56 protein-coding genes (1 of these 56 only partly in view) are annotated in these 55,670 nt (G+C 63.3%); 27 read left to right on the forward strand and 29 right to left on the reverse strand.

Annotated elements, in window-relative coordinates; all coding sequences use genetic code 11:
* The 6 genes from IG197_RS05840 to IG197_RS05865 all read left to right on the forward strand — a co-directional run.
* Positions 1-748: the 3' portion of a LysR family transcriptional regulator gene (locus IG197_RS05840; RefSeq protein WP_246765318.1), read on the forward strand. Its footprint begins 209 nt before the window's first position; the window shows 748 of its 957 coding nt (coding positions 210-957); its start codon lies off the left edge, out of view; its stop codon occupies positions 746-748.
* A 268-nt stretch (positions 749-1,016) separates the two neighbouring features.
* Positions 1,017-1,748, forward strand: a complete 732-nt coding sequence (locus tag IG197_RS05845; RefSeq protein ID WP_246765421.1) for an ABC transporter substrate-binding protein — start codon at positions 1,017-1,019, stop codon at positions 1,746-1,748.
* Positions 1,749-1,823: 75 nt separating this feature from the next.
* Positions 1,824-2,747 (forward strand): amino acid ABC transporter permease, encoded by a 924-nt coding sequence (locus IG197_RS05850; protein ID WP_067963970.1) that lies wholly within the window; start codon positions 1,824-1,826, stop codon positions 2,745-2,747.
* Between the two features lie 47 nt (positions 2,748-2,794).
* The gene (locus IG197_RS05855) at positions 2,795-3,547 is read left to right on the forward strand and encodes an amino acid ABC transporter ATP-binding protein (RefSeq protein WP_154385201.1); all 753 of its coding nucleotides are present in this window, start codon (positions 2,795-2,797) and stop codon (positions 3,545-3,547) included.
* A 58-nt stretch (positions 3,548-3,605) separates the two neighbouring features.
* Positions 3,606-4,847 (forward strand): MalY/PatB family protein, encoded by a 1,242-nt coding sequence (locus IG197_RS05860; protein WP_246765319.1) that lies wholly within the window; start codon positions 3,606-3,608, stop codon positions 4,845-4,847.
* Positions 4,847-5,314: a RidA family protein gene (locus tag IG197_RS05865; RefSeq protein WP_192317617.1), complete on the forward strand. Its 468-nt coding sequence runs from the start codon at positions 4,847-4,849 to the stop codon at positions 5,312-5,314. The genes IG197_RS05860 and IG197_RS05865 overlap by 1 nt, the downstream gene beginning before the upstream one ends.
* Positions 5,315-5,524: 210 nt before the next feature.
* On the opposite strand, the gene IG197_RS05870 is transcribed toward IG197_RS05865, so the two are convergent.
* The 5 genes from IG197_RS05870 to IG197_RS05890 form a co-directional block, all read right to left on the reverse strand.
* A complete protein-coding gene (locus IG197_RS05870; RefSeq protein WP_192317619.1) occupies positions 5,525-7,630 on the reverse strand; it encodes a molybdopterin-dependent oxidoreductase in 2,106 nt (701 codons plus the stop codon).
* Between the two features lie 204 nt (positions 7,631-7,834).
* The gene (locus tag IG197_RS05875; protein ID WP_154385110.1) at positions 7,835-9,712 is read right to left on the reverse strand and encodes an ABC-F family ATP-binding cassette domain-containing protein; all 1,878 of its coding nucleotides are present in this window, start codon (positions 9,710-9,712) and stop codon (positions 7,835-7,837) included.
* 94 nt (positions 9,713-9,806) lie between these two features.
* A complete protein-coding gene (locus tag IG197_RS05880; RefSeq protein ID WP_192317620.1) occupies positions 9,807-11,075 on the reverse strand; it encodes an MFS transporter in 1,269 nt (422 codons plus the stop codon).
* 278 nt (positions 11,076-11,353) lie between these two features.
* Positions 11,354-11,956 carry a hypothetical protein gene (locus IG197_RS05885; RefSeq protein ID WP_246765434.1) on the reverse strand — a complete coding sequence of 201 codons (603 nt, stop codon included), beginning with the start codon at positions 11,954-11,956 and terminating at the stop codon, positions 11,354-11,356.
* 205 nt (positions 11,957-12,161) lie between these two features.
* Positions 12,162-12,674 carry a DinB family protein gene (locus tag IG197_RS05890; protein WP_192317622.1) on the reverse strand — a complete coding sequence of 171 codons (513 nt, stop codon included), beginning with the start codon at positions 12,672-12,674 and terminating at the stop codon, positions 12,162-12,164.
* A gap of 63 nt (positions 12,675-12,737) precedes the next feature.
* Between IG197_RS05890 and IG197_RS05895 the strand changes: the two genes are divergently transcribed.
* The gene (locus tag IG197_RS05895) at positions 12,738-13,430 is read left to right on the forward strand and encodes a glutathione S-transferase family protein (protein ID WP_192317624.1); all 693 of its coding nucleotides are present in this window, start codon (positions 12,738-12,740) and stop codon (positions 13,428-13,430) included.
* A gap of 74 nt (positions 13,431-13,504) precedes the next feature.
* The gene (ndk, locus tag IG197_RS05900; RefSeq protein WP_067964005.1) at positions 13,505-13,927 is read left to right on the forward strand and encodes a nucleoside-diphosphate kinase; all 423 of its coding nucleotides are present in this window, start codon (positions 13,505-13,507) and stop codon (positions 13,925-13,927) included.
* Between the two features lie 185 nt (positions 13,928-14,112).
* Here the strand turns inward: ndk and IG197_RS05905 are convergent, their stop codons facing one another.
* The 7 genes from IG197_RS05905 to IG197_RS05935 all read right to left on the reverse strand — a co-directional run bounded on the left by IG197_RS05905 (position 14,113) and on the right by IG197_RS05935 (position 19,792).
* Positions 14,113-14,496, reverse strand: coding sequence for a hypothetical protein (locus IG197_RS05905; RefSeq protein ID WP_192317626.1), 384 nt, complete (start codon positions 14,494-14,496; stop codon positions 14,113-14,115).
* Between the two features lie 99 nt (positions 14,497-14,595).
* A complete protein-coding gene (locus tag IG197_RS05910) occupies positions 14,596-15,363 on the reverse strand; it encodes an META domain-containing protein (RefSeq protein WP_192317628.1) in 768 nt (255 codons plus the stop codon).
* 150 nt (positions 15,364-15,513) lie between these two features.
* Positions 15,514-15,981 (reverse strand): molybdenum cofactor biosynthesis protein MoaE, encoded by a 468-nt coding sequence (locus IG197_RS05915; protein ID WP_192317630.1) that lies wholly within the window; start codon positions 15,979-15,981, stop codon positions 15,514-15,516.
* A 4-nt stretch (positions 15,982-15,985) separates the two neighbouring features.
* Positions 15,986-16,240 (reverse strand): molybdopterin converting factor subunit 1, encoded by a 255-nt coding sequence (gene moaD, locus IG197_RS05920; RefSeq protein ID WP_192317632.1) that lies wholly within the window; start codon positions 16,238-16,240, stop codon positions 15,986-15,988.
* Between the two features lie 4 nt (positions 16,241-16,244).
* The gene (gene pgsA, locus IG197_RS05925; protein WP_154385104.1) at positions 16,245-16,841 is read right to left on the reverse strand and encodes a CDP-diacylglycerol--glycerol-3-phosphate 3-phosphatidyltransferase; all 597 of its coding nucleotides are present in this window, start codon (positions 16,839-16,841) and stop codon (positions 16,245-16,247) included.
* A 105-nt stretch (positions 16,842-16,946) separates the two neighbouring features.
* Positions 16,947-19,031 (reverse strand): excinuclease ABC subunit UvrC, encoded by a 2,085-nt coding sequence (gene uvrC, locus IG197_RS05930; protein ID WP_192317634.1) that lies wholly within the window; start codon positions 19,029-19,031, stop codon positions 16,947-16,949.
* Positions 19,028-19,792: an SDR family oxidoreductase gene (locus tag IG197_RS05935; protein WP_192317636.1), complete on the reverse strand. Its 765-nt coding sequence runs from the start codon at positions 19,790-19,792 to the stop codon at positions 19,028-19,030. The genes uvrC and IG197_RS05935 overlap by 4 nt, the downstream gene beginning before the upstream one ends.
* 416 nt (positions 19,793-20,208) lie before the next feature.
* On the opposite strand from IG197_RS05935, the gene IG197_RS05940 reads away from it, so the two are divergent.
* Both IG197_RS05940 and IG197_RS05945 read left to right on the forward strand, forming a co-directional pair.
* Entirely contained in the window at positions 20,209-20,868 is a 660-nt protein-coding gene (locus IG197_RS05940; protein ID WP_067964021.1) for an outer membrane protein, read from the forward strand.
* A 389-nt stretch (positions 20,869-21,257) separates the two neighbouring features.
* A complete protein-coding gene (locus IG197_RS05945) occupies positions 21,258-22,091 on the forward strand; it encodes a hypothetical protein (protein ID WP_192317638.1) in 834 nt (277 codons plus the stop codon).
* Positions 22,092-22,486: 395 nt separating this feature from the next.
* Here the strand turns inward: IG197_RS05945 and IG197_RS05950 are convergent, their stop codons facing one another.
* Positions 22,487-22,837 (reverse strand): hypothetical protein, encoded by a 351-nt coding sequence (locus IG197_RS05950; RefSeq protein WP_192317640.1) that lies wholly within the window; start codon positions 22,835-22,837, stop codon positions 22,487-22,489.
* A 256-nt stretch (positions 22,838-23,093) separates the two neighbouring features.
* On the opposite strand from IG197_RS05950, the gene IG197_RS05955 reads away from it, so the two are divergent.
* Both IG197_RS05955 and IG197_RS05960 read left to right on the forward strand, forming a co-directional pair.
* On the forward strand, positions 23,094-23,396 hold the full coding sequence (locus IG197_RS05955) for a hypothetical protein (RefSeq protein WP_192317642.1): 303 nt from the start codon (positions 23,094-23,096) through the stop codon (positions 23,394-23,396).
* Positions 23,397-23,887: 491 nt separating this feature from the next.
* Positions 23,888-24,136: a hypothetical protein gene (locus IG197_RS05960; protein ID WP_192317644.1), complete on the forward strand. Its 249-nt coding sequence runs from the start codon at positions 23,888-23,890 to the stop codon at positions 24,134-24,136.
* 103 nt (positions 24,137-24,239) lie between these two features.
* Here the strand turns inward: IG197_RS05960 and IG197_RS05965 are convergent, their stop codons facing one another.
* Entirely contained in the window at positions 24,240-24,974 is a 735-nt protein-coding gene (locus IG197_RS05965; protein ID WP_192317647.1) for an FkbM family methyltransferase, read from the reverse strand.
* A 388-nt stretch (positions 24,975-25,362) separates the two neighbouring features.
* Here IG197_RS05965 and IG197_RS05970 point away from each other — a divergent pair, with 388 nt between their 5' ends.
* The 3 genes from IG197_RS05970 (at position 25,363) to IG197_RS05980 (ending at position 28,413) form a co-directional block, all read left to right on the forward strand.
* Positions 25,363-26,340, forward strand: a complete 978-nt coding sequence (locus IG197_RS05970) for a hypothetical protein (protein WP_192317649.1) — start codon at positions 25,363-25,365, stop codon at positions 26,338-26,340.
* 112 nt (positions 26,341-26,452) lie between these two features.
* A complete protein-coding gene (locus IG197_RS05975; RefSeq protein WP_192317652.1) occupies positions 26,453-27,385 on the forward strand; it encodes a hypothetical protein in 933 nt (310 codons plus the stop codon).
* 152 nt (positions 27,386-27,537) lie between these two features.
* The gene (locus tag IG197_RS05980; RefSeq protein ID WP_192317654.1) at positions 27,538-28,413 is read left to right on the forward strand and encodes an alpha-1,2-fucosyltransferase; all 876 of its coding nucleotides are present in this window, start codon (positions 27,538-27,540) and stop codon (positions 28,411-28,413) included.
* A gap of 50 nt (positions 28,414-28,463) precedes the next feature.
* On the opposite strand, the gene IG197_RS05985 is transcribed toward IG197_RS05980, so the two are convergent.
* The 6 genes from IG197_RS05985 to IG197_RS06010 form a co-directional block, all read right to left on the reverse strand.
* Positions 28,464-29,063, reverse strand: coding sequence for a glutathione S-transferase family protein (locus tag IG197_RS05985; protein ID WP_192317656.1), 600 nt, complete (start codon positions 29,061-29,063; stop codon positions 28,464-28,466).
* 110 nt (positions 29,064-29,173) lie between these two features.
* Positions 29,174-29,917, reverse strand: coding sequence for a ribonuclease T2 (locus IG197_RS05990; protein ID WP_192317658.1), 744 nt, complete (start codon positions 29,915-29,917; stop codon positions 29,174-29,176).
* Between the two features lie 16 nt (positions 29,918-29,933).
* A complete protein-coding gene (locus IG197_RS05995; protein WP_182574433.1) occupies positions 29,934-30,377 on the reverse strand; it encodes a hypothetical protein in 444 nt (147 codons plus the stop codon).
* A 53-nt stretch (positions 30,378-30,430) separates the two neighbouring features.
* Entirely contained in the window at positions 30,431-31,291 is an 861-nt protein-coding gene (locus tag IG197_RS06000; protein WP_192317660.1) for a 23S rRNA (adenine(2030)-N(6))-methyltransferase RlmJ, read from the reverse strand.
* Complete coding sequence (locus tag IG197_RS06005) at positions 31,288-31,923, reverse strand: hypothetical protein (protein WP_192317661.1); 636 nt, start codon at positions 31,921-31,923, stop codon at positions 31,288-31,290. The genes IG197_RS06000 and IG197_RS06005 overlap by 4 nt, the downstream gene beginning before the upstream one ends.
* A gap of 57 nt (positions 31,924-31,980) precedes the next feature.
* Positions 31,981-32,661 carry a TetR/AcrR family transcriptional regulator gene (locus IG197_RS06010; RefSeq protein ID WP_192317663.1) on the reverse strand — a complete coding sequence of 227 codons (681 nt, stop codon included), beginning with the start codon at positions 32,659-32,661 and terminating at the stop codon, positions 31,981-31,983.
* Between the two features lie 86 nt (positions 32,662-32,747).
* Between IG197_RS06010 and IG197_RS06015 the strand changes: the two genes are divergently transcribed.
* The gene (locus IG197_RS06015) at positions 32,748-33,236 is read left to right on the forward strand and encodes a carboxymuconolactone decarboxylase family protein (protein WP_192317665.1); all 489 of its coding nucleotides are present in this window, start codon (positions 32,748-32,750) and stop codon (positions 33,234-33,236) included.
* A gap of 75 nt (positions 33,237-33,311) precedes the next feature.
* Here the strand turns inward: IG197_RS06015 and IG197_RS06020 are convergent, their stop codons facing one another.
* Positions 33,312-33,761, reverse strand: coding sequence for a DNA polymerase III subunit chi (locus IG197_RS06020; protein ID WP_192317667.1), 450 nt, complete (start codon positions 33,759-33,761; stop codon positions 33,312-33,314).
* An 86-nt stretch (positions 33,762-33,847) separates the two neighbouring features.
* A complete protein-coding gene (locus IG197_RS06025) occupies positions 33,848-35,344 on the reverse strand; it encodes a leucyl aminopeptidase (protein ID WP_192317669.1) in 1,497 nt (498 codons plus the stop codon).
* A gap of 303 nt (positions 35,345-35,647) precedes the next feature.
* Between IG197_RS06025 and lptF the strand changes: the two genes are divergently transcribed.
* The 6 genes from lptF to rsmA all read left to right on the forward strand — a co-directional run bounded on the left by lptF (position 35,648) and on the right by rsmA (position 43,236).
* On the forward strand, positions 35,648-36,847 hold the full coding sequence (gene lptF, locus IG197_RS06030) for an LPS export ABC transporter permease LptF (protein WP_067964057.1): 1,200 nt from the start codon (positions 35,648-35,650) through the stop codon (positions 36,845-36,847).
* A complete protein-coding gene (gene lptG, locus IG197_RS06035; RefSeq protein ID WP_067964059.1) occupies positions 36,844-37,932 on the forward strand; it encodes an LPS export ABC transporter permease LptG in 1,089 nt (362 codons plus the stop codon). The genes lptF and lptG overlap by 4 nt, the downstream gene beginning before the upstream one ends.
* 12 nt (positions 37,933-37,944) lie before the next feature.
* Positions 37,945-40,320 (forward strand): LPS-assembly protein LptD, encoded by a 2,376-nt coding sequence (locus IG197_RS06040; protein ID WP_192317671.1) that lies wholly within the window; start codon positions 37,945-37,947, stop codon positions 40,318-40,320.
* A 127-nt stretch (positions 40,321-40,447) separates the two neighbouring features.
* Positions 40,448-41,383, forward strand: a complete 936-nt coding sequence (locus IG197_RS06045) for a peptidylprolyl isomerase (protein WP_192317672.1) — start codon at positions 40,448-40,450, stop codon at positions 41,381-41,383.
* Between the two features lie 3 nt (positions 41,384-41,386).
* Complete coding sequence (gene pdxA / locus IG197_RS06050) at positions 41,387-42,409, forward strand: 4-hydroxythreonine-4-phosphate dehydrogenase PdxA (protein ID WP_192317674.1); 1,023 nt, start codon at positions 41,387-41,389, stop codon at positions 42,407-42,409.
* Positions 42,406-43,236, forward strand: a complete 831-nt coding sequence (gene rsmA / locus IG197_RS06055) for a 16S rRNA (adenine(1518)-N(6)/adenine(1519)-N(6))-dimethyltransferase RsmA (RefSeq protein WP_154385084.1) — start codon at positions 42,406-42,408, stop codon at positions 43,234-43,236. The genes pdxA and rsmA overlap by 4 nt, the downstream gene beginning before the upstream one ends.
* Before the next feature lie 170 nt (positions 43,237-43,406).
* On the opposite strand, the gene gmk is transcribed toward rsmA, so the two are convergent.
* From gmk to fabD, 7 genes are all read right to left on the reverse strand, one after another.
* The gene (gene gmk, locus IG197_RS06060) at positions 43,407-44,060 is read right to left on the reverse strand and encodes a guanylate kinase (RefSeq protein ID WP_115732845.1); all 654 of its coding nucleotides are present in this window, start codon (positions 44,058-44,060) and stop codon (positions 43,407-43,409) included.
* A 3-nt stretch (positions 44,061-44,063) separates the two neighbouring features.
* Entirely contained in the window at positions 44,064-44,954 is an 891-nt protein-coding gene (locus IG197_RS06065) for a YicC/YloC family endoribonuclease (protein ID WP_067964071.1), read from the reverse strand.
* Positions 44,955-45,067: 113 nt separating this feature from the next.
* Positions 45,068-46,288, reverse strand: a complete 1,221-nt coding sequence (gene mltG, locus IG197_RS06070) for an endolytic transglycosylase MltG (RefSeq protein WP_067964073.1) — start codon at positions 46,286-46,288, stop codon at positions 45,068-45,070.
* 99 nt (positions 46,289-46,387) lie between these two features.
* Entirely contained in the window at positions 46,388-47,650 is a 1,263-nt protein-coding gene (fabF, locus tag IG197_RS06075; RefSeq protein WP_192317676.1) for a beta-ketoacyl-ACP synthase II, read from the reverse strand.
* Positions 47,651-47,679: 29 nt separating this feature from the next.
* Positions 47,680-47,916, reverse strand: a complete 237-nt coding sequence (locus IG197_RS06080) for an acyl carrier protein (protein WP_055978681.1) — start codon at positions 47,914-47,916, stop codon at positions 47,680-47,682.
* Positions 47,917-48,122: 206 nt separating this feature from the next.
* Positions 48,123-48,860: a 3-oxoacyl-[acyl-carrier-protein] reductase gene (fabG, locus tag IG197_RS06085; RefSeq protein ID WP_192317678.1), complete on the reverse strand. Its 738-nt coding sequence runs from the start codon at positions 48,858-48,860 to the stop codon at positions 48,123-48,125.
* A gap of 56 nt (positions 48,861-48,916) precedes the next feature.
* Complete coding sequence (gene fabD / locus IG197_RS06090) at positions 48,917-49,858, reverse strand: ACP S-malonyltransferase (protein WP_192317680.1); 942 nt, start codon at positions 49,856-49,858, stop codon at positions 48,917-48,919.
* Positions 49,859-50,286: 428 nt separating this feature from the next.
* Between fabD and IG197_RS06095 the strand changes: the two genes are divergently transcribed.
* The 5 genes from IG197_RS06095 (at position 50,287) to IG197_RS06115 (ending at position 55,621) form a co-directional block, all read left to right on the forward strand.
* Positions 50,287-52,143 (forward strand): LTA synthase family protein, encoded by a 1,857-nt coding sequence (locus tag IG197_RS06095; RefSeq protein ID WP_154385196.1) that lies wholly within the window; start codon positions 50,287-50,289, stop codon positions 52,141-52,143.
* A gap of 416 nt (positions 52,144-52,559) precedes the next feature.
* The gene (rpsF, locus tag IG197_RS06100) at positions 52,560-53,045 is read left to right on the forward strand and encodes a 30S ribosomal protein S6 (protein WP_067964080.1); all 486 of its coding nucleotides are present in this window, start codon (positions 52,560-52,562) and stop codon (positions 53,043-53,045) included.
* The gene (gene rpsR / locus IG197_RS06105; RefSeq protein ID WP_018427106.1) at positions 53,045-53,293 is read left to right on the forward strand and encodes a 30S ribosomal protein S18; all 249 of its coding nucleotides are present in this window, start codon (positions 53,045-53,047) and stop codon (positions 53,291-53,293) included. The genes rpsF and rpsR overlap by 1 nt, the downstream gene beginning before the upstream one ends.
* Positions 53,294-53,508: 215 nt before the next feature.
* A complete protein-coding gene (rplI, locus tag IG197_RS06110) occupies positions 53,509-54,084 on the forward strand; it encodes a 50S ribosomal protein L9 (protein ID WP_192317682.1) in 576 nt (191 codons plus the stop codon).
* Positions 54,085-54,253: 169 nt separating this feature from the next.
* Positions 54,254-55,621 (forward strand): cyclopropane-fatty-acyl-phospholipid synthase family protein, encoded by a 1,368-nt coding sequence (locus IG197_RS06115; protein ID WP_192317684.1) that lies wholly within the window; start codon positions 54,254-54,256, stop codon positions 55,619-55,621.
* The last annotated feature ends 49 nt before the right edge of the window (positions 55,622-55,670 follow it).

A 55,670-nucleotide genomic window follows, 5' to 3' on the forward strand; every position in this document is an offset into this window, starting at 1 on the left:
TCTTACTCGCGCGCTGGCTGACATTCGTCAGGTCGTCGAAAGGCATTTGAATTTCGAGCCGGCAAGCACATTCAGAAACTTCAGGATCGGCCTCTCGGATTCCTCGGCCGTTACGATCCTTCCGAGCCTCATCCAGAACTTCTCGGCTCAGGCGCCAAATGCCACACTCAACGTCTTGCACACCAGAGAGGCTGAAGTCCTCGACTTGTTGAAATCCAAGCAAATCGAGTGCGCGGTGCTCGGCAACTTTTCGCTCAAGAGTGACCAGATTACAGTCGTGCAACTGTCGACGCACAAGATGGTCTGTGCCGGCTGGAAAGGAAATGGCCTGCTGGATGATTTCACCCAAGAGCGCTACTTGTCTTCGCCTCATCTTCAGATCTCTGCAGACGGCAAGGCGGATGGCGTTGCCGATATCGTCCTGAGAGGACTTGGCCTCAAACGGAAGGTTGTCGCCACCATTCCGCACTATCTCGTGGCGCCTTGGATCATCAAGGACACGCCTCTCATAACGGTTTTTGGCGACAACTTCATTTTCGCGGTCTCCGAAGAAACCGAGACCAAGATCGTTCCGGCCCCGTTCCCTCTCCCGGACGTTCGGGTCTCCATGATTTACGAACGTGGTTTGGAGGCCGATGCGGGACATGCCTGGCTGCGAAGCCTGATCATCGCCACGACAGAGGTTCAGCGGGCATTGAAAGAAGCGGCGTATGGACGCCTAAACATCTCCGGCGGCCGTCAATCTTAGCAATAGGCGTGCGCCAGGCGTTGGCCCCTGATGGGCTGTTTCACGACGGCACTATGCATGGCATGCATAGTCTTATGTCACATTATCAATTTCACCGATCATGCAGGCGACTGCTATCCGTAGGCCACGGTTCAAACAGGGAGGAACCAATGAAGCGTAGCCTTACAACGAGTGGCGTGGTTCTTGCGCTCTCGGCATTTTCGACCATCAGCAGCTTTGCTGCCGACATTCCGTAACGGATGCCGTCAAGACCAGTGGCAAGCTCACAATCGCCAGTTCGCTCGCCTACGCCCCCTTCGAGTTCACTGACGCCTCCGGAAAGCCGGCTGGCCTGGACATTGAGATGGCTCAGGCCGCTGCCGACCTGATGGGGGTGAAGCTGGAAGTCGTCACAATTCCCTTCGCCTCGCAGATTCCGGCTCTCGCATCGGGGCGCGCAACGATGGCCTGGACCACCTTCACGGTGCTGCCTGAGCGTTTGAAGCAGGTGGACTTCATCTCCTTCATGGAAACCGGCTCCGTGGCAACGGTGAAGCCGGAGGACAAGGACAAATTCACAAAGAAGCTTGACCTTTGCGGGCACGCTGTCGCGGTTCAGACCGGCACTTCCGGCGATATCGCTGCCGACAGGATCTCGGCCGATTGCAAGGCCGCCAGCCTGCCCGAGATCAACAAACAGATCTATCCGGAGCCAAAGGACAGCATCGCTGCGGTGCTTTCAGGTCGCGCCGAGGCCTGGTTGGATGACTCGACGGCCACAGGCTATTTTGAGAAAACGAGCAAGGGGCAGCTCGTCGTTACCGGCGACAGCTACTATCCGTCACCGCTTGGGATCGCGGTCCCGAAGGGAGACAAGGCTACGGCAGCCATGGTGGATGCCGTCCTCAAGGAATTGATGGCGAACGGCACCTACAAAAAGCTGCTCGACAGTTACAACATGGGCAAGTCGTCGCTGGACGCGCCGGTCATCTATACCGACGTCTCTCAACTGAACCACTAACCGCCATATCTCATCCGAGATCGACTGAACGCCCGGTGGCCTCGACCGCCGGGCGGGGAGAGCTGTGCGACACCCATGAAAAACGATCAAAACTCTGCCGCAATTGCCAAGCTTAAAGTGGTTCCGCTGCCCCACCCGTTCCGCCTCGCGGCGATCATTCTTGTACTGTCGCTTCTCGCGCTGGCAGTTCGCAGCGCGGCAATGAACCCCAAGCTGCAATGGCCCATCGCCGGAAGCTATCTCTTCAATCCGCTGATCATGAATGGTCTCCTGGTGACCCTCATCGTGACCGCTCTGGTGATGGTGATCGCCGTTGTCCTGGGCACGATTGCGGCACTTATGATCTTGTCGCCGAGCCGGCTGCTTTCAACGCCGGCAAAAGTGTTCGTCTGGTTCTTCCGGGGAACACCGGCGCTGGTCCAGCTCATACTCTGGTACAATCTGGCGCTGATCGTTCCGCGCTTCGAGCTTTGGCTGCCTGGTCTTGGCACCATTTTTTCCATTTCGACCAACGACGTCATGACGCCTCTGGTCGCGGCCGTCGTCGGCCTTTCGCTCCACGAATCCGGCTACATGGCGGAAATCATCCGCAACGGCCTGCAGTCGGTCAACCAAGGCCAGCGGGAAGCGGCTCTGTGCCTCGGGATGAAGCCGAGCCTGTTGATGCGCCGCATCATCATCCCCCAAGCCATGCGAGTAATCATCCCTCCATCCGGCAACGAGACGATCAACCTGCTCAAGACCACTTCGCTGGTCAGCGTCGTTGCGGTGGGTGACCTGCTTTATTCGGCGCAATCCATCTACGCCCGTACGTTCGAGACCATACCGCTGTTGCTGGTTGTAACCTTTTGGTACCTCGTTGTCGTGGCGATCATGTCGATCGGCCAGTTTTACCTGGAACGCTATTTCTCTCGGGACAATGCCACCCGGCAAGGCAAGGGCATGCTGAAAGCAACATTCGGCAATGCCTTCTCCGTTCGCAGGAGGGTCACACAATGACTGTTTCAAGGACACATCACGGCCGCTTTGGTATCGACCAGAATGTCATGGTCTATGCCGAAGGCGTCCGAAAATCCTTCGGTTCCCTCGAAGTGCTCAAAGACGTCAGCCTGAGCGTCCCGACAGGCAGCGTCGCCTGCATCATCGGGCCTTCGGGTTCGGGCAAGAGCACGTTCTTGCGATGCATCAACCATCTGGAGAAGATCGATGGCGGCCTGCTCCTCGTGGATGGGGACTTCATAGGGTACGAGCTCAGGCAGGACCGGCTCCATGAACTGCCAGACAGCGCAATCTGCCGCCGTCGTGCCGAGGTCGGCATGGTGTTCCAGCAGTTCAACCTTTTCGGCCATCTGACCGTCCTGCAGAACGTCATCGAGGCACCAGTCCATGTCCGGGGTGAATCGGTCAAATCTGCCACGGAGCGGGCGGTCCATCTCCTTGGCAAGGTTGGTCTGGCCGAGAAGTGTGACGCTTATCCACGACAGCTCTCTGGTGGGCAGCAACAACGCGTGGCGATAGCTCGGGCGCTTGCCATGCGGCCCAAGGTCATTCTCTTCGACGAGCCGACTTCGGCGCTCGATCCCGAACTCGTTGGGGAGGTTCTTGCCGTCATGAAGGATTTGGCGCGGGACGGCATGACCATGGTGGTGGTTACCCACGAAATCGGCTTCGCGTCAGAAGTCGCCGACCAACTCGTTTTCATGGACGGTGGCGTGGTTGTCGAGCGTGGCGTTCCAAAGGAAATGATTGCAAATCCGCAATCACAACGCCTCCGCGAGTTCCTGGCGCGCGTCAAGTAGTCCGCTTCCATAAGCAACCAGATATCGACCCCGTGAAACCACGGGGCAAGGAGACCCCATGTCCGCAAAAACTGCTCGGTCTGCATCCGAGCAATCGCTCCATGACTTCAGCAAGGCGATAGATCGGTCAGCTCTCAGCACCCTCAAGTGGGAGATGGAAATCGACCGACTGGGCGACAAAGACCTTTTCTCGTTTGGAACCGCCGATCTGGATTTCCGGTCGCCACCGGCCGTCGTCGAAGCGCTGCATCGTGCGGTCGAAGCCGGCCATTTTGGTTATCCCCTGAGACGACCCAGCTACTACGACGCGGTCACGGGTTATCTGAGCAGACGTTTTGGATGGCAGGTGGAGAAGACGTGGATCGATTCCTGTGTCGCGATTTATCCATCGATGCACTCGATTATCATGGAACTGACCCAGGCCGGTGACGAGATCATCTACCAGCCACCCGTCCACCACGTTTTTGCGGAGATCGTGAAGGCCAACGACCGCGTGCCCGTCGCCAATCAACTGATCAATCGCGGCGGCACATACGAGATGGATTTTGCCGGGCTTGAGGCCTGCATTACTGACCGAACAAAGTTGTTGTTGCTCTGCAGCCCGCATAATCCGGTTGGTCGGGTCTGGACTCGCGACGAGCTGAAGGAACTGGCACGCATATGCTCCGAACGTGGAGTCATCGTGGTTTCCGACGAGGTCTACAGCGGGATGCTGTATGAGGGAACGGAATTCACACCCTTTGCTGCGGTTTCAGAATGGGCTGCGATGAATTCCTATTGCCTGTTCTCACCAAGCAAGCCCTTCAATCTTACCGGACTGAAGCATTCCATCGTTGTCGCCCCGAACCCGGTCCTGCGGGATGCCTTCCGGCGCGGCTTGCAGCGCGCCAATCTACAGTATGGTGGCAGCGCACTTGGATACGCCGCTGCCGAAGTGGCGTTCCGAGATTGTGACGACTGGAGCCACGCGCTGATGCACCATATTGCCGGCAATCACGCATACGTCACGGATTTGATCCGGTCATTCCTGCCCGAGGTCACGGTTCCGGTCGCCGAAGCAGCATACTTCGCCTGGCTGGATCTCTCCAGGCTCAACACGCCGAGGGCTGTCTATGAGCCGCTGATTGAAAGGCAGGCGAAGCTCGTCGTGACCTACGGCGAGCCGATGGGGCCTGGTGGAGAGAACCACATCCGCATCAACCTCGGCACTTCGAGAACGATCCTGGAGGCGGGCATGCGACGGCTGCTCTCCGTACTCGTTCCACTTACCGGACGTTCCTTTGATGAAAGCGCTCGCTGATGGCAAGCACGGCAGAGACGCGTCTCGCAGCCCTGGGCATTGAGTTGCCGGAACCTCCGACCGCAGTGGCGAATTACGTGGCGACGATGCGATCGTCGAATTTGCTGTTCGTGTCAGGGCAGCTTTGCCTTGACAGAGGCGCCCTCGTTGCCAGCGGCAGTGTCGGCGGAAGCGTAACGTTGGCAGATGCCACCGTTGCGGCAAGAGCTTGCGCTATCAACATTCTTGCACAGTGCCGCAGCGCGTTGGGCGGCCTGGATCGTGTGCGCCAGGTCGTGCGCCTTGGTGGCTTCATCGCCAGCACCCCAGATTTCGAGGATCAGGCGAAAGTCATGAATGGCGCATCTGATCTAATGGTTGAAGTCTTCGGCGATGCTGGCAGGCATACGCGGTCCACTGTTGGCGTAATGTCGCTGCCAAAGGGCGCGGCGGTCGAAATCGAAGCCATATTCGAGGTCGAGCCTTGATATTGGCGGTGGAACGTAATTGCTTGGCAGGATTCGGTCCGCGACGGAATTAACTCGGACGGCTTCAAAGGGGTCGGCTGCAGAATGGCCGCTTTCATGTTGCGTCGGGAACATGGCGGCGGCTACCCAACAAGATGCGAGCCGCCAAACTCAGCGCCTGTCCAACTGACCCGAATACGGCTGCAGCTTCGGCTTCAAGCGCCTACGCCCCTACGCCGCCCTCACCCAGACCTTGTTGTCATGCACGGCAGCGCCGCCATAAGGCGCGGGCGCGTCGGCGCCGGTCAGGACGTTGATGCCTTCGCCGCGCTCATGGTCGGAGTTCGGCCAGATGCCTTCGGCGATGACGACGCCGCGCCTGATCTTGTCGAACAGGCGGGCATGCAGCACGACCTCGCCGCGCATATTGCCGATCTCGACCCGGTCGCCTGTCGCAATCCCGAGTTCTGCCGCGTCCTCGGAATGGATCAACAGTTCCGGCCGGCCCTCCTTCTCGCGCGACACCGGCGTTTCGGCGAAGGTCGAGTTGAGGAAGTTGCGCGCCGGCGACGTCGCCAGGCGGAACGGATGGGCGGCGTCCGCCACCTCGATCAGGTCGACATGATCGGGGAATTCGGGCAGCTGCGCGACCGGGCCGAAGATGCCCATGCTGCGCGGCGGCTTGTTGGGGGCCGCACCGCCATTCCAGTGCGGCTTGAAGCGGAACTTGCCGTCGGCATGGCCAAAGCCGTTGAGGAAATGCGCGCTGTCGAACCCCGGCTGCATGTCGGCCCATTTCTGGTCCTTGAAGCTGTCGAAATTGCCGAGGCCCTTCTTCTCCAGCATGACGTCGATATGCTGGCGTTCGGTCATGCCGAAGCCCGGCATGTCGGACACGCCAAGCCGCTTGCCCAGTTCCTCGATGACATAGTGGTTGGTGCGCGGCCCTTCCGGCGGGTCGATCAGCTTCGGCCCCAGCGTGATGTGCTGGTTGCCGCCGCCCTTGTAGATGTCGTCGTGCTCGAGGAACATCGTCGCCGGCAGCACGACGTCGGCGAGCTTGGCCGTGTCGGTCATGAACTGCTCGTGCACGGCGGTGAACAGGTCGTCGCGCATAAGACCCTTGACCACCAGCCGCTGCTCGGGCGCGACATTGGCCGGATTGGTGTTCTGGATCAGCATCGCGGTGACAGGCGGGCCGCCATAGAGCGCGTCCTCGGCATTGGTCAGCACCGGGCCGATGCGCGAATGGTCGAGATAGCGGATGTCGGGGTCGCGGAATTTGGTGCCTTCGAGCAGCTCGCCATTGAGCTTGAAGATGCCCGAATTGGAATGGAAGGCGCCGCCGCCCTCATATTGCCAGGCCCCCGTCACCGCCGGGATCGACAGCGCCGCATGCATGTTGACCGAGCCGTTGCGCTGGCGCGAAAAGCCGTAGCCCAGGCGGAAGAAGGTCTTCTTGGTGGTGCCGACGAGCCGGGCGAAAGCCTCGATCTCCTCGATGGAAAGACCTGTGATGGCGGCCGCCCATTCCGGCGTCTTGTCGGCGAGATGCGCTTCGAGGCCCCTGGGGTCGTCGGTGTATTTTTCGAGATAGGGGCGATCGGCAAACCCGTCGCGGAACAGCACATGCATGACGGCGCAGGCGAGCGCGGCGTCGGTGCCGGGCTTCAGCACCAGCCCCATGTCGGCCTGCTTCAGCGTCGCGGTCTCGTAGATGTCGATGACGACGATCCTGGCGCCGCGTTCCTTGCGCGCCTTGATCGCATGGGTCATCACATTGACCTGGGTGACGACAGCATTGGTGCCCCAGATGACGACGCAGTCCGACTTGCCGATCTCGCGCGGATCGCTGCCGCGCAGCGCACCTGTGCCCATGACATAACCGGTCCAGGCGAGATTGGTGCAGATCGAGCCGAAGAAGCCGGAATATTTCTTGGCGTGGCGCAGCCTCTCGATGCCGTCGCGCTGCACCAGCCCCATCGTGCCGGCGTAGAAATAGGGCCAGACGGTCTCCGAGCCGTAACGCTCCTCCGCCGCGATGAATTTTTCCGCGACGAGGTCGAGCGCTGCCTCCCAGCTCGCTTCCTTCCAGTTGCCGTCGCCCTTGGCGCCCGCGCGGACCAGCGGCTTCAGCAGGCGGTCGGGATGGTGGACGCGGTCGGCATAACGGGCGACCTTGGCGCAAATGACGCCTGCCGTATAGCTGTTGGACTTGGCGCCATGCACACGCCCGATGCGCTTGTCGTCGAGCAGCTCGACTTCGAGCGCGCAGGTCGAGGGGCAGTCATGCGGGCAGGCCGAATGGCCGATCCTGATCTTGGCGTGCTGGTTCATGGCGCCCTTTTACCCTGATGTCGGCTTGCCGTGTAGGGCCAGTGCGGACCGCTGCATGACCCTCCCCCCTCGTGGGCCGAGCGGGCAAGGCGCGTAAGGCGGGATGGGGCTAATCTCGGCCACCCACCCCGGACCTTCGGTCCGACCCTCCCCACCCCGGACCTTCGGTCCGACCCTTCGCAAAAAGAGGGAGGGTAAGATGCCCTACTCGGCGACGCCTTCTTCATATTCGGCCGACATGGTCAGCCACTTCTCTTCGTTGGTTTCGAGCTGGGCCGACAGTTGCGAGCGTTCCTTGGCCAGCTGTGTCGCCGTCGTCGGGTCCTTTTCATAGAGCCTGGGATCGGCGAGCTGGTCCTCGATGCCGTCGATGCGCTTGCGGATGCGGTCCATAAGCGCCTCGGTGGCGCGGATTTCCTTGGCCAGCGGCTCGAGGGCGGCGCGCCGTGCCGCGGCCTCGCGGCGCTTGTCGGCCTTCGAGGCCTTGTCGGCCTCGCGCTCCTTGCGCCGGTCGCCCGACACGCCCGTCACCAGCGTCTTGTAGTCCTCGAGGTCGCCGTCATAAGGGTTGACCGCGCCATCCTTGACCAGCCACAGCCGGTCGGCCGTCGCCTCCAGCAAGTGGCGGTCGTGGCTGATCAGGATCACGGCGCCGGGAAACTCGTTGAGCGCCATGATCAACGCCTCGCGGCTGTCGATGTCGAGGTGGTTGGTCGGCTCGTCGAGGATAAAGAGGTTCGGCCCGTCAAAGGCCGACAGGCCCATCAGCAGCCGCGCCTTTTCGCCGCCGGACAGGTCCTTGGCGGCGGTGTTCATCTTCTCGGTCGGCAGGCCGAACTGGGCGACACGCGCCCTGACCTTCGATTCAGGCGCCTCCGGCATCAGCCGGCGGACATGCTCATAGGCGTTTTCCTCGGGCCTCAGATCGTCGAGCTGGTGCTGGGCGAAGATCGCCACCTTGAGCCCCGGGGCGATGGTCACCGAACCGGTCTCGGCCTTGAGCCGGCCGGCCAGAAGCTTGGCGAAGGTCGACTTGCCGTTGCCGTTGGCGCCGAGCAGCGCGATGCGGTCGTCGGCGTCGATGCGCAAGGTCATCTTCTTGAGGATCGGCTTGTCGGCCTGGTAGCCGACGCTGACCCGGTCGAGTGCGACGATCGGCGAGGCCACCGTCTTGACCGGCTCGGGGAAGCTGAACGGGCGCACATTGTCTTCGATCAGGGCTGCGATCGGCTTCATCTTCTCCAGCGCCTTGATGCGCGACTGCGCCTGGCGCGCCTTCGACGCCTTGGCGCGGAAGCGGTCGACGAAGGACTGCAGGTGCTTGCGTGCCGCCTCCTGCTTGACGCGGCCCTTTTCCTGCAGCTCGCGCTGTTCTGATATCTGGCGCTCGAACTGGTCGTAGCCGCCGCGCCAGAAGGTCATCTTCTTCTGGTCGAGATGGACGATCGAATTGACGGCGCGGTTGAGCAGGTCGCGGTCGTGGCTGATCAGCAGCACGGTGTGCGGATATTTCGAGACATAGTTCTCGAGCCACAACGTGCCTTCGAGATCGAGATAGTTGGTCGGCTCGTCGAGCAGCAGCAGATCGGGCTCGGAAAACAGCACGGCGGCAAGCGCCACGCGCATGCGCCAGCCGCCGGAGAATGACGACGCCGGGCGCTTCTGCGCTTCGTCGTCGAAACCGAGGCCGGCGAGGATGGTGGCGGCGCGGGACTCGGCCGAATGGGCGTCGATGTCGGCCAGGCGGATGTGGATCTCGGCGATGCGGTGCGGGTCGGTGGCGGTCTTTTCCTCGGCGAGCAGTGCCGAGCGCTCGACATCGGCCTTGAGCACGATGTCGATCAGCGGCTCCTCGGTGCCGGGCGCTTCCTGCGCGACCTGGCCGATCCGCGTGTTCTTGGGCAGGCTGATGCTGCCGGTTTCCGAGCTGAAATCGCCGGTTATCGCCTTGAACAGCGTGGTCTTGCCGGTGCCGTTGCGGCCGACAAGGCCGGCCTTGGTGCCGGCAGGCAAGGTCAGCGACGCGTGGTCGAGGAGAAGGCGTCCGGCAATGCGGAGGGAAAGGTCATTGATGATGAGCATGGCGTGGCGGTTTTGGCCGAGAGTTACCGATATGGCAAGAGCGCGCCACAGCCATTAGAGCGGACGCATGATGGAAAGGGCCGTTGCCTGGCGATCAGGCGAAGGCCGGCCTGTGGCTGCGGTGCAGCGCTTCGCCTGCGATCTCGCCTGTCGCATCGATCGCCGCGCCGTCTGACGTGGCGGGCGGCGGCGCGGCGTGGCCGATGGCAAACAGCACAGCGCTGCCGGCGGCCAGCATGGCAAACAGCATGAACATGCCCTGCCCGCCAAAGGCGCCCAGCGCCAGCCCGCCGAACAGCGGGCCGATGAAATTGCCGACCGAACTCAGCGAATGGGCGCCGAAATAGGCGCCGCGGTTGCCGTCATTGGAGATCCTGTCGACAAGCACATATTCGGCCGGCACGACCAGCACCTCGCCGATGGTGAACAGCACCATGAAGCCGATCAGCATGGCAGCATTGGTGGAGACGGCAAAACCGAGCTCGCCGCCGAGGAACAAGAGGCAGCCCAGCACCATCGCCCGCAACGGCCCGATCTTCTCGATCACCAGACGCGCCGGTGCGGTGGCCAGCACCACCACGGCGGCGTTGGTCGTCACCAGCCAGGCAAAGATCTTCATGCCGTCGTCAACGTTGGTGGTCAGATATTGCGACAGGGTCACCGACCACTGGCCGTAGACCGCCATCAGCAGCGTGCCGCCGCCGACATAAAACAGCAGCCGGCGGTCGCGCAGGGCAGCGCCGAGCCGGCGCAGCCCGGGCGCCTGCTGCGGCGCGGCCTGCCCGGCGCGTTCGGCCAGCGCTGCCGGCACGACGGCGAAGATCGCCGCGGCAAAGACGAAATGCACCATGCCGGCAATGACGAAGGGCAAGGGCGAATTGGCGCCGATGGCCAGGCCGATCATCGGCCCGACGGCCCAGCCGGCATTGATGACGAGGTAGCGCCAGGAAAACATCCTGAGCCGCAGCCTTTCGGGCGCCGCATCGCTCATCAGCGCCCGCGACACCGGCTCATAGACCGCAGCCGACACCGACGAGACGACATGCGCCAGCGCAAAAGCCGCGACCGATTGCGCCAGGCCGAGGCCGACGAGCCCAAGCCCGGCAAACAGAAGTGCGGTGACCAGCACCACGCGCCGGCCGATGCGATCCGAAATCGTTCCGGCAAACGGGCTTATGGCAGCGCCGAGCAACGGCCCGGTGCCGATCAGCACGCCGATCCAGGCCGGGCTCAGGCCGAAATCGCCCTGCAGGCGGATGGCCAGGAAGGTCAGGCTCATGCCCCTGGCGATCGCCACCATGCCGGAGCCGGCAATGAGCAACAGCACGATGGCCTGGCCGGTCTTGTCGCCGAATGGACGCACGTTTTTTTATCCCGATACAGAGAAAGCGACGTCAGGCCGGCTGGCCGGGCGCAGTCGCAGATGCTTCGTCTGGCCGAGATGACGTGCAAAGACAAGGCACGTCGCGCTGCCCAGAGGCAGCTATCTGATGATCCAGACATCTCATGACAAATACTGGGGTCATGACAAATACCGGGGCATGCCAAAAGACCGGCTCATGACGACATCCGGGCCGGCGCCCTGCCGGAATCGAAACGGCCCGCACATGGCGGGCCGTCCGAAACGTCTTGGCGAAAGGCTCAGCGGCTGGCGGTGCGCAAAAGCTTGCACAGTTCGCGCAGGTCGCTTTCGAATGCCATCGGGTTGGACAGCACCATCTTGCAGCGCTTCACATAGGCAGCCACCTGGGCTTGCGACATGCCGCCGATGACGCCTGGGTTGATGCCCGGGCCGCCGGGGCCACCAGGACCGCCGGGTCCGCCGGGTCCGCCCGGACCGGCAATGCCGGGTCCGCCGATGTTGACGCCGATGTCGGCGAGCGTGTTGCCGCCGAGGCCAACATTGGCATTCACGCCGGCCAAGCCGTTGTTGCCGCCGACATTGGCGCCGACATTGGCGGTCAGGCCGCTGTTGCCGCCGACCGAGGCATTGGCCTTGGCGTCAGCCAGGCCCTTGCTGCCGCCGACATCCGCGTTGACGTCGGCATTGACGCCGCCCGAACCACCAACGGTTGCGCCGACGTCGAGGCCAAGTCCACTTGAATTGCTGTTACCGATGTCGACAGAGACGCCGAGCCCCTTGCTGCGGTCGCCTATGTCCAGGGCGCTGGCTGGCGCGCAGAGCGCCACAAAAACGATACCACCCGCCAGTGTCTTGGCAATTGCCTTCGATATACCAGTCATGGAAGTCTCCCTGTGGTTGCCGATCCCAGCACCCAGCCTTGAGACTGGCTGCCGGCATAGTAACGAACCCTCGTGGCAATAAGTTTCACCTACCCCCTAGACATCATCAACTTTTTTACTGCTCACCATGAATTGCGTTACATGAAGCAGTAGACGATCGAATCCTTTTGATTATGTTCGTTGCAAGCATAAAATTTTATGCAATTTAGGCGAATGCTCTGCCGTCTTCGGTGCGCTGGAAGTAAATGAGATCGAGAGCTACGGACGGGCGCCCGAGAACTGTCAGGATCATGTGCGCCTGGCCGCGATGATGCGTCTGGTGGTTGAAAAGGTGCATCAGGGCCGGCGCCAGCCGCTGCGAGATGGTGCGCATGTCGGTGATGGTCATGTAGGTGAAGCGCCCGGTGAATGCCTTGTCGCCGAGCGAGCCGATCCACTCGACGATGCGCCTGTCCTCAGCCTGGCGCGCGGCGCGCAATCTGTCGAAATCGGCATGGATGATGGCATCGAGCTGAGATGGCGCATCGCCCTCGCCGGTGAAGCGCTTCAGCCAGACCCGGTCGGCGACCAGCAGATGATTGAGCGTCCCTTTCATCGACTTGAAGACGGCGCCGGTGTCGCGCTCATAGTCTTCCGCGTCGAGTTCGGCTGCTGCCTCATAGATGCGCTCGTTGGCCCATTGATTATAGGCAGCCAACATCATGAAATGCTGTTTCATCCGATATTCCCTGAATGCTTCGAAAATCGTCCTCTTACTACAGCCCATCGGGAACAGCCGCCAATGACCATTCTCCTCTACGACCTCGTCGGCAGCGATATGACGCGCCCGTTCAGCCCGCATTGCTGGAAAGCGGCGATGGCTTTGGCACATAAGGGGCTGGACTTCAGCACCGTGCCGACGCGTTTCCTCGAGGTGCCCAGGATCGAGGGCGGCGTGTCGAACACCGTGCCGGTCATCCGCGACGGCGACACGGTCACGTCAGATTCCTTCGCCATCGCGCTTTATCTCGAACAGGCCTATCCCGACAGGCCGTCGCTGTTTTCAGGCGCCGGCGGCGAGGCCCATGCCCGCTTCATCGAGCGCTGGTCGCAGCTGACAATCCATCCTTATATCGGTGCCGCCGCGTTGACCGCCCTTCACGGCATGCAGGACGAGGCCAACGCCGCCTATTTCCGCGTGAGCCGCGAGGCGCGCTTCGGCAAGACGCTCGAAGAGGTCAGCTCGGCACGCGATGCCGGGCTCCAGGGCTTCAGGGCGTCGCTCGAGCCGCTGCGCAGCATGCTCACCTACCAGCCGTGGATCGGCGGCGATCGCCCGCTGTTTGCCGACTACATCGTCTTCGGCGCGCTGCAATGGGCCCGCATCGCCACGCCCTACCAGTTGCTCGACGCGGCCGACCCGATCGCCGCCTGGTTCTGCCGTTGCCTCGAACTCCATGACGGCCTGGCTGCCCGCGTGGCTGCGGCGGCCTAGCCCCTTGGCAATGCGGCGGGCGGCCTGTATAGAGCCCGCCACACTGCAAATCCCAGAAATCACAAGGACCAGACATGGCGATCGAACGCACATTTTCGATGATCAAGCCGGACGCAACCCGCCGCAACCTGACCGGCGCCATCACCAAGATGCTCGAAGACGCCGGCCTGCGCGTCGTCGCCTCGAAGCGCGTCTGGATGAGCCGCCGCGAGGCCGAAGGCTTCTACGCCGTGCACAAGGAACGCCCCTTCTTCGGCGAGCTGGTCGAGTTCATGTCGTCGGCGCCGACCATCGTCCAGGTTCTCGAAGGCGAAAACGCCATTGCCAAGAACCGTGAAGTGATGGGCGCCACCAACCCGGCGAACGCTGCCGAAGGCACCATTCGCAAGGTCCATGCCCTGTCGATCGGCGAAAACTCGGTGCACGGCTCGGACGCGCCCGAGACCGCCGCTGAAGAGATCGCCTACTGGTTCTCGGGCACCGAAATCGTCGGCTGATCCAGCCGGCGAACAGCGGCTGACAAGTTGCTGATCCAGAATCGAAAAGCCGGGGTGGCAACGCCCCGGCTTTTTGTTTGGGCCGCTGACATGTTTCCGCTTTTCGTCGGCGCGCTCACCTCGAGACGCAACGCCGTCAAGGACGACCGCCGCATCTATTGCAAGACAAAGCGCTTCTGCTCTTGCTAAACACGTTCCGGTGGATAGCAACCTTTCGCCCAGCCATAGCTCATTGCGGCTCCACGAAACTTTCCCTGGAATTGGTAGACCGACCACTGGAGCAAGGCTCCTCGCCAGAACATGCCTGCCAGCTTCTTGCAGCCGAACCGGACGCAACCAAATTGCACGGCATCGGCGGGCGTACAGCTAAAGCCGGATGCCTGCAGCTTGCCGGCCAGGAGCGCCCGATTGCCGTTTGCTTCACTTGCCAGCTTGTCCACCCATTGCTCAAATGCGGCGACGCGAAGCGGCGGCTGATCGTCAGCATTTGCTCCGGCCGCGCTGGCGAGGCAACACCAGGCAGAACCACACAGGACGATCAGCAACCGATAGATGGGATACGTGTTCACGTCTCGTCTCGGTTCATGGCCCAGCTTCGTGCCCGCCAGATATTTCAATGGCTTGGCGGCATTGGCGACGAAACTGAGTCAATCAGCTGCGAAACTGATTCAGCTTGCCGCGGCAAAACGCAATATGTCCTTGCCGTCCTTGTCGGCCAAAAGCAGCTTGCCCTCGACGATCCTGAAGCTGGCAGCGCGCTCCAGCGCCTGATGGAACTTGTGCTCCTGGTCCATCACCGCCTGCTCGCAGGCCATCTCGGTCGAGCCGATCTGGCCGAAGGCCAGCTTTTGGCCGTCGACCTTGGCGCTGCCGAAGAAGCCGTTGCAGCCGCCGCGGCCTGAGACCTTGCCGTCCTTGCCGATGCGCAATGTCGGCCTGGCCTTGTCGTGGGCGGCCGCGCCGTCGATCGCCTCGGCGACCCAGTCGCGGTCGAAAATCGTCACCTCTTCGGCAGCGCTGGACTGGCGGACCATCTTGACCTGGATCGTCTGCGGGCCCGCCGTCAGCGGATCGAGCGCATGGCTGATATCGTTGATGAACCAGAGCTGGTCATCGACGCTGATGCGCGCCTGCAGCGCGTAGGTCATGTTGGTCTTGATCGCGGTGGGATCGAAGGGGATGGCGAACCTGATCGGCACCTGGCCCGCCGGATCGATCTTCTGCGCGCCGAGGATCCTTGCGGGGGCGTCGGCCAGCGAGATGTCGGCAAGCTGCACCTCGAGCACCGCATGCGCAGGCAAGGCGATGCGCTGGGGATAGACCACCTCGCCGGTGACAAGGGTTTCGTCAGCCCTTGCCAGGGTCGGAACGGCCATCATGCCGACCAGCAGCGGCGTCATGCCGAACATCAGGAATTCCGCGAGTTTGCCGAGCACGGTTGCCTCTCCGTTTCAGGTGTTGCCAGGGCGCGCGAGGCGCCGTCCATCTGCCCCCGAGGCTGCGAAGCCGCGGGGGGCATCAGCGCCAAAACTACGAAGGAATACGGTGGTTCGATGGCCGCCGAGAGCAATCGCGGCCGGCATCGCTCAGGACTTCGCCCAGCGGGCGGCGGCGGCGTCGTCGCTGTCCTTGGCGTCGACCCAGCTGCCCTCGCTGCCGTCGACAAGATGTTCCTTCTTCCAGAACGGGGCGCGCGACTTGAGATAGTCCATCAGGAAGTTCGCGGCGTCGAAGGCGGCCTGCCGGTGCCTGGAGGCCGTGACCACCAGCACGATGTTCTCGCCGGGCCTGATCTTGCCGAAGCGGTGGATGGCGGTGATGCCGGCCAGCGGCCAGCGTGCCAGAGCCTCTTGGGCGATGCGGGTGATCTCGGCCTCGGCCATGCCGGGATAATGTTCGAGCTCAAGTGCAGCGAGCGTGCCGGCCTCGTCGCGGCAGAGACCGCTGAAGGTGACGACGGCGCCGACATCCGCCCTGCCCGCCGATATCAGCGCGATCTCGGCGGCGACGTCGAAGTCGCCGGCCTGGATGCGCACCACAGGCACGACGCTCATTGGGTCAGCCGCCCGTCATCGGCGGAAACAGCGCGATCTCGCGCGCGCTGCCGATTTCTTCGCGGTGGTCGACATGCTCCTGGTTGATCGCGACCCGGATCACCTCGGGGTGCTGCAGCGCGCTTTCGAATTCCTCGCCGCGCGACTTGAGCCACAACAACAGGTCACGGACCGTCCTGACCTCGGCGGGCAGCTCGACCTCTTCCTCGGCCTTGCCGATCCGCTCGCGCACCCAGGCGAAATAGATGAGCTTGGTCATGGTCTCACTCGTCCATGATGTGTTTCAGGCCGGCACGGAAATAGTCATAGCCGGTATAGAGCGTGACAAGGGCGGCGATCCACAACAGCACGAGGCCGATCTGGGTGGTCAGCGGAAAGATCTTGTCGCCGGCCGGGCCGGCCAGCAGGAAGGCGATGGCCACCATCTGGATCGCCGTCTTCCACTTGGCAAGCTGGGTCACCGGCACGCTGACCTTGAGTGCGGCAAGATATTCGCGCAGGCCCGAGACCAGGATTTCGCGGCACAGGATGATGATCGCCGCCCACAGCGACCAGCCGGCGATGCCGCCGCGATTGTCGGTGTCGGCGGCGAGCAAAAGCAGGCAGGTGGCGACAAGCAGCTTGTCGGCGATCGGGTCGAGCATGCGGCCGATGTTGGAAGTCTGCTTCCAGGCGCGGGCCAGATAGCCGTCGAGATAGTCGGTGATGCTGGCGATGACGAAGATCGCCAGCGCGCTCCAGCGGGCGAAGTCGGACGATTGCAGCCGGCCTTCGAGGAAGAAGCAGAGCACGACCATCGGCACGGCAAGAATGCGGGCATAGGTCAGCATGTTGGGCAGATTGAATGCGCGCTGGGCCATGGTTTCTTATGCTCTTTCGTCTGCCGTAGTGAAATCAGAAGGCGGGCTTGGGGGTCAACTGTCTAGAGATAGCCCGGGCAAGCGCCGGACGACAATTCCCGTTGATCACCCATTATCGTGAAAATGGTTGTAAACAAGGCGCGCGATGGATTCCGAGATGCCTTCGACGGCCATCAGGTCGTCGACGGCGGCCCGGCTGACCGCCTTGGCGGTGCCGAAGGCGAGCAGCAGCGCGCGCTTGCGGCTCGGGCCGATGCCGCCGATCTCGTCGAGCGGGTTCTTGACCATTTCCTTCTTGCGCCGCGCCCGGTGCGAACCGATGGCGAAGCGGTGCGCCTCGTCGCGCAGGCGCTGGACGAAATAGAGCACGGGGTCGCGCACCGGCAGCGAGAACGACTCCTTGCCCCTGACGAAGAAACGCTCGCGTCCGGCCTCGCGGTCCTGGCCCTTGGCGACGCCGATCGCCACCACGCGGTCCTCGATGCCGAGCTCGGCCAGCATGGCGCGCACCGCCGTCATCTGGCCCTGGCCGCCGTCGATCAGGATGACGTCGGGCCAGGCCGGAAACGCGCCCGTATCCTCGATACCCGCATCCTGATCCATGGCGGCCTCGTCCGCCCCTGGCTGGTCGCCGCCATGCTCCTTGAGCAGCCGCGAAAAGCGCCGCGTCATCACCTCGCGCATCATGCCGAAATCGTCGCCGGGGGTGATGTCTGTCGAGCGGATGTTGAACTTGCGGTACTGGTTCTTGACGAAGCCTTCGGGGCCGGCGACCACCATGCCGCCGACGGCATTGGTGCCCATGATGTGCGAGTTGTCGTAGACCTCGATGCGCACCGGCGGCTTGTCCAGCCCGAAGGTCTGGGCAAAACCTTCGAGCAGCCGCGCCTGGGTCGAGGTTTCCGCCAGCCGGCGGCCGAGCGCCTCGCGGGCGTTCTGCACGGCATGGTCGACGATGTCCTTCTTTTCGCCGCGCTGCGGCACCGAGATCGCCACCTTGTGGCCGGCGCGGGTCGACAGCGCCTCGGCCAGAAGCTCCTGCTCCTCGACGGCATGCGACAACAGGATGGCGCGCGGCGACGGCTTGTCGTCATAGAACTGGGCGAGGAACGAGCCGAGCACCTCGGCCGCCTCCAGCGACGGGTCGGCCTTGGGGAAATAGGCGCGGTTGCCCCAGTTCTGGCCGGTGCGGAAGAAGAACACCTGGATGCCGGTCTGGCCGCCCTCCTGATGGATGGCAAAGACGTCGGCCTCGTCGATGGTCTGCGGGTTGATGCCCTGGTGGCTCTGGACATGCGACAGCGCCGCCAAGCGGTCGCGATAGATGGCGGCGCGCTCGAAATCGAGATCTTCGGCCGCCTGCTGCATCTGGCCGGAAATCTCCGTCTTCACCTTCTGGCTGCGGCCGGACAGGAAGTCGCGGGCCTCCTGCACCAGCTCGTCATAGCCCTCGCGCGAGATCTCGCCGGTGCAGGGTCCGGCGCAGCGCTTGATCTGGAACAGCAGGCACGGCCGCGTGCGGTTGTCGAAGAAGCTGTCGGTGCAGCTGCGCAACAGGAAGGCGCGCTGCAGCGAGTTGATGGTGCGGCCGACCGCCTGGGCCGAGGCGAACGGGCCGAAATAATCGCCGCCCTTGCGCGAGCGCGCGCCGCGATGCTTGTAGATGCCGGGTGCCGTGTGGTCGCTGGTCAGCATGATGTAGGGAAACGACTTGTCGTCGCGCATCAGGACGTTGAAGCGTGGCCTCAGGCGCTTGATCAGGTTTGCTTCGAGCAGCAGCGCCTCGATCTCGGTGCGGGTGACGACGAATTCCATCGTCGCCGTCTCGCGCACCATCTTGCCGATGCGGTTGGTGTGGAAGCGCCCCTGCGCATAGTTGGTGACGCGCTTCTTCAGGCTGCGCGCCTTGCCGACATAGAGCACGTCGCCCGCCGCATTCATCATGCGGTAGACGCCGGGCGCATTGGGCAGCCGCTTGACCAGCGTCTGGATCACCTCGGCGCCGACCATGCCGTCGGCATCGCCGGCATGCGCGGTCCAGTCTATGGCGGTGAAAGGCAGGTCCGGACCGGAGGCTGCGACGATCTCTTCGGCCGCCTCGTCGTCATCGAGCTCGGCTTCGGGCATGTCTTCGGCAGCCTTGCCGCCCTTGCGGAGGCTTGTGCCGGTATCGGAATGACGTGGACTCATTCCACCATGCCTGTCACGTCAGGCGTCTGCCAGGCAAGATGCTGGCCGCCGTCCAGCGCGATCATCTGGCCGGTTATCGAGCGCGACTGCCAGAGATAGCGGATGGTGGCGCCGAACTCGCCTAGGGCGGGACCGTGCTTGAGGATGAGCCCGTCGAGCTGGGCGGCGAAAGCTGCGGCATCCTGGCGCGCGCTCGGCAGCGTCGGGCCGGGGCCGATGGCATTGACGCGAATCCTGGGCGCCAGCGCCTGCGCCATCGTCCGTGTCGCCGCCCACATCGCCGCCTTCGACAGCGAATAGGAAAAATAATGCGGCGTCGGCTTGAGCACGCGCTGGTCGATCATGTTGACGATCAGGCCGTCCGTCCCCTCGGGCAAAGCGGCGGCGAAGTTCTTGGCCAGCAGCGCCGGCGTCTTCACATGCAGGGCGAAATGCCTGTCCCACACCTGCCAGTCGAAATCGGTCACCGAATCGACCTCGAACACCGAGGCATTGTTGACCAGAAGCGAGATCGGGCCGAGCGCTGCCGCGGCGGCGGCGACAAGCCCGTCGACATCAGCCATGTCGGCGAGGTCGCATTGCACGACGGCGGCGCGGCCGCCGCCAGCATTGATAGTGGCGGCGAGATCATCGGCGGCCTTGCGCGCGTGATTGCAATGGATGGCGACGCCGAAGCCATGCGCGGCAAGGTCTTCGACGATGGCGCGGCCGATGCGCTTGGCCCCACCCGTCACCAGCACATTGCCCGCCATCTCAGCCATCCCAGTCCTCTCATGCTGTCTGCCAGCTTCCGCGCGGGCAGCTTTCGGCTACCCCTTGGTAACCTCTGTAAAATGCCGTTCATCGATCCGGCGGCAATGTGGCGAATGCCCGGGATACCGCCTCAAATCATGCCCGCGAAGCAGGCTTGCATGCGAGATATAGAACGGCCAACGCCTTGTACCAAGCGGCTTCAGGCAGAGGACTGGCAAAGCTCCTGACACGGCTGTTGCAGCGATGCAACGTCACGCTTCAGCCTCATTTGCGCCGGGCAATCACCCAACTTCAGGTTCGGTTCAGCCGCATTTCGACCCGACATTCGGAACCGTTCGGCGCCCAGCCCGTTTCTCCCCCCCGGACGGGCTAGGGGCGCCAGTTGAAAAAGAGCCAGTGTATCGTTGGCTTAAGGAGTAAAACAATGACTGCCATTCTCAAGCACGCTCGTCCGCTCGCTGCGGCGTTCGGCCTGGTCGCGCTGGCTTCGATGCCTTCGTTCGCTGCCGACGTCGTCATGGAAGAGCCGCCGGCACCTGCCGCGCCGATGGAACAGCCCCCGCTCAACACCTGGTCCGGCCCCTATGCCGGTGTGACGCTCGGCTACGGCTTCAGCGGTGAAGCCGACGCTGCCGGCAACAAGATCAGCACCAGCGGCTTCCTCGGCGGTGCGTTCGCCGGTTACAACTACCAGATGGATAACTTCGTCCTCGGCGCCGAAGGCGACCTCGGCTACAGCGGCGTCGAAGGCGACAACGCCGGCACCTCGGTCAAGAACGGCTTCGAAGGCTCGCTGCGCGCCCGTCTCGGCTATGTCGTGACCCCTGACATCCTGCTCTACGCCACCGCCGGTGGTGCTGGCGCACAGGTCAAGGCAACGCAGGGCGGCATCGAAGACAAGAACACCATGCTCGGCTGGACCGCCGGCGTCGGCACCGACGTCAAGCTCACCGAACAGGTCTTCGGCCGCGTCGAGTACCGCTACACCGACCTCGGCACCGACACCTTTGCGCTGGGCGCAGGCAACACCGAGATCTCGAACAAGGATCACCGCATCCAGTTCGGCGTCGGCATGAAGTTCTGATCCCAGCGATCAGCACACACGAAAAAGCCGGGCTCGCGCCCGGCTTTTTTGTTGGTTTCAGCGTTAGCCTCGTCGGGGCGCGCCCGGATGCTGAGGCCGTCGCGCCTATGATCTTTCCGGTGTCGAACGGCATGTTCCGGGCGAGGTCTTCCAGCTCCCGCGCCGCGCATGTTGATGCCGCGACGACGCATCTGGCTTTGGAGTTGCGGATTACCTGAGGCATGTGATCGAGAGGCGTGTCGACGCCACCTTCTTCTGACGTTCTACTGACGCTTTATTCGGTGTACTACCGGTGTACTACTCTTGCGCCCTGCCCCAGGCCTATTGCCGCCGCGAGACATGTTTGATTTCCTGCGATTGGGTTTGATTGTTTTTCAAAGGGGCTAAGGTTGGCAGAAGCACCTCTAGGGTCGCGGTTCTCGCAAATCTACATGCGAGAGAACGCGCTACTCCCTGACAGCGACCGGATGCGACGTCGGCTTGGAGCTCTGTACGGACAATTCCATGACCGCTCCAGTTTTGGGAACGCCCTCAAAGCAGAGCTTGGGATCGCGCTGAGCTTAACTTACGAAAGCTATCACTGGCCGCCTCTCATAGCCAAACTTGAGTTACGGGACGTGCTCGACTCCGTCACGATCAGATGGAGAACAATCACAGATTCCTATGAAGACCGAAGGACAAGAGCACGCAATGTGTTCTTAGTCCAAGTGAGGCGGGTCTTTGCTGAGGAGCAAGTCCGCTATCGCATTGACGAATTGGGCGGGGTCCACTTTGCCGTTGACACTGACTTTGAAAACGCGAGGATCGCAGCGATAGCGCGCCTGGGCAAAAGCCGTTACGCTGGCGTGCGAACGTCCTATGAAGAAGCGTTCGCAACCCTTGACCGGGTGCCCCCAGACGGAAAGGCAGCTATTCGCGCTGCATTCTTCGCCGTCGAGAATCTCTTTCGTCTTATCTTTCCGAAAGCGCATCAACTGAGTGGGGCGGAGGTGGTTAAGCACCTAAAACCAGCGGTAGACGATGAGTTCGCCAATCAGAAGCCAGCAATCAATCTTGCCCAAAAGCAGGTCGCGGCCTTCTGCGACTGGATAGATGGGGCGCACTTTTACCGTCACAAGCCCGGTACCGAAGAGCCCGCGCAACCTCCGCTAGACTTGGCAATCTACATGGTCGCACAGGCTGGTGCGCATCTGCGATGGCTCGCCACCTTCGACCAGCAATGACCAGGCCTGCTGGACCGCTCGCTTCCCACCCCGGTTTGATGCTTCGGCAGTCGGCCCTTGCGGGGCCGGCGGTGGTGACGCCTCTCGGCTCCCGCTCTACGCCTGTTCATTTCAAGGGCCTTAGCCTCGTCCGTCCGCCGACTGATCTCTGGCCACTTCCCGCATGCTGAGTTCAGCGCGGCAACCATCTGCTTGTATGTGGAAGACCGGCTCACGTTTTGGAGAATCGGTCATGCTCAACACCGTCTCGCAAGTTGCGACGATTATTGGCACGGCAATCGCGCTGCTAGTTGCCCTACGCGTCTTCGGAGTGTTCTGATCTCCGACTGTGAAGCCTGCCCGTGGCAAAGCTGCAGAAGCGGAGCGGGCCGGCGCCGCTGTAGGCAACAGGCCCTCTATGACCAGCCCACACGGATATGCGGGTCGATGCGCGAGTACGCGAGGATGTTGAAGCGCCAGGCGGTCAGCGGCTGGTTGGCAACGGCGTAGGCCACAGCGTGGGCGTCGCGACTTCGTACCTCGTGGTGCCGCTCAGTGACGAGCATCGCCTTGATCGATGTCACCTCGGGCAGCGCGTAGACACAGTTCGCTGCCGGCGGCGCGCCGTAGAGACCGACTTCGCGGTCCAGCGCCGAGGCTGGCATGGAGAAGGAGATGGCAGCCGCGAGCATGGCGAGGCCACCGAAGAAGAGACTTCGAAACGTTCGAACCATCTGGTTCCTTTCGGGGTTGATTTCCGGGATCACCCGCCCGGTCGGGATCACACTTGATCGGGAAGGATCAGGGACTTCTCCCAGAGGCCTTCACGTTTGATTTCGTCAGCGGTCTCGGCCGGCACATACCGATATTGGTAGGGCCGTTGCAGGAGTTCCACAGCATCAGACGGTGGTGCATCCAGCCCTTTTCGAGGTCGGCTTCCGTCGGCTTGCGGATGGGCTTCCAGCGCATTGACGATCCTCAATAGGTGATGGGATGGTGTGCGCCTCAACCCTGGGGGGGAGCATGAAGAAAGCTGTCATCTGCGCCATACTGTTGGCATGTGCCGCGCCGGCTTGGGCACAGTCTTTGGACACCAAGGAGAGTACCCTCAACTACGTTGCCACGTCGCTTGCAGAAATCGATCAGGCCTCGAAGGAGCTAGTCGCCGCGGCAAACCAAGAGACGATTGCCGAACGCCTGAGAGACGCCCTTGCGAAGGTATCCGCCCTTCGGGATACCCTCCGGAATAACCCCTACGTGCAGGTCGCAGGCTTCTCCGTCGGCCTCCCTGCCGGCGTGTCGGTCGAGTTTACATTTCCGGAATGATCAGGCCTGCTCGGCCCAGATCTGCAAGACAGGGTCGGATTATGCAAATCCTATTCAGGACGGCGGGAAAGCGCGTGAACCTTGCCGCCCACACCGATTGCTCGGCCGAGCCAGACGCTACATGGCTCACTTACGGGCGGTCGTGTCCGTCCTGATCTGGTTGCAGGGGGAGGATTTGAACCTGTATCCTTTTGGTTATGAGCCAAGCGAGCTACCGGGTCGCCCTGACAGACGACCGTTAAAGTGTCTGGCGTCGCCGATAGCGGCGATCATCGATCAGCGCCTTTACGACCACTCCTGCTGTGCAAAACAATCCGCCCCCCACGAACCAGCCTACCGGCCCAAAAAGCCATCCGGCGAGGACAACCCCGCAGCAGAGCGCTAGAAGGACCCCAATTGCTATGAAGTAGAGTTTGCCGTCAGACATAACGCGAAGAGTAACACCTTCTCCACAGGCGGCAATATCACCCCGCCCGCTTAACGGGTGCCCTTTGATCCAGAAGTTCAGGGTTGGTGCCGGGGCTGGCATCGGCGGCGCGCCAGTGATTGGCGTAAGTCACCGAAGATATCTGTTCTGGGTCTGGTTCTGCCTGATTTTCGGACAGCGGGTCACCGCCACTGTTCAACCGAACAAGCAGCTTTCGGTTGAGATCATTCGCAGTCTGTTGACAAATACGGGTTACAGCCCGGCGAAGCGTTCGGACATTCATGCCCTCGCGACTGGCGAAGTCGTTGATTGACCGGCCACCGCGCACCTTCACCCAGGCCCAAGCATAGCCACAAACGAAAAAACCGGGCTCGCGCCCGGGCCTTCTTTGTTGCTGTTGCGACGCTGCCGGCGATCTAGCGGCGCGCTTCCCAAATGCTGTCGCTGAAGCGGCGGAGGGGGCCGAACAGGCTCTTGCGCAGAAACAGCTGGTCGCCATGGTTCGGCGGGCGCCTGACTTCGATGAAGCCATGCTGCCTGAGAAAGGCACGCAGTTCCGGCTGCAGCACGCCACCGTCGTAGAAACGCTGCAGCGAGACCTCGACGATCACGGCCTTGGCCGTTGCGAGCAGGCTGGTCGCGCCCTTCAGCACCATAAGCTCGGCGCCCTGCACGTCGGCTGCGACCAGATCGGCATTCTCAAAGCCGTTGACCATGGCGATGTGGTCGAGCGTGTCGGTGCCGACCTCTTCGGAACCGCCGGTTTCGCTGACCTGAGGCCAGGTCTGACGGAACAGATCCGTCGCCGCGAAGATGGAGCTCGATGCCCCCTCATTGCTGAACTGGCGCAGCACGACCTCGTCGCCTGCCTTGTCGGAGGCAAAGGCATTCACCGCGACATGGCGCGTGCCGTGTCCGGTCGGCTTTGCCAGGCGCTCGACGAGTTCCTGGTAGACGCCTGTCGAGGCCTCGACCCACAACACATCGGTCAGCCCGAGCGCCTCGTAAGCATCACGCTCCTCGCCATAATGGGCACCGACGTGGATCGCCGTCTTCAGCCCGAGGCGCGCGCACAAACCTTCGCGCAGCAGCACCAGCGGCTCCCGGGGCCTTTCGAGAACACCAAACTGGCCGAGTAACTGTCGGAACATTGTTGACCCTGTGCTGGCTGGCGGCATTGTAACGCCAGCCTCGACCGCCCATTAGACGAGACATTGCCGGTTGGATACAGCGGCGGCGAGACGGCTGTGCATAAGCTAGATCGGTTGCCACCATCCCGCGTTGCGGATTGTTCGAACCGCCATTGGTCGACACGAACGATCGTTCGAAATTGATATCGGCTGTCGCCGCTGGCACCAGCAGCATGATGTGCAGCAGTTCCACCAGGACCATATCTTGATGACCGCCCAGATTGTGGCGGCCCGACACCGCCGGTGCGCGAAACGAATTGGTCAAAGGCGAGTATCAATATGGCGCTGGTCTCCCATGCGGAAACTCGCTTATGAAGTTGCAGGGCAACTGGGAGGGGAACAGAGGGGAATGGAGAGCGTCGAACAGTCGACAGCCGAGCAACCGAACAACCGCACCAAAGGCAGATGGGAGCGACTTCTTGAGGCCGATCGACGCCTCGCCAAACGTGTTGAAGCGGTAGAGAAAAGTGGCACGATCAGGATCGCAGCCGCTGGAGTTGCAGTAGTCGGTATCTTCATATTGGGCGGAACAATCTGGCAAATTCTGTCGGACTACGAAGCCAGATCCGCAGAGCGCATTGAAAGGGCTTGGGCGCGTCTTCTGCTCCCCGCCGGAGGCAATATCGGCAAGGCATCGGGACTCCAGACGTTGCTCGATGCCGGCACGCCTCTCGATGACGTCGACCTATCTTGCCAGGCTATCGGCGACTTTGACGATGCCAGCAAGACGTGCAGCAATGCTCCGATCTTTCGCGGCTTTACATACGTGGACGCAAAGAGAAGAGGCCATAACGACCGGGTGACAGTGGGCAATCTCAATCTTTCCGACGCGTCGATGATGGAGTTCACCATTCGGAACGTTTTCATGTCCGACGTCAGACTTGATCGAGCCGTATGGTACGATTGCCTGGTGGAGGATTCCTACATTAACAGCGGTTACGCGCCTGAGCGTATCGAGAACTGTGCGCTCCGGAACAGTGTATTTTATCTCGATTTCGACAAGACCGAGCTCGGGAATGTCGAAGTTAGCGGAAGCATTTTCACAACTTTTCCGGCTGGTGAAGTAGCCCGGGCTTGGGCCTGGGCAGACAACAGACCAAACATCTCGGCATCAGGCAGCGGTAGTGAAACGGAGATTTCCAACTTGCACAGGGGCGTTACCCTTTGCCGGCCACTCCCGGCAGGAACTTCGCTGCCGGAGCAGGATCCTCGTACACATGAAAAGCACGCAATGCCCGAGTGTGAGATCATGACTTGGGAGCAGGCAAAGGAAGCCTATCCGAAAGGGCAGAAGGAAGACCCTATCGATGCCTTCGACGGCACCTAAGCGTTTCTGCATTACGCTGCTTCCTCGACTTCTCGACGCACGTTGACGGTTGGCGAATGGCCTCCCAGTCAACTAGAACACGTGCGGGGATTTGATTTGGCGGGGGCGCCTCATGGTATCGCAGAAGAAACGGCCGGCGCGTGCGACTGCGACGGTCACACAACGACCTTGGCGCCGAAAAGTCTACGACGGTGCTGTGTCTGTTGACCGCTTCATTGAAACGAACCCGTTCATTCGACTGCTTGGCCTTGCAGGGGCATTGTTCGGGTTTGTTGTGCTGGTACTGACCGGATTGCAGATTCGAGAGGACTTTGCCTCGCGCCAGGAAGAGCGCGTTGCTAGAGCGTGGGAAACTATCTATCGCCCCATTCCAGGCAACACAGGCAAGGGACCGGCAATCAATGCAATCCACCGTACTGGTGCAACCCTGCAGGGCTTGGATCTATCCTGCAAGCAGATGAAAGGATGGTTCGAGGGACGTACATACTGCGAAATCCCCCCGATCATCGCCGATCTCGACCTCGCGCCAATCGGGTCCACCGAGATGTTGCCTCTCTGTGGCTGGAATCTCAGTGGAACCACAATCACGAATTCGACGATACGTGCGGCCCTGATTAGCGGAGATATGACTAGCACCAAAATCATCGACTCGACTTTTGAAGCTGTCGAATTTCAAAGCAATCTGGCGGGAGCCTCGTTCGACAACGTCGATCTTACCAACTCGACAATAGAGCTGACCTGCAATCTAGCTGGGATGTCTGGCAATCTGAGCGGACTGAAGATCAATGACTTCGAAAGCTGCGCCAGCGACCAAAATCTGCCGTCGACCACCATATGGGCATGGGCGAACAATCCACCCAGCTTGAGAAAACTCGATGATCTTGAGTTCAAGCCGATCCCGGGCTTCGTCTACTGCGACTCGGCCAAACCAAAAAACGACCGTACTCGCAACAGCGAGTGGGGCCAGGTCTGCCATCGCATCTCCGAGCAGGAGGCTCGAAAGCGCTATCCGCGGGAGTGGCAACACGCGATGGGATCGAACTAGCTGTTGCACGTTCCGCCGCTCTCTTGAAAGGGTCTTCGAAGTCCGGATCAACGGTTCGCCGTTTCGAACAGGCAAGAACATCCGCCTCATTCGAATTTGATTTCCGCCGCCGCCGCTGGCACTAAGCGCAATCATTCGCAGCGGGCCGCCAGATGAAACAGCAGATCGTCGCCAGCATCTATGGCGGCCTTGGCAACCAGATGTTTCAGTTCGCCATGGGCCGCGCCATGGCGCTGCGCAGCCGGAGCGCGCTTGTGCTCGATACCAGGTGGTTCGACAGCTCGCCCTCGGTGAGCTTCCGGCTCGGCCATTTCAACATCGGCCCGGCCGTCACCTCAGGCACGCTGCCGCCACGGCGCAGGCAAGAGCGGCTGCGTTATTATCTCTGGCACGCGACGGGGCGGTTCCCGACCCGGGTCAGGGAGAACGGCCTCGGCTTCGATGCCGGCATGCTTGTCCCGCGCAGCAATCTCTGGCTCGACGGCTATTGGCAGTCGCAGCGTTATTTCGCCGATTGCATCGAGGTGATCGCCAACGATTTCCGCATCGTCACGCCGCCCAGCCCGGAGAACGCCAAACACCTCGCGGCAATCGCCGCCTGTCCGGCGATCTCGCTGCATGTCCGGCGCGGCGACTATCTTCTGCCGGAGAACCAGGCGCTGTTTGCCGCCTGCTCCAAGCAGTATTACGCCAAGGCCGTGGATCAGATGATCGCGACGATGACTGAGGAGCCGGTCATCTATGTCTTCTCCGACGATCCCGACTGGGCCCGCGACAACCTCGCCTTCCCTGTCGAGAAACGGGTGATGGGCCATAATGGCCGCGACGCCGACTATGAGGACATGCGCCTGATGAGCGCCTGCCGCCATCACATCATCGCCAACTCAAGCTTTTCCTGGTGGGGCGCCTGGCTCAATCCCTCGCCCGACAAGATCGTCATCGGGCCGGCGGCATGGTTTGCCGATCCCACGGCCAGCAACCCCGACATCTTGCCCGATGGCTGGCTGCCCTTGTCCAATCAAGGCTGAGCGCCGGGCCCGAGCACAAGGGCTGAGCAACCGCGTCCGGCCGCAGGCTCTCAGCCTTGCGGGACGGCGGCCTTCAGCTCGGGGAATTTTTCGTCGAAGCGGGCGGCCCAGCGCTTGAGGCGCGGGCGGCCCTTTTCCCACTTGCCGGGGAAGCGCAGGTCGAGATAGCCGATCGCCGCCCTGAGCGCGATCTGGCCCGTGGTGATCGCCTTGGGCAGTTTCGGCGGATTGGCGTTGAGCAGGTCGAGCGAGCGCGTCACCTTCGACCACTGCTTGTCGATCCAGGGCTGGTGAATGATCTCTTCCGGACGCCCGCGGCGTTCGTAGACGATCGCGAGCAGGCAATCGCAGATGCCGTCGGCCAGCGCTTCCAGGCGTTCGGCATCGAGGCGCTTGTCGGCATTGCGCGGGAACAGCTTGTTGCCGGACAGCCGGTTCAGGTACTGGGTGATGACGCGGCTGTCATAGATGCTCTGCCCGTCATCTGTGATCCAGACCGGGATCTTGCCGAGCGGATTGGCGTCGGTCAAAAGCGCCGGCTGCGGGCCGGTCTCGACGGTGACGGATTCGACTGAAATGCCAACGTATGCGGCCGCCATGCGGACCTTGCCGCTGTAGGGCGAAGCGGGAGAATAGAAAAGTTTCGGCATGGAGGTCCCCTTTTGCGCCGGCGACCATATCAGCACGTGCTGTTCCGGCAACATCCGGCTGCCGGAATCAGGGCGCCAAAATCGGAGTTCGCCAGAATCAGGGGCAAAAATCAGCCGCCGCGCACCGGCGGCATCACCACCTTGTCGAGCCGGCAGGCGCGGCGGTCGATCTCGGGACAGGCGCGGAAGGCGAGTTCCTTTCCCATGCAGATGCGCAGCTCGCGCAGATAGCGCCGGTCGCAGGTCACCGCGACCGCATCGGCCGGCATATCGGGATTGGACTGCAGGAAGGCACGCTCGGCCTGGCCGGGCGCCAGCGTGCGATAGCTGGCCAGGCTCTTGAATTCCTTTGGAATTTCGATTCTGTCGCGGGCCGCCCGCAAGACCTTGAAATAGTCGTCCTGGCCAAGCCCGCTGCATGTGCCATGCTTGCGCCACTGGTGACGGATCAGGCCGGCCGAGGGGATCAGGTCGTAGAGGCCGCGCAGCCTGTCGCTTGACACGTCGCTGACGTTTGTCGGGCAGTTCTCGGGATAACCGCGCTCATATTGCGGCCACAGGCCATGCACGACGAAGCCATAGGGGCGGCCTGCGCGGCATTGCTGGCCGTTGGCCTGTTCACCCTCGGCCTCGCAATAGCTCGGCGACCAGGACAGAGCCAGCACATAGAAGTCGAACCCTTGTCCACGCGGGACAGCCGCCTGCTGCGCCCCAGTGGCAGGCCCGGCGGCAGCCTTGTCGGCAGCCCCAGTTTCAGACTTGTCGGCGGGTTGCGACTGCTCGGCCGGCGCACAGGCGGCCAGCAAGGCAAAGGCCGCAGCTGTCAGCGCGGCCTTTGCGAAATTGCGGATCATGTCAGCCCGGCTCGCCTCAGCGCAGGACGCGGCAGCGGCCGTTATAGACGTACCAGCGGTCGAAGCCCGAGACGCAGAACTCGACATTGTCGCCGATCGAGGCAAAACCCATGCCCTCCTCGATCAGGTACCAGATGTCGCGGTCAGCACCATCGGACAGGACCACTGTCGCGCCGCAATAGCGGCGGCCGATCGGATGGTTCTCGTCGGCCGGCTCGTAGCGGTGTTCGTGGATGCGCTGGAAATCGGTGATGGCAACCTGCGGCAGGTTCGGCACGTGGCGGACCTGGTAGCTGAAGCGGCTGGTGATGCGGTTGAGCACGGCAGCGTTGCCGCAGATGCCCGGATCGGAATAGTCGGCGCCGACGGAGAGGTCGGCTGCCTGGGCGGAGCCCGCGCCCGACAGGGCCGTTCCGAGGCCAATCATAACGGCAAAGATGGTGCTGGCGACGCGACTCATGGTTCCCACTCCAAGGCTTGTGGGGCGCAGTTTGCGGTGTCGCCGCTTCGCGGTCAAGAAGCGGCGTCTTCGCCCGCCAGCCACTCGACCGACCAGCGCGCGCCGGGGCCTTCGGCCAGCAGCTTGCCGAGCGCCGGCAGCATGGTGTTGAGCTCGCTTTCGAGCTGGTAAGGCGGGTTGACCACCACCATGCCAGTGCCGTCGAGCCGCGGCTCGGCCGAGGGCGGCCTGATGTAGAACTCGATGTCCATGATCTTGGGGATGCCGGCATCGCCAAGCGCCTCACGGAACGCCGCCACCGCCTTGCGGTCCTTGACCGGATACCACAAGGCGAAGATGCCGCCCGGCCAGCGCCGGTGCGCCTTCTTCAGGCCCTCGACCAGCCGGTCGAACTCGCCGCCGATCTCGAAGGGCGGATCGACGAGCACCAGGCCGCGCTTTTCCTTGGGCGGCAGATGCGCGCCGAGCGCCAGCCAGCCGTCGAGCTCGGTGACGCGGGTCTGGAAGTCGCCTTCGAAGTGCTGGGCAAGCGTCCTTGCGTCCTCGGGGTGCAGTTCGATCGCCGACAGGCGGTCCTGCTTGCGCATGAGATGTCGCGCAATGACAGGCGAGCCGGGATAGCGCGAGATGCCGCCCTCTGCGTTGACGGCCCTGACGGCGTCGAGATAGGGCGCCAGCAGAGCTGCGGCGTCAGCGGGCAATCGGGCCTCGATCAGGCGGCCGATGCCGTCATGCCACTCGCCCGTCTTTTCGGCCTCTTCCGATCCGAGGTCGTAGAGCCCGATGCCGGCATGGGTGTCGATGACGCGGAACGCCTTGTCCTTGCGCTTGAGATAGTCGACCAGCCGGGCGAGCACGGCGTGCTTGACCACGTCGGCAAAGTTTCCGGCATGATAGGCGTGGCGATAGTTCATGACCTGTCGGCGTCCCTGCCCCAACGCGGCGCAGGAGGTGGCGAATTGGGCGGCCGGGAGTTGGGATTGTCGGGCCGGCTGTCCTTCTTGCGGCGCAAGGACAACACCAGGCCGACAAAGCCTACGGCCATCAGCGACAGCCCGATCGGTTGCGCCCGCTGGTCGACCTCGAGGCCGCCCGACCGCAAGATGAGATCGACGCGCTGGATCTGGATGTTGTCGGCATCGCCCTGCTCGATGACGAAACGGTAGCTGCCCGGCTGGATCTCGCGGATCAGCCCGGCATCGTCGCGGAACACCGGATCGGGCAATTGCGGGCTGCGCTCGCGCGGCGTGGTGTCGTAAAAATTCAGCGCCTCGGCGAGCACGGTCTGGCCGCGCGTCGAGGCGGTGATGGTCAAGACGGCACTTGCCGGATTGACCTGCGGCGGCGCCAGCGTGGTCAGATCCACCAGCACACGCACCGGCGCATCGCTCGACGCCAGCGCGACCTCCACCGGGCGATAGCCGCCTGACCGGTCATAGGCGCGGTAGGTGCCGATCTCGCGGCCGGCAAAATTGGTCGCCGCCCAGGGATACAGGATGCCGAGACCGGTGCCGGCAAGCAGGATGATCAGAAACAGGAACCGCATGTCGCTCGTTACTCTGGACCGAAACAGCAATCGCCCCGACCGGGCGATTTTTTCGTACTACGGCTTTTGCGGCGTGGCGGAAAGGGTCGCCCGGCCATGCGAGGCAACTTCCCGTTCCATCTCGTCGAGCAGCATGTCGAGGCCGAGGTCGAAGGTCTTGTCGAACGCGGCCACGGTGAAGAACGGGCCGGCCGCAGCGACATTGGGATAGTCGCGCCGCAATTGCGCGTCGTCGACGGTGGTCACCGCCGAGGCGCCCCTGGCGTAACCTGCCGTCTCGTCGAGGATCGCCCCCATCAGGTAATAACCGACCGCGCGGAACAGCCGGGCGGCGCGCTCCTTGCCGAAGCCGCCATCCTCGAACACGCCAAGCACGCCGTCGAGCCAGGCCAGGCATTTGGGCGAATTCATCCGGTAGGTGACGAGGAACGGCGCGAAGGCCGGATGGGCGCGGCCGATGGCGCGGAAGTCGCCCATGACAGCCCGTGCCCGCTGCCGCCAGGGCAGTTCACGCGGCGGGATCTGCAACTCGCCGACCAGCCTTTCGACCAGCGCCTCGAACAGATGCGCCTGCGAGGCATAGTGATGGTAGATGCTCATCGCCTCGCAACCGAGCGCCTGCGCCAGCTTGCGCATCGAAAAGCCGGCCAGGCCCTCACGCTCGATGACCTCGAAGGCGGCCCGCTCGATCATGTCGCGCGACAGCTTCGCTCGCTTTTTGTTGATCGCCCTGTCCATCCGCTCGCCTTGACAACTTACACTGTAAGGATCATCAATTCGCGTACCTTACACCGTAAGGGAAAAATGATCCAGAGGAGGAAGTCATGCCCGCATATGCATCCATCTTCGCCTCGTTCCGCCGCTCGATGACGGTCCTGGCCGGTACAGCTAGCCTTGCCATCTCACTTGCCGCAATGCCCCTGCCCGCTGTTGCCGACGACTATGACGCGACAGTCAAGGACATCCAGAAGACGATGGGCACAGTGCCCGCCTTCATCAACCAGTTCCCGAGGGCGGGCCTGCCCGGCGCTTGGTCGGAGCTGAAGGCCATCGAGCTCAGCGACAAGACCGCCCTGCCGCCGAAGACCAAGGCGCTGATCTCGCTTGCCGTCGCCGCCCAGATCCCGTGCAGCTACTGCATCTGGGCCGACACCGAGAGCGCCAAACAGGCGGGTGCTTCGCCGGAAGAGATCCAGGAAGCCGTCGCCATGGCGGCGCTGACACGCCACTGGAGCACCATCTTCAACGGCATGCAGGTCGATTTCGAGACCTTCAAGAAGGATCTTGGCGGCGAGAAAAGCGCTGCCAAGTAACCTACCGGCTTCGGCAGCGGCGCGGCGGCCCGTCAGGTGCGCCGCGCTTTCTTGTGCGCCGCGCCCGCCTGGCTGTCAGGCCTTGCGCTCCCAGCGCTTGTCGGCACCCTGCTGCCAGTAGGTCACCGTGTGGCCGGCTGTTTTCATCGTCTTCCAGTGTTCCCTCGCCCCTTCGAGCTGGGCCGCGTCATGGCCGTCGAACAGGAACACCGCCCGCTGATAGGGCGAAACGTCGGGCGGCGCAGCACCGTCGACGAGGAATCGGATCTCGGCGGCGTTGGCATTGGCTTCCGTCACCGTCAGCACCACCGGCTGGTCAGCGACATGCGCCTCGCGGTCGCTGCCATGGGCGAGAAACGAATCGTCGCGGAAGGTCCACAGATGCTGGTCGAGGGCGTCGCGGCGCTCTTCGCTGCCACACTGCACCACCGCCTTCCAGCCGCGCTGCAGACTGCGCTCGAGCAGGCCCGGCAAGGCATCCTCGAGCGTCGATTCGGTCAGGTGGTAGAAAAGGACTTCAGCCATGAGGCAATGCTATGCCCCAATTCCAGTCGCGGGTGAAGCTTCCCAGGCAACCGCGCTGACGACGCGCGGTTGCCTGGACTTGGGCCTTAGCCCTCGTAGTGATCGCGGACGAGGCGATCGAGCAGCCGCACGCCGTAACCCGAACCCCAGGACTGGTTGATCTCGCTGCTCGGCGCGCCCATGGCGGTGCCGGCGATGTCGAGATGCGCCCAGGGCGTGTCCTTGACGAAGCGCTGCAGGAACTGCGCGGCGGTGATCGAGCCGCCATAACGGCCGCCGATGTTCTTCATGTCGGCATTCTTGGAATCGATCAGCTTGTCGTATTCCGAGCCGAGCGGCATGCGCCACAATTTCTCCTGCGTCGCCGTGCCCGCGGCGGTCAGGCGCTCTGCGAGCTCGTCATTGTTGGAGAACAGGCCGGCATGGCTCTGGCCGAGCGCCACCATGATCGCCCCGGTCAGCGTCGCCAGATTGACCATGAATTTCGGCTCGAAGCGCTGGTTGCAGTACCACAGCGCATCGGCCAGCACGAGGCGGCCTTCGGCGTCGGTGTTGAGCACCTCGATGGTCTGGCCCGACATCGAGGTGACGATGTCGCCCGGACGCTGGGCGTTGCCGTCGACCATGTTCTCGACGATGCCGATGATGCCGACGACATTGACCTTGGCCTTGCGGGCGGCGAGCGCATGCATCAGGCCGGTGACGGCTGCGGCGCCGCCCATGTCGCCCTTCATGTCCTCCATGCCGGCCGCCGGCTTGATCGACACGCCGCCCGAATCGAACGTCACGCCCTTGCCGACGAAGGCGACAGGCTTGTCCTTGGCCTTGCCGCCGCTCCACTGCATGACCGCCAGACGCGGCGGACGCACCGAACCCTGGGCAACGCCGAGCAGCGAGCCCATGCCGAGCTTCTTCATTTCCTTCTCGGTCAGGATCTCGACCTTGACGCCGAGCTTTTCGAGCTCCTTGGCTTCAGCCGCGAACTCGACGGGACCGAGGATGTTGGCCGGCTCGTTGACGAGGTCGCGGGCCAGCAGCACGCCGCCGACGACGGCCTCGGCGTCGGCAAAGGCTTTCTTGGCGGCAGCCGGATCGGCGCAATGGATGGTGATCTTGGCCGGCTTCCTGTCCTCGGCCTTGCCGTCACCATTGTCCTTCTTGGTCTTGTATTTGTCGAAGCTGTAGCTGCGGAGCTGGATGCCGGAGGCGATGCCGGCCGCGGCCGCGCCATCTGTCGTGACGCCTTGAATGTCGAGGATCACGGCCACTTCGGTTGCCTTGCGCAGCTGCGCTGCGACCACGCCGCCGAGCTTCAGCCAGGCATGATCGTCGAGCGACGCCGCCTTGCCCGTACCGATCGCCACGAGCCGGTCGACGGCGGTGCCTTCGGGCGCCAGCACCTCGACCACGCCACCGAATTTGCCGTTGAAGTCGGCGACCGGGAACGCACGATCGAGCGCCTTGGCCGGATCGTTGGCACGCGCCGCATCGCTCAGCCCGCCTTCGTCGGCGGAAAAGACGATGACGGTGCCCTTCTTGGGCGTGCCCGGCTTGGCAAAACTGATCGACGGCTTAGAAGTCATGATATCCCGCTTTCGGATCCCGTTCAGATGGTGCGCGACATTTCGTCGTTTTCGCCGGTTTGGCAAGCCTCCCGTCATGTTGGCCCGATATGATTAAAGCTGAAAATTGTTCGGAAACCTCGTGTTAACCACTTCCGTTCGGCGTTTCTTAGCCATTGGCTAGGAGAGTCCGAATGGCGGGAGAAAGTGTTGGCGGTGCTGACGGCAGTTGTGCCGGCATGCCTTGGACTATAGTTTGGACACCCACCGGCCACGCGACGTCAGTCGGCCGGCCAAGTCGGAAACACGGAATCCTGATCATCGATGAAGGTTGTTGAGCGCTACATTCTGCGTCGTGCGTTCGCGGTGTTCATCGCGGCGTTGACGTGGACATTGGCGATCGTCTGGACCACCCAGGTGCTCGGTCGCATCGACCTCGTCACCGACAGCGGCCAGTCGGCGCTGACCTTCTTCGAGGTCGCGGCCCTGATCCTGCCGACGGTCATTCCCATCGTCGTGCCGTTTGCCGTCATCATCGCCGTGGCGCTGACGCTGAGCACGATGAACAGCGATTCCGAGCTGGTGATCCTCAATGCCGCCGGCGCCTCGCGGCTCACCGTCATCCGGCCGATCATCATCCTCGCGGTCTGCGCGGCGATGTTTTCCTTCATCGTCGACAACGTCGCCAACCCGATGGCGCGCCAGCGCAACCGCGAGCTGATCGCGACGTCGCGCGCCGACCTTCTGTCGCTGATCATCCAGGAAGGCACCTTCCGCAAGGTCGACGATGGCCTGTTCGTGCAGGTCGGCGAGCGCCTGCCCAATGGCGGGCTGGGCGGCATCTTCGTCGCCGATTCGCGCGAGCCCAATGTCGACCTCGTCTATTATGCCAAGGACGGCTCGTTCATCGAACGCAACAAGAAGCAGATGCTGGTGATGAATGAGGGCGTCATCCACCGCAAGGCGCCGGGCGGCGAAGTCTCGGTCATCAGCTTCGACTCCTATGCCTTTGATCTCAGTGAGTTTTCCGCTGCCGCCAACGAAGTCACCATGCAGCCGAAGGACCGCTCGACGTCCTATCTGATGCAGCCCCAGCACGGCGACAAATTCTACCAGCGCAACCCGCGCCTGTTCGACGCCGAGCTCAACCGCCGCTTCTCCGACTGGCTCTATTCGATCGCCTTCGCCTTCATCGCGCTTGCCGTCGCCGGCGACGCGCGCTCGCACCGCGAGGCCCGAATCCATCCGCTTGTCACCACGGTGGCGATCGCCCTGTTCTTCCGCTGGCTCGGCTTCTTCGCCAACAGCAAGGCCGAAGCCTTCGCCTGGATCGGCTATGTCGTCTATGCCATTCCCATCGGCGCCTCGCTGTTTGCGCTGTGGTTCATCCGAAACCACCGCAGCATGGAGCTGCCGGTTTCGGTCGCCGACCGCATGGCAGCGGCAGCCGCACGGCTGCGCGACGGCTTCACCGCCTTCCGCCAGCGCCTCACCGGCCGCGCTTCGGGCCAGGGAGCGGCATGATGGGCTGGACGCTTGGCCGCTATTTCCTCATCCGCTACGCCGTCATCACGACGTGGTTCTTCATCGGCATCTACGCGCTGATCTTCATCATCGACGTCACCGAATTCTCGAGCAATGTCGGCGGCCTGCCCGGCTTCAAGTTCTCGATCGCGATGACCGTTTCGGCCCTGCGCGTGCCGATGATCATGCAACAGACCGTGCCGTTCGTGGCACTGTTCAGCGCCATGGCGACGCTGGTTTCGCTCAACCGGCGTTATGAGCTGGTGATCGCGCGCGCCGCCGGCATCTCGGCCTGGCAGTTCCTGTTGCCCTGCTGCATCGGCGCGCTGCTGTTCGGCCTGGTCACCGTCGGCATCCTCAACCCGATCGCCGCTTACGGCTTCTCGCATTCCGAAACCATCGAATCCGAGCTGCGCTCGCGCCAGTCCAATTCGGTCTCGGCGTTCTCGGCGCCGTGGCTGCGCCAGAAGGCCGAGGGCACCGAAGTCATCATCGGCGCCCGCGCCGTGCTCAACCAGGGTCTCGAGCTGTCGGACGCGGTGTTCTTCATCTTCGACGACAAGGGTGACATGGTCGAACGCAAGGACGCCGAGCGCGCCTATCTGCGTGACGGCCACTGGGAACTGGTCAATGTCCGCAGCATGAAGGGCGGCAAGAATTTCACCTCCCAGCCGGTCGATCAGGTGCCCACCAACCTGAAGCCCGAATTCGTGCAGGAACGGCTGGCGCGGCCCGAAACGATTCCCTTCTTCGAGCTGCCGTCGAAGATCGAAGTGGCGCGTTCCTTCGGCCTCAGGGCCAACGCATTCGCCATGCAATTTCATTCACTTGTCGCCCTGCCCTTCCTTTTGGTTGCAATGACGCTCATTGCTGCAACAGTGTCGATGCGATTTGCACGTATGGGGCAGTCGGCAACGATGATTCTGGGTGGCGTCGTCGCCGGCTTTCTGCTTTATGTCGTTTCGGTTCTGGTCAAAGCATTTGGCAATGCGGGATTCGTGCCGACTTATATTGCGGCGTGGTTTCCAGTAGTGGTCGCAATGTTTTTCGGGGTGACGTTCCTGCTTTATAAAGAGGACGGTTAGTTGAGGGGCGCAATGGCCAACCGCAGGGCCCATATGGCAGGCCTTCTGGGCGCAACCGCGCTCGCGTGCCTGTTTGCGGTCGCGCTGCCGTCCGCACCTGCTTTCGCGCAGACTGTCGCCGACCTCGCACCCAGCGTGCCGGAAGGCGCGCAGATGCTGCTCGAGGCGGACACGCTGGTTTATGACAACGACGCCAGCACCGTCACTGCGGTGGGCGGCGTGCAGATCGACTATGCCGGCAACCGCCTGGTCGCCCAGCGCGTCACCTATGACCGCAAGACGTCGCGGCTGATCGCCAGCGGCAATGTCGAGGTCGTCAATTCCGACGGCACCAAGATCTTCTCGCAGGAGATCGACATCACCGACGACTTTGCCGACGGCTTCGTCAACACGCTGCGCATCGAGACCGTCGACAAGACCTATTTCGCCGCCGAAAGCGCCAAGCGCGAAGGCGGCTTCCTGACGACCTTCAACAACGGCGTCTACACCGCCTGCGAACCTTGCGAGGCAAAGCCCGACAAGGCGCCGATCTGGCGCGTCAAGGCACAGAAGATCATCTGGAACGGCAAGAAGAAGACGGTGCGCTTCGAAAACTCGAATTTCGAGTTCTTCGGCTTCCCGATCGCCTTCCTGCCGGCCTTCGAGATCGCCGACCCGACGGTCAAGCGCAAGAGCGGCTTCCTGATGCCCGGTGTCAGCTTCAACAGCAAGCTCGGCATCGGCGTGTCCGTTCCCTATTATTTCGCGCTTTCGCCGACCTACGACCTCACCGTCAAGGGCACCGGCTACACCAAGCAGGGCTTCCTCGGCGAAGCCGAGTGGCGCCAGCGCTTCAACAATGGCGAATACAGCCTGAAGATGGCCGGCATCTACCAGATGAATCCGGACAAGTTCGACCTCAACACGGTCGATCGCGGCCCGACCGGCGACGAAAACAAGCTGCGCGGCATGGTCGGCACCAAGGGTCATTTCGACCTCAATCCGCGCTGGGCCTTCGGCTGGAACATCCTTGCCCAGACGGACAAGAATTTCTCGCGCACCTACAGCATCAACGGCTTCTCCGAGAGCACGCACCGCTCGGAAGTCTATCTGACCGGCCTCAACGACCGGAACTATTTCGACCTGCGCGCCATGCGCTTCCAGGTCCAGGAAGAAGCGCTCGACAGCGACCCGAATGCGCGTGCCGACAAGCAGCCCTGGGTGCTGCCGTCGCTCGACTATGCCTATATTCCCGATGCGCCGCTGGCCGGCGGCGAACTGTCGTTCAACGTCAATTCGCGCGTCATCCAGCGCTCGGATCTCGATGCGAACATTACGGCGCCGAACGGTCCGACGGTCCACGGCATCGAAGGCACGTCGAGCCGCATCACCGCCGAAGCCCAGTGGAAGCGGACCATCGTCACCGATGGCGGCCTGCTGGTGACGCCGCTGCTCGCCTTCCGCGCAGACGGCAGCTATGTCGACGCGTCGGCCGCTTCGCTCGCCGCCATCAACACCATGGCCGCCGACCCCCGCATCAACGTCGCCGAGGACGTGCGCTCGTCGCTGTTCCGCTACATGGCGACGCTTGGCCTCGAACTGCGCTGGCCGGTGCTGTTCTCGTCGACCAGCTCGACCCATGTGCTCGAGCCGATGGCGCAGATCTTTGCCCGCCCGAGCGAAAGCGCCATTGGCGGCCTCGGCATCCCCAACGAGGATGCGCAGAGCTTCGTCTTCGACGCGGCGTCGCTGTTCGAGCGCGACAAGTTCTCCGGCTACGACCGCATGGAAGGCGGCACCCGCGCCAATCTCGGCCTGCGTTATTCCGGCAGCTTCAACAATGGCTGGACCACCAACGCGCTTGTCGGCCAGTCCTACCACCTTGCCGGCGACAACTCGTTTGCCGCACCCGACCTGGTCAATGCCGGCGCCTATTCCGGCCTCGAGACCGACACGTCGGACTATGTCGCGCTCGCCGGCATCGCCAGCCCGAACGGCTTCTCGGCTTCGGTCAGCGGCCGCTTCGACGAGCGTACGTTCGATGTCCGCCGTGCCGAGATGAAGGTCGGCCTCGACGCCCGTCCGCTCGCCGTGTCGGCGCGTTATGCCTTCATCCAGGCGCAGCCGCTCTACGGCTTTGCCAACGACCGCCACGAAGTGACGCTGGGTGCCACCGCCCGCTTCAACGACCAGTGGCGCGTCTTCGGCTCCGGCACCTACGACATCCAGGGCGACCTGCTGGTCAAGAACGGCGTCGGCTTCGCTTATGACGACGAGTGCTTCACCTATCTGATGTCCTATTCCGAGAGCCGCGATCACAACAAGCCGGACGAGGTCTCGCGCACCGTCGGCTTCAACATCTCGTTCCGCACGATCGGCGACTTCGGCAACGCGACGAGCGCCTTCTAGGCCAGCGGCGGAACGGCGGCACTGATTTGTCGGGGCGGCCCGACATCGTTTTGCCGCATAAGACGGCAATGACGGGGCAGATGATCCGGGCAAAGTCCGGATCAGGGGTTTGAACGGGACTTTTTCTATGCGGAAGCACCTCTTTTCGGCAGGCCTTGCCCTGCTCGTGGCGGCGACATCGCTTTCGATCACCGCCTACGCACCTCCGGCTCAGGCCAGCGAGATCAAGTACATCGTCAACGATGTGCCGATCACCAGCTACGACATCCAGCGCCGGGCGGCTTTCCTCAAGCTGCAGAAGCGCAAGGGCGATGCCGGCCAGGAGATGATCGAGCAGACGCTGCGCATCGCCGAGATGAAGCGGCTCAACATCCGCATCTCCGACAAGCAGGTCAACGAAGCCTATGCCCGCTTCGCCGGCTCCAACAAGCTCAAGCCGGCACAGATGGACCAGATCCTCGGTCAGGCCGGCGTGACATCGAGCCACTTCAAGGACTATATCCGCGCCCAGATGGGCTGGAACCAGGCTCTCGGCGCCCGCTTCCGCTCGGCTGACGGCGGCGGCATGTCGACCGAGCAGGACGCGGTGCGCCGCATGCTGCAGCAGGGCGGCGCCAAGCCGAGCGCCACCGAATACATGCTGCAGCAGGTGATCTTCGTCGTTCCTGCCTCCGAGCGCGGCTCGATCGGCAAGCGCAAGCGCGAAGCTGATCAGATGCGCGCCCGTTTCAACAGTTGCGACCAGACACGCGAATTCGCCAAGGGCCTGCTCGACGTCACCGTGCGCGACCTCGGCCGCGTCATCGCCCCGCAGCTGCCACCCGAATGGGCCGATCAGATCAAGAAGCTCAAGGCCGGCGGTGCCACGCCGGTGCGTGAGACCGACCGCGGCGTCGAGTTCATCGGCGTCTGCAGCTCGCGCGAAGTCTCCGACGACAAGGTCGCCCAGATGGTCTTCCAGGCCGAAGGCGCTACCGGCAAGGGCGGCGACGCCAAGGCCGAAGAGCTCAACAAGAAGTACCTTGAAGAGCTGCGGGCCAAGGCCCGCATCGTCACCCGCTAGGCCGTGGCTTCCAGCAGCCTGCCACTGGCGCTGACGTCGGGCGATCCCTCGGGCATTGGCCCCGAAATCGCTGTCGCTGCCTGGCGGCAGCGTGTGGCGGCCGGCGTGCCGCCCTTCTATCTGCTTGGCTGTCCGAAGCTGATTGCGGCGCGGGCGCGCGCCCTTGGCGTCGACGTCGCCATCGTCGAGACCGCCCCCGCAGGTGCTGCGCAAGCCTTCGCGGAAGCCCTGCCCGTGGTGCCGCTCACAGCGCCATTCATCGACACGCCGGGCCGGCCCGACACCGCCAATGCCGCCGGCATCATCGAGGCCATCGACCGTGCGGTGGCCGACACTTTCGAAGGCCGGGCCGCTGCCGTCGTCACCTGCCCGATCGCCAAGAAGCCGCTTTATGACGCCGGCTTCCGCTTTCCCGGCCACACCGAATATCTCGCCCATCTCGCGACCGAGCGGACCGGCGTCGACACCACCCCTGTGATGATGCTCGCCGGGCCGGAACTGCGCGCGGTGCCTGTGACCATCCACATCGCGCTGGCGGAGGTGCCAAAGGCGCTGACCACCGAGGCCATCGTCGAGACCGTGCGCATCACCGCACGCGACCTCAGTGCCCGCTTCGGCATATCAAGGCCGCGCATCGCCGTCTCCGGCCTCAACCCGCATGCCGGCGAAGGTGGGGCGATGGGCCACGAGGACGAGCGCATCATCCGCCCGGCGATCGCCGCGCTCAAGGCGGAAGGCATCGACGCCTTCGGTCCCCTGCCCGCAGATACGATGTTCCACGCCCGGGCGCGTGCCGGCTATGATGCTGCGATCTGCATGTATCACGACCAGGCGCTGATCCCGGCCAAGGCGCTGGCCTTCGACGAGACCGTCAACGTCACGCTCGGCCTGCCCTTCGTCAGGACCTCGCCCGACCACGGCACCGCCTTCGACATTTCAGGCAAGGGCATCGCCCGGCCCGACAGCCTGATCGCGGCGCTCAAGCTGGCGCGGCTGCTCGCCGACGGCGAGGCAAAGGCATCATGAGCACCAGCATCGACGGCCTGCCGCCGCTCCGCGACGTCATCGAACGCCATGGCCTGCAGGCCAAGAAGGCGCTCGGCCAGAATTTCCTGCTCGACCTCAACCTCACCGGCAAGGTGGCACGCGCCGCCGGCGACCTGACCGGCGTCACCGTCATCGAGGTCGGTCCCGGCCCCGGCGGCCTGACACGCGCGCTGTTGATGCATGGCGCGAAGAAGGTCATCGCCATCGAGCGCGACGAGCGCTGCCTGGCTGCCCTTGCCGAGGTGTCCGACCACTATCCCGGCCGGCTCGAGGTGGTGTCGGGTGATGCGCTGAAGACCGATTTCGCCGGCCTCGCCGCTGGTGAGCCGGTCAAGATCGTCGCCAACCTGCCCTACAATATCGGCACCGAGCTTCTGGTGCGCTGGCTGACCGTCGAGACCTGGCCGCCCTTCTACCAGTCGCTGACGCTGATGTTCCAGCGCGAGGTCGCCGAGCGCATCGTGGCAAAGCCAACCAGTTCCGCCTTTGGCCGGCTCGGCGTGCTGGCGGGCTGGCGCACTGATGCCCGCATCGCCTTCGACGTGCCGCCGCAGGCCTTTACGCCGCCGCCCAAGGTGACCTCGTCGGTGATCCATCTGGAGCCGCGCCGGGAGCCGCTGGCGGCCGATGTGAAGGTGCTGGGCCGGGTCACCGAGGCCGCCTTCGGCCAGCGCCGCAAGATGCTGCGCCAGAGCCTGAAAAGCATGGGCGGCGAAAAGCTGCTGCAAGCTGTCGGCATCGACCCGACCCGCCGCGCCGAAACGCTCAGCGTCGAGGAATTCGTGGCACTGGCAAAGGCGGTCTGAGACCACCCTCCCCGCGGATTATCCTTCCCGCAAACTACCTCCCGATTGTGAGGAGGGTGTCGGCGAGGCCGACGCGTGGGCGTGGCTGAATACCCCGACCCCGACGCTGCGCGTCGACCCTCGCTATAAGAAGGAGGGTAGGCGCCACAAGAAGGAGGGGTAAGAAAACCTCAGAGCTTCTCGTCGAGCAGTTTCGACACGAAGTCGAACAGGCCGGGCCGGCGGTCGCGGCGCAGGCGTTCCGCGGCGACGATGGCGCGGACTTCGGCGAAGGCGCGGTTGAGGTCTTCGTTGATCACGACATAGTCGTATTCGCCCCAGTGCTCGATCTCGTCGCGGGCGTTCTTCAGCCGCGTCTCGATCACCGCGTCCTGGTCCTCGGCGCGGCGCTTGAGGCGGGCCTTCAGCTCGCCCATCGACGGCGGCAGGATGAAGATCGAGACGATGTCGCCGCGCATCTTTTCCTTGAGCTGCTTGGCGCCCTGCCAGTCGATGTCGAACAGCATGTCGCGGCCTTGCGACATGGCAAGCTCGACCGGCTCGCGCGGGGTGGCGTAGAAATTGCCGTGCACCTCGGCCCATTCGAGCAGCGCGTCATTGTCGCGCAACAGCTCGAACTCGCGCTTCGAGGTGAAATGATAGTGGGCGCCGTCGATCTCGCTGCCGCGGCGCGGCCGGGTGGTGACGCTGACCGACAGCTTCAGCTCCGGATCGGTCTCGATAAGGTTGCGCGAGATTGTCGACTTGCCGGCGCCCGACGGCGACGACAGGACCAGCATCAAGCCGCGCCGCTTGATGACGATGGATGGGGCCTCGGCGCTCATGCGCTACTCCAGATTCTGAACTTGCTCGCGGAACTGATCGACCACGGCCTTCAGTTCCAGCCCGATGGCGGTCACTGCGGCGGCATTCGACTTCGAACACAGCGTATTCGATTCGCGGTTGAATTCCTGCGCCAGAAAATCGAGCTTGCGGCCGATGGCGCCGCCGCCGGCAAGCAGGATGCGTGCGGAGGCGACATGGGTCTTCAGCCGGTCGATCTCCTCGCGGATGTCGGCCTTGGTGGCGAGGAACGCCGCTTCCATGTTGAGCCGCGTCTCGTCGAGCGCGGGGGACGCCTCGAGCAGCAGCCGCACCTGTTCGGCCAGGCGCTGGCGGATCTGCGCCGGCTCGCGCGATGGATCCGCTTCGGCCTGCACCGTCAGCGTCTCGATGGTTGCGATGTGATCCGACAAAAGCGCGCGCAGCGCCTCGCCCTCGGCCTTGCGCGCCTCGACGAGACCGGCGAGGCCCTTTTCCAGGCCATCCATGATCACCGCGTCGATCGCCGCCCGCTGCTCTTCCGTCTCGACGGCCTCGGGCATGTCGAACACGCCGCGCAGGGCAAGCAGCCCGTCGGCGCTGGCGGGCGCCGCGCCATATTGCTCGACCAGGCGGGTGGCAAGCTCGGCCACGTCGCGCAGGAAATTTTCGTTGATGACCGGCTGCACCATAGCGCCGGCCGTGCGGCTGACCGTCAAAGTCGCCTGCACATTGCCGCGTGAAAAGCGCTTCTGGATCGCCTGCCTGACCGCCGGTTCGAGCCGCTCGAAGCCCTGGGGCAGGCGCAGGCGCACGTCGACGCTCTTGCCGTTGACCGACTTCACCTCCCAGGCGATCGCCGTTCCCTGGTGCTCGGCGGCCACGCGGGCGAAGCCTGTCATGCTTTGTAGGGTCATTTGGGTAGGGTCATCTGGGCAGGTTCATCTCAAGAGGTTCATCCGGGCAGCGCGTCCTGTCTTCCTGCAGCGTGCCCTGCGCGCGCCCCAGGCGGGGCAATGCAGGCCTGTTCCTACTTCTTGACGGCGTTGGTGGTGGCGGCGTCCTTCTTGGCCGGATCGGCCTCGTCAGCCGCCTTCTCGTCCTCGACGACCTTGCGCTGGAAGGCGCGCCAGCGGGCGACGTTTTCGTTGTGCTCGTCCAGCGTCTCGGCAAAGACGTGGCCGCCCGAACCGTCGGCGACGAAATAGAGATCCTTGGTCTTGGAGGGATTGGCCACCGCCTCCAGCGAGGCCTTGCCCGGATTGGCGATCGGCGTCGGCGGCAGGCCCTTGATGGTGTAGGTGTTGTAGGGCGTCGGCTTGTCTATGTCGGAGCGATAGATCGGCCGGTCGGCCGGTTTCCCCTTGCCGCCGAAGATGCCGTAGATGATCGTCGGGTCGGACTGCAGCCGCATGCCCTTGTTGAGGCGGTTGATGAACACCGCCGCCACGCGCGAGCGCTCGTCGCCGCGCGCCGTTTCCTTCTCGACGATCGAGGCCAGCGTCACGAACTCGTTGATGTCGGCGAGCGGCAGGTCAGGCGAGCGCCGGGCCCAGATGGTCTCGACCAGTTCCTTCTGGTCGGCCAGCATCTTGTTGACGATCTGCTGCCTGGTCAGGCCGCGGGTGAAGCGCTGGGTGTCGGCGGCAAGCGTGCCTTCGGCGGGCATCTCGGTCGGCATGTCGCCGCTCAGCGCTTCCTGCTCGGCAATGCGTTTCCACGCCTGCTCGACGGTCAGTCCTTCCGGAATGGTCAGCGAATATTGCACCGACTTGCCGCTCTTCAGGAGCTCCATGATGTCGTGCATCGACGCGCCGGCCTGGATCTCGTATTCACCTGCCTTGAGCGAGCCGTCATTGCCATAGGCGCGCACGCCCATGCGGAAGATGCGGGCGTCGCTGATCAGGCCGCGCCGCTCGAGCTGGTCGGCGATGTCGGCCACGCCGGTGGCGGGCTTGACCAGGAAGGTCGCCGGCACCGTCGAGGGGCCCGCGCCGCCAAATTCCTGCTTGCCGAAATAGAGGGCGGCACCGCTGGCGAGGATCACCAGCACCGCCGTCGACATCATGAAATTGAGGAACACGACGACCTGGTTGCGCGAGGCACGCGACCGCTTGGACGGCGGCGGCGTGCCGGCTTCCGGCCGCAGCGCTTCCTGCGCGGTCTTTGGAACGATCGGATTGGCCGAAACCGGATTGGCCGGTGCGGCGCGTGGTGCGCCCTCTCCCTGCCCTGGCGTATTGATGCTCATCTTGCCTCGCCTTTGCGTCGAATCCCCGCCGGGAGACTAGGCTTGAATGTGGCAAAAATCACGGCAAAGGGCCCGCGAGGGGCCCCTTCCCACAACCTATCAGCCGTTGAAGCGCTGGAACACCAGCGAGGCGTTGGTGCCGCCGAAGCCGAAGGAGTTCGACAGAGCGACGTCGACCTGCCGCTTGCGCGGCGTGTTCGGCACCAGATCGATGGCCGTCTCGCGCTCGGGATTGTCGAGATTGATCGTCGCCGGCACGATGTTGTCGCGGATGGCAAGGATCGAGAAGATCGCTTCGGCCGCACCGGCAGCACCCAAGAGGTGGCCGATCGACGATTTGGTCGACGACATCGACACCTTGGAGGCGGCGTTGCCGACGAGACGCTCGACGGCGCCGAGTTCGATCGTATCGGCCATGGTCGAGGTGCCATGGGCGTTGATGTAGTCGATGTCGGCCGGCGTCAGATTGGCGCGCTTGAGGGCGGCACTCATGCAGCGGAAGGCGCCGTCGCCATCCTCGGCGGGTGCCGTGATGTGATGGGCATCGCCGGTCAGGCCGTAGCCGACCACTTCGGCGTAGATCTTCGCGCCGCGCGCCTTGGCATGTTCGAGCTCTTCGAGCACGACGACACCGGCCCCCTCACCCATGACGAAGCCGTCACGGTCGCGGTCATAGGGGCGCGAAGCCTTTTCGGGATCGTCGTTGCGATCGGTGGAGAGCGCCTTGCAGGCGGCAAAGCCGGCCAGCGACAGGCGTGTCACCGGCGCTTCGGCGCCACCGGCCACCATCACGTCGGCATCGCCGAACATGATCAGGCGGGCGGCATCGCCAATGGCGTGCGCGCCGGTCGAGCAGGCGGTGACCACGGCATGGTTCGGGCCCTTGAGCCCGTGCCGGATCGACACCTGGCCGGAGACCAGATTGATGATCTGGCCCGGAATGAAGAAGGGGCTGATGCGGCGCGGGCCGCGCTCCTTGAGGATCAGGGCATTTTCGGCGATGCCGTCAATGCCGCCGATGCCCGAGCCGATCATGACGCCGGTCGAATTCTGTTCGTCCGGCGTCTTTGGCGTCCAACCCGAATCCTTCAATGCCTCGTCGGCGGCCGCGATCCCGTACAGGATGAAGTCGCCGATCTTGCGCAGTTCCTTGGGTTCAAGGACCGCTTCGGGATTGAAGCTGTTGTTGGAGCCGTCGCCGCGAGGGATGACATTGGCGATCTTGCAGGCGAGGTCGTCGACCTCGAACTCCGTGATCCGACGGGCTGCGCTGCGGCCGGAAAGAAGCTCTTTCCAGCCGTGCTCGTAGCCCATGCCGAACGGTGAAAGCAGGCCAAGGCCTGTGACGACCACACGCCTCATCGCAGGCATCCCTGACAATTCGCGATCGCTCAGGCCGAAGCCTTGTCGATGTACTTCACGGCGTCGCCAACGGTGAGGATGGTCTCGGCCGCGTCGTCGGGGATCTCGACGCCGAATTCTTCTTCGAAAGCCATGACGAGCTCGACCGTGTCGAGGCTGTCCGCGCCCAGATCGTCGATGAAGCTCGCAGCTTCCGTCACCTTGTCGGCGTCGACGCCAAGATGTTCAATGACGATCTTCTTGACGCGCTCTGCGGTGTCACTCATGTGGGCATCCTCAGTCTGGTGTTGTTAGGTCTTCGTTAGCGGGCGGATTGCCGCTAATCAAGCTGTAATCTACGCTTTCCCAAGCGCTCGGGCGGCGGTCGGGTTTCGTCCTGGCCACCTGATGGAGCGCGGCAATACACGAAAAATTCACCGCGTCCAAGGCAAAAGGCCCGGTTATCCCGGCCAATTGCCCAATCAGATCCCAATCAGATCATCGCCATGCCGCCATTGACGTGGATCGTCTGGCCGGTGACATAGGCCGCCTCGTCGGAAGCGAGATAGGCGACCGCCGAGGCAACTTCCTTGCCGGTCCCCATGCGCTTGGCCGGGATCGCCGCCATGATCGCCTCTTTCTGCTTGTCGTTGAGCTTCTCGGTCATCGCCGATTCGATGAAGCCGGGCGCGACGCAGTTGACGGTGATGTTGCGGGTGGCGATCTCCTGGGCCAGCGACTTGGAGAAGCCGATCATGCCGGCCTTGGAGGCGCAGTAATTGGTCTGGCCGGGATTGCCGGTGACGCCGACGACCGAGGTGATGTTGATGATGCGGCCATGGCGGCGGCGCATCATCGGATGCGTAAGCTCGCGCGTCAGGCGGAACATCGCCGTCAGGTTGATCTCGATGACCTGGTCCCAGTCGGCGTCCGACATGCGCACGAACAGGCCGTCCTTGGTGATGCCGGCATTGTTGACCAGGATGTCGACGCCTTCGAGCTCGGCCTCGGCCTTCTGGCCCAGCGCCTTGACCTCGTCGCGGTCGGCGAGATTGGCCGGGAACAGCTTGACCCGGTCACCGAGTTCGCCGGCGAGCGCCTCGAGCTTTTCGATGCGGGTGCCGTGCAGGCCGACAATGGCGCCCTGGCTGTGCAGGATGCGGGCGATTTCTTCGCCGATGCCGCCGGATGCACCGGTGACGAGTGCCTTGCGGCCGGTCAGATCGAGCATGTTGCTACCTTCCTTGAAGAGCGCACCCTTCACACGGGTGGGGTCGTTTGAATCGTTCAGACGAGCGCGGCAATCGCCGCCTCGACATCGGCCGGATTGTTGACGGCTGACGTCGCGATCTCCTTGTTGATGCGGCGGGCGAGGCCCGACAGCACCTTGCCGGCGCCCACTTCATAAAGCGTGGTGACGCCGTTGTTGCCGAACCACTCGACGGTCTCGGCCCAGCGGACACGACCGGTGACCTGCTCGACGAGGCGGGCGGCGATCTCTTCCGGATCGGTGATCGGCTGGACAGTGACATTGGCAACGACCGGCACGACCGGCACGTTCTTCTTCACCCCGGCCAGCGCTTCGCGCATCTTCTCGGCAGCGGGTGCCATCAGCGCCGAATGGAAGGGGGCGGAGACCTGCAGCATCAGCGCGCGCTTGGCGCCCTTGGCGGTGCAAAGGGCCGCGGCACGTTCGACCGCTGCCTTCTCGCCCGAAATGACCAGCTGGCTGCCGCCATTGTCATTGGCGATCTGGCAGACCGAGCCCTGTGCTGCCTCGGCACAGGCAGCGTCGACGTCGCCCTGCTCGAGGCCGATGATCGCAGCCATCGCGCCCTGCCCTGCCGGCACCGCTGCCTGCATGGCGTTGCCGCGGATGCGCAGCAGGCGGGCTGCGTCGGCGACCGAGACGAAACCGGCGGCGGCAAGGGCCGAATATTCCCCGAGCGAGTGGCCGGCGACGTAGGACACCTTGTCCCTGAGCGACAGGCCGCGGACTTCCAGCGCCCGGAACGCCGCCATCGACACCGCCATCAGCGCCGGCTGGGCGTTGGCGGTCAAGGTCAACGTCTCCTCTGGTCCCTCCCAGATCAGCTTCGACAGCTTTTCACCGAGCGCGTCGTCGACTTCCTCGAAGACGCGGCGCGCTTCCGGAAAGGCATCGGCCAGTTCCTTGCCCATGCCGACGGCCTGGCTGCCCTGCCCCGGAAAAGTGAATGCAACGGCCATGTTGGTCTCCTGGCTACTTGCCGCATCGACCCGAACCGGAATCGGTTTTTCGGGCTTCGGCGGGCAGACATATCACGAGGTGCTGCGCCGGACGTCGTTGGAACCGGCGGCGCGCCATATCGTTGTGCCTCTGGCGCAATGGATACCGTCAAGTCAAGCCTTGAGGGCTTTGGCACCCCTCCGGGGCAAATAATCACAGAGAATTAATGCGAAAAACGTTTTGTTTGCCCCATCCTTCTCAATTTTGCCATATGCGCTAGGTTTTCGATGACAGTTTCGTGACGGTTGCGTGACGCCGCTGTCCAGCGTTCGAGGAAGTTGAGTTGGCAAAGCTGTTCGCGACAGGCAAAACGGTCGCCCGCGACGAGGAAAACGAGGCTGAAGCACTCAGCCGGCGTGCCTATGCGCTCGGCGTGCTGCGCTCGGTGATGATCACGCTCGCCGTCTCGGCGGTGCTGGTCTTCGCCATCGAATTCGTCGCCCGCGGTTCCTTCGTCGACACGCTCAATTTCTTCCAGCAGCCGTTCAAGCCGAGCTGGACCACGGTCGCGCTGTTTGCACTGCTGATCATCGGTTTCGACGCGCTGCTCGGCCGGCCCTATAACGGCCTTCTGGTCGTCGCACCCGTGGCGCTGGCGCTGGCCTTCGTCGGCCACCAGAAGTCGCTCTATCTCGGCGATCCGCTCTACCCGACCGATTTCCTCTATATCAGGCAGATCGTCGAACTGATGCCGCTTTTGGTGCGCGAGCGGCCGCTCGCCGGCATCGGCATTGCGGTCGGCCTCATCGGCGGCATCTCGCTGCTGGTGCTTGCCTGGCGTTACTGGCGCCGCCGCATGCCGGCGCTGTCGTTCTGGGCGCGCATGTCGCGCCTGGCGATCGCCATTCCGGCGCTGGCCTTCTTCGTCTCGATCATGGACTACGCCACCTTCTCGTGGACGCGCGACCGCCTGCAGATCATCCCGATGATGTGGGACCAGAAGGAAAACTACGCCTCCAACGGCTTTGCCATCGCCTTTGCGCTCAACGTGCCGATGGCCAAGGTCAAGGCGCCGCAGGGCTATTCCGACAAGGCCATCGACGCCATCGCGGCACCGTCGCAGGCAGCCGCCGTGCTGCCCGAGGAAAAGCCCGACGTCATCATCGTGATGAGCGAATCCTTCTGGGATCCGACGCGGCTGCCCGGTGTTTCGATCACGCCGGATCCGATCCAGAACGTGCGCGCCGCGCAGTCCGGCCACGTCTTCTCGCCCGAGTTCGGCGGCATGACCGCCAATGTCGAGTTCGAGGCGCTGACCGGCTTCTCCAACGCCTTCCTGCCGGCCGGCTCGATCCCCTACCAGCAATATGTCCGCGCGCCGGTGCCTTCGCTTGCCACCTTCTTCAAGAGCGAAGGCTACGACACCAAGGCCATCCATCCCTTCGGCAGCTGGTTCTGGAACCGCTCGTTTGTCTACAAGGACTTCGGCTTCGATACATTCCTGTCGGAAGAGAACCTGCCGCCACTGGAAAAGCGCGGGCCTCTGGTCTCCGACGCCGCGCTGACCGAAGAAATCATCCGCCAGGCCGACGCCACCGACCACCCCTTCTTCTTCTTTGCCGTCTCGCTGCAGAGCCACGGCCCCTATGAACCGAACCGCTACAGCGACACCACCCACAAGGTCGATGCGCCGACCTCGCAGTGGACGCGCGATTCGATCCTGACCTATGCCGAAGGTGCCTCCGATGCCGACCGCGGCCTGAAGCGGCTGATGGACTGGGCCAGCAAGCGTGAACGCCCGACGGTCATTGCCTTCTTCGGCGACCACCTGCCGCCGCTCGGCCCCGTCTATGTCGAGACCGGTTTCATGAAAGAGCCGGTCGCCAAGCGCAAGGCGCCGCTCGACGAGATGCTGGTGCAGCACGAGACGCCCTTGGTGGTGTGGTCGAACCGCACCGGTGCTGCACGCGACATCGGCTCGATCAGCCCGGCCTTCCTGCCGCTGCACGTGCTCGAGACCGCCGGCATCAGCCACCCCTACTACACCGGCTTCCTCGGCGACCTGCATGACCGCTACCGCGTCGTCGACCGCAACATGCTGATGCCGCGACAGGGCCAATCGGTGTTCGACTGGTCGCGCCAGAAGGAACTCGACCCGGCGATCCGCGATTTCCGCTGGCTGCAATATGACATGATGTTCGGCAAGCGCCGCGGCGCCAAGGGCTTCTTCCCCGAGACCGTCGACAAGGTCGTCGCCAACCGCACGCGCTCGCCGCTGTTCGTCCGGGACGAGGCATTCAGCTGAGCCAAAACCGGCTTGAAAAGGCCGGTTTCTCATCCCGGAAGCCTTCGGCTGAGCATCGAAATCGGGCGCAAAAAGCCCGATTTCTCATCCCGGAAGCCTTCGGCTGAACGTCGAAATCGGGCGCAAAAGCCCGATTTCTCAGGAAATCTCGGCCTCCCCCCTTGCCTTGTATCGCCTTAGCATATAGACGCCCGCCATCTGCCGGTCCCAGCTGGGGGCTGAACGGAGGGCCGGAGGCTTTCTTGAAAGCCGCCGTGTGAAGCGAAAACGCTTCCGCCTCCCGTGTCTCCGCTCTCGACCGTCTCGTCGTGCACCTTTCTTCTCCCGAGGTGGCCAATGGCCCTCGAAGGATCAGGGAAGTCGCAGAGGCTCTAGCCGCCGGGACCGGAAGATGGAAACGAAGAAAGGCAAAAACTATGGCTCTTTATGAACATGTGTTTCTTGCCCGCCAGGACCTCTCGCAGCAGCAGGTCGATGCACTTGTCGAACACTACAAGGGCATCATCACTGCAGCTGGCGGATCGGTTGGCCGGGTCGAGAACTGGGGACTGAAGTCCCTCACCTACCGCATCAACAAGAACCGCAAGGCGTATTACACGCTGATGGACATCACCGCGCCGTCGGCTGCCGTCAAGGAAGTCGAGCGTCAGCAGGGCCTGTCCGAAGACGTCCTGCGCTTCATGACCGTCAAGGTCGAGGCGCATGAAGAAGGCGTCTCCGCCATGATGCAGAAGCGCGAAGAGCGCTCCGAGCGTGGCGAACGCGGTGGCTTCGGCGACCGTCCGCAGCGCAGCTTCGGCGATCGCGGCGACCGTGGTCCGCGCAGCTTCGGCGACCGCGATGGCGGTGGTGATCGTGGCCCGCGCCGTCCGCGCGAAGGTGTTGAAGGGGGTGCAGAATAATGGTCGACATCAACCAGATCCCGACCCGTCGTCCTTTCCACCGTCGTCGCAAGACCTGCCCGTTCTCCGGCGCCAACGCTCCGAAGATCGACTACAAGGACGTGCGTCTGCTGCAGCGCTACATTTCCGAGCGCGGCAAGATCGTTCCTTCGCGCATCACCGCCGTCAGCCAGAAGAAGCAGCGTGAACTCGCCCAGGCGATCAAGCGCGCCCGCTTCCTCGGCCTGCTGCCCTACGTGGTGAAGTGATATCGGTTCCGGCCCGGCGGCATTCGCCCCGGGCCGGACCATTCCCTGCCGCGACGGGCGCGGTCGGGTGAACCTTCAAATCCCGGGTTGGATTTCTAAGGGAAATCCTAACTGCCGCGACAGGCAGGACAGCGAAACCGGCGGCAACGCCCTCATTGCTTCCTTGCCCGTTGAATTTTTCCGCTGCCTTTGCAGCCAACGAAAGGACAAGGACAATGGACGTCATTCTCCTCGAACGCATTTCCCGCCTCGGCCAGATGGGCGACACCGTCAAGGTCAAGGACGGCTTTGCCCGTAACTTCCTGCTGCCCAAGGGCAAGGCGCTCCGTGCCAACGAAGCCAACAAGAAGAAGTTCGAAGGCCAGCGCGCCCAGCTCGAAGCCCGCAACCTCGAGCGCAAGTCGGAAGCCCAGCAGGTCGCCGACAAGCTCGACGGCAAGTCGTTCATCATCGTGCGTTCGGCTGGTGAAACCGGCCAGCTCTACGGTTCGGTCTCGACCCGCGACATCGCCGATCTGCTGATCGCCGAAGGCTTCACGGTTGCCCGCAACCAGGTCGAGCTCAACCAGCCGATCAAGACCATCGGCCTGACCAATGTCGCCATCGCGCTGCACGCCGAAGTCGAAGTCACCATCACGCTGAACATCGCACGCACGGCCGACGAAGCCGAGCGTCAGTCGAAGGGCGAGACGCTGACCACCGCCGAAGCCATCTATGGCGACGACATCAACGAAAACGCCCGTCCGGACAGCTTCTTTGATCCGAACGAGGACGAAGGCGACGAAGGCTGATCTGAGCCTTCTGTCCCGATCCAAGTTTACCGGCCGGTATTCCGGCCGGTTTTCTGGACCAAGCCCGGATGGCGACATCCGGGCTTTTTTTGTGCCAGGCGTGGAACTTGGCAGCGTCGCTCCTATTTTGAGGAAAGGACTACACGACTGACCTTTTCGCGAGCACGCCATGAATATGCTGTTGCAACGCATCGTCGGGAAGCTTGTGCGTACCGGCAATCTGAAAGTCACCGGCCCCAACGGACGATCGCACCGTTTCGGCGATGATACGGGCGACCCTGTCCACCTCCTGATCAAGACGCGGCGTGCCGAAAACGCCATCACGCTCGACCCGATGCTGGCTTTGCCCGAGGCCTATATGGACGGCGATGTCGACATCGTCGGCGGCGACGTTCTCGGGCTGATGCGGGTGGTGTTCCAGAACCTCGGCAATGGCAGCATCGACACCGCCTGGACCAAGGCGCTGGACAATCTCCGGCTCGCCTTCCGCCGCTTCCAGCAGGTCAACACCACAGCCCGCGCCAAGCGCAACGTCCAGCGCCACTACGACCTGTCGGGCGATCTCTACCGGCTCTTCCTCGACACCGACATGCAATATTCCTGCGCCTATTTCGCCGATCCCGACATGACGCTGGAAGAAGCCCAGATCGCCAAGAAGGCGCATATCGCAGCCAAGATGCGGCTGAGGCCGGGCCAGTCCGTGCTCGACATCGGTTCCGGCTGGGGCGGGCTCGGGCTCTACCTCGCCCGCACCTTCGAGGCGCAGGTGCTCGGCGTGACCTTGTCGACCGAGCAGCATGCGGTTGCCACCGAGCGCGCCCAGGCCGAGGGGCTGGAGAACCGGGTCCATTTCGAAATCAGGGACTACCGCGACCTCGTCGAGCGTTTCGACCGCATCGTCTCGGTCGGCATGTTCGAGCATGTCGGCGTCAACCACTACCGCACCTTCTTCGACAATGTCGCCAAGCGGCTGAAACCCGACGGCGTCATGGTGCTGCATTCGATCGGCCGCGCCGGCCCGCCGGCCTCGACAAGCGCCTTCATCCGCAAGCACATCTTCCCCGGCGGCTACATTCCGGCGCTGTCGGAAGTGCTGCCGGCAATCGAAAAGGCCGGCCTGATGGTCACCGACGTCGAGATTCTCAGGCTGCATTATGCCGAGACGCTGCGGCACTGGAGCCTGCGTTTCCAGGCCAACCGAGACAAGGCCAAGGCGATCTATGACGAGCGCTTCTGCCGGATGTGGGAGTTCTATCTCGCGGCGTCCGAGGCTGCCTTCCGCTGGCAGGACCTGATGGTGTTCCAGATCCAGCTCAGCCACCGCAACGACACGCTGCCGCTGACCCGCGACTATATCGGCAAATGCGAAAAGGCGCTGGCCATGCACGAGATGGGGCACCGGCAGGCGAAGCTCGCCGCCGAGGACAAACCTGCCGCCCAGCCTGCAGCCAGGGCTCAACCTGCCGCCAAGGCCGGAGCCGCCCAGGCTGAAGCTGGAAAGATCGGCCGCCGCAGGAAGGTTGCCGACAAGGGATAGCATGGCAACCACGCCTGGCCCTTGCGCCTCATGCGTCTGCCATGGGAAA

Origin of the sequence: Aminobacter sp. SR38 (genome assembly GCF_014843375.1) — a bacterium.
Classification (GTDB): domain Bacteria; phylum Pseudomonadota; class Alphaproteobacteria; order Rhizobiales; family Rhizobiaceae; genus Aminobacter; species Aminobacter ciceronei.

What these genes read in the sequence shown, in the direction of transcription:
- IG197_RS05850 (WP_067963970.1), top strand. Translation starts at nt 1,824, where the DNA reads ATGAAAAACGATCAAAACTCTGCCGCAATTGCCAAGCTTAAAGTGGTT.
- IG197_RS05855 (WP_154385201.1), top strand. Translation starts at nt 2,795, where the DNA reads ATGGTCTATGCCGAAGGCGTCCGAAAATCCTTCGGTTCCCTCGAAGTG.
- IG197_RS05860 (WP_246765319.1), top strand. Translation starts at nt 3,606, where the DNA reads ATGTCCGCAAAAACTGCTCGGTCTGCATCCGAGCAATCGCTCCATGAC.
- IG197_RS05865 (WP_192317617.1), top strand. Translation starts at nt 4,847, where the DNA reads ATGGCAAGCACGGCAGAGACGCGTCTCGCAGCCCTGGGCATTGAGTTG.
- IG197_RS05870 (WP_192317619.1), bottom strand. Translation starts at nt 7,630, where the DNA reads ATGAACCAGCACGCCAAGATCAGGATCGGCCATTCGGCCTGCCCGCAT.
- IG197_RS05875 (WP_154385110.1), bottom strand. Translation starts at nt 9,712, where the DNA reads ATGCTCATCATCAATGACCTTTCCCTCCGCATTGCCGGACGCCTTCTC.
- IG197_RS05885 (WP_246765434.1), bottom strand. Translation starts at nt 11,956, where the DNA reads ATGACTGGTATATCGAAGGCAATTGCCAAGACACTGGCGGGTGGTATC.
- IG197_RS05890 (WP_192317622.1), bottom strand. Translation starts at nt 12,674, where the DNA reads ATGAAACAGCATTTCATGATGTTGGCTGCCTATAATCAATGGGCCAAC.
- IG197_RS05895 (WP_192317624.1), top strand. Translation starts at nt 12,738, where the DNA reads ATGACCATTCTCCTCTACGACCTCGTCGGCAGCGATATGACGCGCCCG.
- ndk (WP_067964005.1), top strand. Translation starts at nt 13,505, where the DNA reads ATGGCGATCGAACGCACATTTTCGATGATCAAGCCGGACGCAACCCGC.
- IG197_RS05915 (WP_192317630.1), bottom strand. Translation starts at nt 15,981, where the DNA reads ATGAGCGTCGTGCCTGTGGTGCGCATCCAGGCCGGCGACTTCGACGTC.
- moaD (WP_192317632.1), bottom strand. Translation starts at nt 16,240, where the DNA reads ATGACCAAGCTCATCTATTTCGCCTGGGTGCGCGAGCGGATCGGCAAG.
- pgsA (WP_154385104.1), bottom strand. Translation starts at nt 16,841, where the DNA reads ATGGCCCAGCGCGCATTCAATCTGCCCAACATGCTGACCTATGCCCGC.
- uvrC (WP_192317634.1), bottom strand. Translation starts at nt 19,031, where the DNA reads ATGAGTCCACGTCATTCCGATACCGGCACAAGCCTCCGCAAGGGCGGC.
- IG197_RS05935 (WP_192317636.1), bottom strand. Translation starts at nt 19,792, where the DNA reads ATGGCTGAGATGGCGGGCAATGTGCTGGTGACGGGTGGGGCCAAGCGC.
- IG197_RS05940 (WP_067964021.1), top strand. Translation starts at nt 20,209, where the DNA reads ATGACTGCCATTCTCAAGCACGCTCGTCCGCTCGCTGCGGCGTTCGGC.
- IG197_RS05955 (WP_192317642.1), top strand. Translation starts at nt 23,094, where the DNA reads ATGAAGAAAGCTGTCATCTGCGCCATACTGTTGGCATGTGCCGCGCCG.
- IG197_RS05965 (WP_192317647.1), bottom strand. Translation starts at nt 24,974, where the DNA reads ATGTTCCGACAGTTACTCGGCCAGTTTGGTGTTCTCGAAAGGCCCCGG.
- IG197_RS05970 (WP_192317649.1), top strand. Translation starts at nt 25,363, where the DNA reads ATGGAGAGCGTCGAACAGTCGACAGCCGAGCAACCGAACAACCGCACC.
- IG197_RS05975 (WP_192317652.1), top strand. Translation starts at nt 26,453, where the DNA reads ATGGTATCGCAGAAGAAACGGCCGGCGCGTGCGACTGCGACGGTCACA.
- IG197_RS05980 (WP_192317654.1), top strand. Translation starts at nt 27,538, where the DNA reads ATGAAACAGCAGATCGTCGCCAGCATCTATGGCGGCCTTGGCAACCAG.
- IG197_RS05985 (WP_192317656.1), bottom strand. Translation starts at nt 29,063, where the DNA reads ATGCCGAAACTTTTCTATTCTCCCGCTTCGCCCTACAGCGGCAAGGTC.
- IG197_RS05990 (WP_192317658.1), bottom strand. Translation starts at nt 29,917, where the DNA reads ATGATCCGCAATTTCGCAAAGGCCGCGCTGACAGCTGCGGCCTTTGCC.
- IG197_RS05995 (WP_182574433.1), bottom strand. Translation starts at nt 30,377, where the DNA reads ATGAGTCGCGTCGCCAGCACCATCTTTGCCGTTATGATTGGCCTCGGA.
- IG197_RS06000 (WP_192317660.1), bottom strand. Translation starts at nt 31,291, where the DNA reads ATGAACTATCGCCACGCCTATCATGCCGGAAACTTTGCCGACGTGGTC.
- IG197_RS06005 (WP_192317661.1), bottom strand. Translation starts at nt 31,923, where the DNA reads ATGCGGTTCCTGTTTCTGATCATCCTGCTTGCCGGCACCGGTCTCGGC.
- IG197_RS06010 (WP_192317663.1), bottom strand. Translation starts at nt 32,661, where the DNA reads ATGGACAGGGCGATCAACAAAAAGCGAGCGAAGCTGTCGCGCGACATG.
- IG197_RS06015 (WP_192317665.1), top strand. Translation starts at nt 32,748, where the DNA reads ATGCCCGCATATGCATCCATCTTCGCCTCGTTCCGCCGCTCGATGACG.
- IG197_RS06020 (WP_192317667.1), bottom strand. Translation starts at nt 33,761, where the DNA reads ATGGCTGAAGTCCTTTTCTACCACCTGACCGAATCGACGCTCGAGGAT.
- IG197_RS06025 (WP_192317669.1), bottom strand. Translation starts at nt 35,344, where the DNA reads ATGACTTCTAAGCCGTCGATCAGTTTTGCCAAGCCGGGCACGCCCAAG.
- lptF (WP_067964057.1), top strand. Translation starts at nt 35,648, where the DNA reads ATGAAGGTTGTTGAGCGCTACATTCTGCGTCGTGCGTTCGCGGTGTTC.
- lptG (WP_067964059.1), top strand. Translation starts at nt 36,844, where the DNA reads ATGATGGGCTGGACGCTTGGCCGCTATTTCCTCATCCGCTACGCCGTC.
- IG197_RS06040 (WP_192317671.1), top strand. Translation starts at nt 37,945, where the DNA reads ATGGCCAACCGCAGGGCCCATATGGCAGGCCTTCTGGGCGCAACCGCG.
- IG197_RS06045 (WP_192317672.1), top strand. Translation starts at nt 40,448, where the DNA reads ATGCGGAAGCACCTCTTTTCGGCAGGCCTTGCCCTGCTCGTGGCGGCG.
- rsmA (WP_154385084.1), top strand. Translation starts at nt 42,406, where the DNA reads ATGAGCACCAGCATCGACGGCCTGCCGCCGCTCCGCGACGTCATCGAA.
- gmk (WP_115732845.1), bottom strand. Translation starts at nt 44,060, where the DNA reads ATGAGCGCCGAGGCCCCATCCATCGTCATCAAGCGGCGCGGCTTGATG.
- IG197_RS06065 (WP_067964071.1), bottom strand. Translation starts at nt 44,954, where the DNA reads ATGACCCTACAAAGCATGACAGGCTTCGCCCGCGTGGCCGCCGAGCAC.
- mltG (WP_067964073.1), bottom strand. Translation starts at nt 46,288, where the DNA reads ATGAGCATCAATACGCCAGGGCAGGGAGAGGGCGCACCACGCGCCGCA.
- fabF (WP_192317676.1), bottom strand. Translation starts at nt 47,650, where the DNA reads ATGAGGCGTGTGGTCGTCACAGGCCTTGGCCTGCTTTCACCGTTCGGC.
- IG197_RS06080 (WP_055978681.1), bottom strand. Translation starts at nt 47,916, where the DNA reads ATGAGTGACACCGCAGAGCGCGTCAAGAAGATCGTCATTGAACATCTT.
- fabG (WP_192317678.1), bottom strand. Translation starts at nt 48,860, where the DNA reads ATGCTCGATCTGACCGGCCGCAAGGCACTCGTCACCGGTGCATCCGGC.
- fabD (WP_192317680.1), bottom strand. Translation starts at nt 49,858, where the DNA reads ATGGCCGTTGCATTCACTTTTCCGGGGCAGGGCAGCCAGGCCGTCGGC.
- IG197_RS06095 (WP_154385196.1), top strand. Translation starts at nt 50,287, where the DNA reads ATGATCACGCTCGCCGTCTCGGCGGTGCTGGTCTTCGCCATCGAATTC.
- rpsF (WP_067964080.1), top strand. Translation starts at nt 52,560, where the DNA reads ATGGCTCTTTATGAACATGTGTTTCTTGCCCGCCAGGACCTCTCGCAG.
- rpsR (WP_018427106.1), top strand. Translation starts at nt 53,045, where the DNA reads ATGGTCGACATCAACCAGATCCCGACCCGTCGTCCTTTCCACCGTCGT.
- rplI (WP_192317682.1), top strand. Translation starts at nt 53,509, where the DNA reads ATGGACGTCATTCTCCTCGAACGCATTTCCCGCCTCGGCCAGATGGGC.
- IG197_RS06115 (WP_192317684.1), top strand. Translation starts at nt 54,254, where the DNA reads ATGAATATGCTGTTGCAACGCATCGTCGGGAAGCTTGTGCGTACCGGC.